This is a genomic window from Streptomyces sp. MB09-01, assembly GCF_033794505.1.
In the GTDB taxonomy this organism is placed as follows: domain Bacteria; phylum Actinomycetota; class Actinomycetes; order Streptomycetales; family Streptomycetaceae; genus Streptomyces.
Genome location: NZ_JARAYQ010000007.1, coordinates 1 through 57155, shown reverse-complemented (window position 1 = coordinate 57155; position 57155 = coordinate 1). Strand labels below are relative to the sequence as shown.

The following is a 57155-nucleotide window of genomic DNA, read 5'->3' as shown; positions in this document are numbered from 1 at the left end:
CTCGGGCGAGGTGCCGACGACGGGCACGCCGTTGTCCTTGAGCGCCTGGGCGAGACCCAGGGGGGTCTGGCCGCCGAGCTGGACGATGACGCCTGCGATGGGGCCGGCCAGCGACTCGGCGTGGACGATCTCCAGCACGTCCTCGAGCGTCAGCGGCTCGAAGTACAGGCGGTCGGAGGTGTCGTAGTCCGTGGAGACGGTCTCCGGGTTGCAGTTGACCATCACGGTCTCGAAGCCGGCGTCGCTGAGCGCGAAGGAGGCGTGCACGCAGGAGTAGTCGAACTCGATGCCCTGGCCGATGCGGTTCGGGCCGGAGCCCAGGATGATGACCGCGGGCTTGGTGCGCGGGGCGACCTCGGACTCCTCGTCGTACGAGGAGTAGAAGTACGGGGTCTTCGCCGCGAACTCGGCGGCGCAGGTGTCGACCGTCTTGTAGACCGGGCGGACGCCGAGGGCGTGCCGGACCTCGCGGACGACGTCCTCGCGCAGGCCGCGGATCTCGGCGATCTGGGCGTCGGAGAAGCCGTGGCGCTTGGCTTCGGCGAGCAGCTCGGGGTAGAGCTTGTCGGCCGCCGTCAGCTCGTCCGCGATCTCCTTGATGAGGAAGAGCTGGTCGACGAACCAGGGGTCGATCTTCGTGAACTCGAAGACCTCCTCCTGGGTGGCGCCGGCGCGGATGGCCTGCATGACGGTGTTGATGCGGCCGTCGGTCGGGCGGACCGCGGTGCGCAGCAGCTCGTCCTTGTCACCCGGGTCGCCGACGAAGGTGAACTGCGAGCCCTTCTTCTCCAGGGAGCGCAGGGCCTTCTGGAGCGCCTCGGTGAAGTTGCGGCCGATGGCCATGGCCTCGCCGACCGACTTCATGGTGGTGGTGAGGGTGGCGTCGGCGAGCGGGAACTTCTCGAAGGCGAAGCGCGGGGCCTTGACGACGACGTAGTCGAGGGACGGCTCGAAGGAGGCCGGCGTCTTCTCGGTGATGTCGTTGGGGACCTCGTCGAGCGTGTAGCCGATGGCCAGCTTGGCGGCGATCTTGGCGATCGGGAAGCCGGTGGCCTTGGAGGCGAGCGCCGAGGAGCGCGAGACGCGCGGGTTCATCTCGATGACGATGACGCGGCCGTCGGCCGGGTCGATCGCGAACTGGATGTTGCAGCCGCCGGTGTCGACGCCGACCTCGCGGATGATCGCGATGCCGATGTCGCGCAGCCGCTGGTACTCGCGGTCGGTCAGCGTCATCGCCGGGGCGACGGTGATCGAGTCACCGGTGTGGACGCCCATCGGGTCGAAGTTCTCGATGGAGCAGACGACGACCACGTTGTCCTTGGTGTCGCGCATCAGCTCCAGCTCGTACTCCTTCCAGCCGAGGATGGACTCCTCCAGGAGCACCTCGGTGGTCGGGGAGAGCGTGAGGCCCTGGCCGGCGATGCGGCGCAGCTCGTTCTCGTCGTGGGCGAAGCCGGAGCCGGCGCCGCCCATGGTGAAGGAGGGGCGCACGACGACGGGGTAGCCGCCGAGGGTCTCGACGCCCTTGAGGACGTCGTCCATCGAGTGGCAGATGACCGAGCGGGCGGACTCGCCGTACCCGATCTTGGCCTTGACGGCCTCGACGACGCCCTTGAAGAGGTCGCGGTCCTCGCCCTTGTTGATGGCCTCGACGTTGGCGCCGATGAGCTCGACGCCGTACTTCTCCAGCACGCCCTGCTCGTGCATGGAGATCGCGGTGTTGAGCGCGGTCTGGCCGCCGAGGGTGGGGAGCAGCGCGTCGGGGCGCTCCTTCGCGATGATCTTCTCGACGAACTCGGGGGTGATCGGCTCGACGTACGTGGCGTCGGCGATCTCCGGGTCGGTCATGATCGTCGCGGGGTTGGAGTTGACCAGGATGACCCGCAGGCCCTCGGCCTTGAGGATGCGGCAGGCCTGGGTGCCGGAGTAGTCGAACTCGGCGGCCTGTCCGATGACGATCGGGCCGGAGCCGATGACCAGGACGGACTGGATATCGGTGCGCTTAGGCACGCTCGGCCTCCATCAGGGATACGAAGCGGTCGAAGAGGTACGCGGCGTCGTGCGGGCCGGCAGCCGCCTCGGGGTGGTACTGGACGGAGAAGGCCGGCTGGTCGAGCAGCTGGAGGCCTTCGACGACCTGGTCGTTCAGGCAGACGTGGGAGACCTCGGCGCGGCCGTAGGCGGTCTCCGAGACCTTGTCGAGGGGCGCGTCGACGGCGAAGCCGTGGTTGTGCGCGGTGACCTCGACCTTGCCGGTGGTGCGGTCCTGCACCGGCTGGTTGATGCCGCGGTGGCCGTACTTCAGCTTGTAGGTGCCGAAGCCGAGCGCGCGGCCCAGGATCTGGTTGCCGAAGCAGATGCCGAAGAGCGGGGTCTTGCGCTCCAGCACGCCCTGCATGACGGCGACGGGGCCGTCGGCGGTGGCCGGGTCGCCCGGGCCGTTGGAGAAGAACACGCCGTCCGGGTCGACCGCGTACACGTCCTCGACGGTGGCGGTGGCGGGCAGTACGTGCACCTCGATGCCGCGCTCGGCCATGCGGTGCGGGGTCATGCCCTTGATGCCGAGGTCGACGGCGGCGACGGTGAAGCGCTTCTCGCCGATCGCGGGGACGACGTACGCCTCCTTGGTGGCGACCTCGGCGGAGAGGTTCGCGCCCTTCATCTGCGGCTGCGACTTGACCTTGGCCAGCAGGGCCTCGTCGCGGATGCCCGTCCAGGCGTCGCCGGAGAAGATGCCGACGCGCATGGCGCCGCGCTCGCGCAGGTGGCGGGTCAGGGCGCGGGTGTCGATGCCGGAGATCCCGACGACGCCCTGCTTGACCAGCTCCTCGTCCAGCGAGCGCTGCGAGCGCCAGTTGGAGGGGACGCGTGCGGGGTCGCGCACGACGTAGCCGGCCACCCAGATGCGGGAGGACTCGGGGTCTTCGTCGTTGACGCCGGTGTTGCCCACGTGCGGGGCGGTCATCACGACGACCTGCCGGTGGTACGACGGGTCGGTGAGGGTCTCCTGGTATCCGGTCATGCCGGTGGAGAACACGGCCTCGCCGAAGGTCTCCCCCACAGCGCCGTAGGCACGGCCGCGGAAGATCCGACCGTCCTCCAGGACGAGTACGGCGGGAGCTTTGGCTGCTCCCCTGGTGGAGGTCGTCATCGTTCGGCGCCTTCCGTCGTGATGGATGAGTTCATGAGATTGACGGCTTCGACCCAGGCGGCGTGTTCGGCCGCCCGGTCGGAGCGGAATCCGGAGTCGATCAGCTTGTCGCCGTGCGCCCAGGTGACGACGAGCAGACCGCCCTCGGTGAGTACCTTGCCCGCGATTCCCTTGTCGAGGCGGGCGCCGCGCAGCTGCGCGGCCGGTACGAAGAAGTCGTTGGCCCCCGGTCGGACCACGTCGAGGCCCGCGTCGGTGAGCGTGAGCTCGACCCGGCTGCGCAGGCCCAGACCGTGGGCGACGATCCGGTCGAGCCACTGCCCGGCGGTGGTGGACCCGTGGTACCGGCCGGTCAGGGCCAGCCGGTGCTCGGGAAGACCGTCGGGGGCGGCGGGCAGCTCCGGCAGATCGTTCTGCAGGGCGCCGCGCCATTTCCAGCCCTGCCGCATCAGCCAGTACACGAACGCGATGAAGACGATCAGGCCGATCACCCACGCGATGCGGGCGCCGACGCTGGTCACCTCCGCCGACTGTCGTTCGGCGGCCTCGGCGGCCAGTTGGATTACTGCAGGTGTCACGCCAGTTTCCCGTCCACGACCGTTGCCCGGCCCCGCAGGAAGGTGTGAGTGACGCGCCCCGGCAGCTCACGGCCCTCGTAAGGCGTGTTGCGGCTGCGGGAGGCGAAGTGTGCGGGGTCCACGACACCACGGTACGAGGTATCGACCAAGGTCAGGTTCGCGGGTTCACCTGCCGAGACGGGACGGCCGTGGTTCTCCAGGCTGCCGATGCGCGCCGGAGCGAAGGACATCCGCTCCGCGACGCCGGCCCAGTCGAGCAGTCCGGTCTCCACCATCGTCTGCTGGACGACGGAGAGCGCGGTCTCCAGGCCGACCATGCCCATGGCGGCGGCGGCCCACTCGCAGTCCTTGTCCTCGTGCGGGTGCGGGGCGTGGTCGGTGGCGACGATGTCGATCGTGCCGTCGGCGAGCGCCTCGCGCAGGGCCAGCACGTCGCGCTCGGTGCGCAGCGGCGGGTTGACCTTGTAGACCGCGTTGTACGAGCGCACGAGCTCCTCGGTGAGGAGGAGGTGGTGCGGGGTGACCTCGGCGGTGACGTCGATGCCGCGGGACTTGGCCCAGCGGACGATCTCGACGGAGCCGGCGGTGGAGAGGTGGCAGATGTGGACGCGGGAGCCGACGTGCTCGGCGAGGAGGACGTCGCGGGCGATGATCGACTCCTCGGCGACGGCCGGCCAGCCGCCCAGTCCGAGCTCCGCGGAGACGATGCCCTCGTTCATCTGGGCGCCCTCGGTGAGGCGGGGCTCCTGGGCGTGCTGGGCGACGACGCCGCCGAAGGCCTTCACGTACTCCAGGGCGCGGCGCATGATCACGGCGTCGTCCACGCACTTGCCGTCGTCGGAGAAGACGGTGACGCGGGCGGCGGAGTCGTGCATGGCGCCCAGCTCGGAGAGCTGCTTGCCCTCCAGGCCGACGGTGACGGCGCCGATGGGCTGCACGTCGCAGTAGCCGGACTCCTTGCCCAGGCGCCAGACCTGCTCGACGACGCCGGCGGTGTCGGCGACCGGGAAGGTGTTCGCCATCGCGAAGACCGCGGTGTAGCCGCCGGAGGCGGCGGCGCGGGTGCCGGTGAGGACGGTCTCGGAGTCCTCGCGGCCGGGCTCGCGCAGGTGGGTGTGCAGGTCGACGAGGCCGGGGAGGAGGACCTGGCCCTCGGCCTCGATGACGGTCGCGCCCTCGGCGGACAGGCCGGTGCCGACCTCGGCGATGGTCTCGCCGTCGATCAGGACGTCCTGCGCCTCGCCGCCGAGTACCTTCGCGCCACGGATAAGGATCTTGCTCATGGTTACTTGCTCTCCTCGGTGCGCGCGGCGGCGGGGGTGGTGGTGACGGCGGGCTCGGAGCCTCCGAGCAGCAGGTACAGGACGGCCATCCGGGTGGAGACGCCGTTGGCGACCTGCTCGACGGCCGTGCAGCGGTCGGAGTCGGCGACCTGGGCGGTGATCTCCATGCCGCGGTTCATCGGGCCGGGGTGCATCACGATGGCGTGCTCGGGCATCTTCGCCATGCGGTCGCCGTCGAGCCCGTACCGGCGGGAGTACTCGCGCTCGGTCGGGAAGAAGGCGGCGTTCATGCGTTCGCGCTGCACACGCAGCATCATCACCGCATCCGACTTCGGCAGCACGTCGTCGAGGCTGTACGAGACCTCGCACGGCCAGGTCTCGACGCCGATCGGAACGAGCGTCGGCGGGGCCACCAGGGTGACCTCGGCGCCGAGGGTGTGCAGCAGGTGGACGTTGGAGCGGGCCACGCGGCTGTGCAGGACGTCGCCGACGATGGTGATCCGGCGGCCGTTCAGGTCCTTGCCGAGGCCGGCGTCGCGGCCGACCAGGCGGCGGCGCATGGTGAAGGCGTCCAGCAGGGCCTGGGTGGGGTGCTCGTGGGTGCCGTCGCCGGCGTTGACGACGGCGGATTCGATCCAGCCGGAGGTCGCGAGCCGGTAGGGCGCGCCGGAGGCGTGGTGGCGGATGACGACCGCGTCGGCGCCCATGGCCTCCAGGGTCAGCGCGGTGTCCTTCAGGGATTCGCCCTTGGAAACGGAGGAACCCTTGGCGGAGAAGTTGATGACGTCGGCGGAGAGCCGCTTGGCGGCCGCCTCGAAGGAGATCCGGGTGCGGGTCGAGTCCTCGAAGAAGAGGTTGACGACCGTGAGACCGCGCAGGGTGGGCAGCTTCTTGATCGGCCGGTCCGCGACGCGGGCCATCTCCTCGGCGGTGTCGAGGATCAGGACGGCGTCGTCGCGCGTGAGATCGGCGGCCGAGATGAGGTGGCGCTTCATCTGGATGGCTCCGTAGGTCGGGAGGGCAGGCAGGCGGACTGACGGGCAGAGTGCGGGCGGGCAGGGCAGGCTGCGGCGCGGACCCCCTCGGGACCCGTCACGCGTGAGGGCTACAGCCCTGCTGCCTGGGCGGTCCGCTGGCCGAGCAGCACGGCGTCACGGCCGTCCTCCTCCTGGAGCTGGACCTTGACGGTCTCCCGCAGCGACGTGGGGAGGTTCTTGCCGACGTAGTCGGCGCGGATCGGCAGTTCGCGGTGGCCGCGGTCGACGAGGACGGCGAGCTGCACGGCGCGCGGGCGGCCGAGGTCGCCGAGGGCGTCGAGCGCGGCGCGGATGGTGCGGCCGGAGAAGAGCACGTCGTCGACGAGGACGACGAGGCGGCCGTCGAGGTCGTCGCCGGGGATCTCGGTGCGGCCGATCGCGCGGGCGGGCTTCATCCGCAGGTCGTCGCGGTACATGGTGATGTCGAGGGAGCCGACCGGGATCTTCGTGCCGGTGATCTCTTCGAGCTTGGCGGCCAGCCGGCGGGCGAGGTACACACCGCGGGTGGGAATGCCGAGGAGCACCACGTCGTCGGCGCCCTTGGCGCGTTCGACGATCTCGTGGGCGATGCGGGTCAGGACCCGCGCGATGTCCTGCGCCTCGAGAACGGGGCGCATGGAATCTGAATCCGAGTGCTGCTGGGTGTCCATGAAAAGGACCTCCTTCTCCGCCTCACGGGACGGACCTTAAAGGACGTCTGATGTACGCGTCCCACGGTACCAGGGTGCGGCCGGTCGTCGGGCACCGGCCTGGTGCGGAGGGGCTCTCACGGGGCTGCTGGGGCCCCTCTTGAGGGGGCGGCGAAGACCATTCGGCTTGACGCATCCAAGTAACGCTGCGTAACCTCACAGTGAGTTACCAGCCGCGCGGCGGAGCCGCACGTGGTCAATGTCGTCACAGCGTCCATGTCGTCACAGCGTCACAGCGTCCGGGAGCGTTATGTCCAGCGAATACGCCAAACAGCTCGGGGCCAAGCTCCGCGCCATCCGCACCCAGCAGGGCCTTTCCCTCCACGGTGTCGAGGAGAAGTCCCAGGGCCGGTGGAAGGCCGTGGTGGTCGGGTCCTACGAGCGCGGGGACCGCGCCGTGACCGTCCAGCGCCTTGCCGAGCTGGCGGACTTCTACGGGGTTCCGGTGCAGGAACTGCTGCCCGGCACGACTCCCGGCGGGGCTGCCGAGCCGCCGCCGAAGCTGCGCCTCGACCTGGAGCGCCTGGCGGGCGTTCCCGCCGAGAAGGCCGGCCCGCTGCAGCGTTACGCGGCCACGATCCAGAGCCAGCGCGGCGACTACAACGGCAAGGTGCTGTCGATCCGCCAGGACGACCTGCGCACCCTGGCCGTCATCTACGACCAGTCCCCCTCGGTCCTGACCGAGCAGCTGATCAGCTGGGGCGTGCTGGACGCGGACGCGCGCCGTGCGGTGGCCCACGAGGACATCTAGTCCCCGGTTCAGGACCAGCAGAAACGTTACCGGCGGGTGCCGGGAACCCGAGAGGGTTCCCGGCACCCGCCGGTTTTCTTTTGTTCTTGAAAAGCGGAGGGGCCGCAGCGCATGCGCTGCGGCCCCTCCGCTTGTGCCGAACCGCCGGAGGCTACTCGCGGCGCAGGCTCGGCTTCAGGTCCTTGAACCGGGCCAGCAGCCCGTTCACGAACGAGGGCGACTCGTCCGTCGAGAACTCCTTGGCCAGCTGGACGGCCTCGTCGATGGCCACGGCGTCCGGGGTGTCATCCACCCAGATCAGCTCGTAGGCACCGAGCCGCAGGATGTTCCGGTCCGCGACCGGCATGCGGTCGAGCTCCCAGTCCACGGCGTAGGTGACGATCAGGTCGTCGATGCGGTTCACCTTGTCGGCGTACCCCTCGACGAGATCCATCGTGAAGGCGCTGACCGGCGGCTGCCGGTCGTCCGACCGCGAGTGGCGGATCCAGTCCGCGAGGACCTCGCGCACGGGCACGTCGCGCTGGTCTGCCTCGAAAAGGATCTGGAAGGCGCGCTTGCGCGCATTGCTCCGAGCAGCCACGGGTTAGTTGCTCTTCCGGCCGAGGTAGTCGCTGGTGCGGGTGTCGACCTTGACCGTCTCGCCGGTGGTGATGAAGAGCGGGACCTGGATCTCGTAGCCGGTCTCCAGCGTGGCGGGCTTGGTGCCGCCGGTGGAGCGGTCACCCTGGACGCCCGGGTCGGTGTGCTGGATCTTGAGCTCGACCGCGGCCGGGAGCTCGACGTAGAGCACCTCGCCCTCGTGCTGGGCGACGGAGGCGGTGAAGCCCTCGATCAGGAAGTTGGCGGCGTCGCCGACGGCCTTGCGGTCGACCATCAGCTGGTCGTAGGTGTCCATGTCCATGAAGACGAAGTAGTCGCCGTCCATGTACGAGAACTGCATGTCGCGGCGGTCGATGGTGGCCGTGTCGACCTTGACGCCGGCGTTGAAGGTCTTGTCGACGACCTTGCCCGAGAGCACGTTCTTGAGCTTGGTGCGCACGAAGGCCGGGCCCTTGCCGGGCTTGACGTGCTGGAACTCGACGACGGACCAGAGCTGGCCCCCGTCGAGCTTCAGCACCATGCCGTTCTTGAGGTCGTTCGTGGAAGCCACGGTTGCGGAATCTCCTGCACTGGAAGACCACGGGTGCGCGCACAGCCCGGCGGAGCGGGCTAGAGCGCGAGCAGCTCCTTGGTCGTAATGGTGAGTAGCTCGGGACCGCCGTCCGCCTCGGGGCGCACGACGAGCGTGTCATCGATCCGGACACCTCCCCGGCCCGGGAGGTGAACCCCCGGTTCGACGGTGACCGGCACGCAAGCGTCCAGTTTACCCATTGCCGTAGGTGCAAGCTGCGGGTCCTCGTCGATTTCGAGGCCCACGCCGTGTCCGGTCCACGGCGCGATGGCTTCCGAGTGGCCCGCGGAGTCCAGGACGGAGCGTGCGGCATGGTCCACGTCCCGGTACGCCGCACCGGGCAGCAGGGCCTCACGGCCGGCACGCTGGGCGGTGAACACGACGTCGTACAGCGCGATCTGCCAGTCCGCGGGGCTCGTTCCGATCACGAAGGTCCGGCCGATCTCGCACCGGTAGCCGCGGTAGTTGGCGCCGAGGCAGACCGAGAGGAAGTCGCCCTCCTCCACCCGGCGGTCGGAGGGCCGGTGCCGGGAGAGGCCCGAGTGCGGTCCGGTGCCGACGGAGGTCGGGAAGGCGGGACCGTCCGCACCGTGGTCGACGAGCCGCCGCTCAAGCTCCAGGGCGAGGTGCCGTTCGGTGCGCCCCACGAGGATGGATTCCAGCAGCTCGCCGAGGGCCTGGTCGGCGATCTCGGCGGCGATCCGCAGGCAGGCGATCTCCTCCTCGTCCTTGACGAGGCGCTGCTGCTCCACCGCGGTCCCGAGGTCGGCGAGGCGCAGCTTGGGCGCCACGGAGCGCAGGGCCCGGTGCCGGCCGACGGTGAGGTGGTGTTCCTCCACCGCGAGCGAGTCGGCCCGTACGCCGGCGGCCATGTCGGCGGCCGCGACGGCCGGGTCGGCGCCCGGGTTCCCCAGGACGGAGACCCTCAGGTGCTCGTCGAGGCGTCCCTCGTCCACCTCGCCGGTGGGTGCGCCGGCGCAGAACATCAGGTCTTCGGTGGGCCCGACCAGCAGTACGGCGCCGAGCGGGGAGGCCCCGGAGAGGTAGCGGACGTTCGCCGGACGCGTGATCAGTGCGGCGGCGTTCCCCGCGGCGGCGCATCGGTCGCGAAGCAGGCCCCGGCGGGCGGCGTACACGTCTGACATGTCTTCGAGCGTACGAGCGCCCGGCGGATCCGGCCTGGGGAGCGCGTCCGGACGGGGCGGGGCCGCCCGCGTCTACTGCCCTGTCAGGGCCCGGGCCAGCACCTCGTCGAGGGCGCGCGCCGTGCCTTCGACGTCGAGGTGGGAGTTGTCGATGATGGGCAGGCCGGAGCCGTACCAGCCGGCCATCCGGCCGTGGATACGCGCGACCTCCTCGTCGGAGAGCCGGCGGTTGCCGGAGCGGTGCGCGTTCCGCTCCAGGACGATCTCCAGGCCGGGCAGCAGCACCACCGGCAGCAGCGTGGGGCCCACGTGCCTCTTCCAGCCGCCCAGCCCGACGACGGGCCGGTCGGGGAAGACGGCGTCGTCCAGGATGCAGGAGATCCCGTTCGCCAGGTAGTTGCGGGCCGCGAAGCCGCAGGTGCGGCGGGCCAGCCGGTACTGGGCCTCGGAGTGCTCGTTCCAGCCCGCCTGCGGGTCCGCGAAGCCCGAGCACACCCACTCCCGGACGTCGTCCAGGCTGATGTGGGCCGTCGGCACGGGCCGGGTGCCGGCCCAGTGCCGGGCGACGGTGGTCTTCCCCGCGCCGGCCGGGCCGATCAGCAGCACGGCGAGCACGGCCGCTCCGGTACCCGCCACCGCGGGCGGCAGCGGGATGTGTCCGGTGGCCTCCGGCACGGGTGGCACCGGGTGCGGGGGCGGCGGGGGCTGGTGCCCGGGCTGCGGCTGGGGCGTGCCCGGCCAGCCCTGCGCCGGGGGTATGTGCGGCTGCGGGGGCGCCGCCGGGTGCGGGCCCGGCTGTCCCCAGCCCGCTCCCCCGCCCCCCACTCCTTGGTGCATCCGCTGCCACTCCGTCTCGTTCCGGCGACTGATGCGAGAACGTTATATGACCGCGGAGGTCAGAGCGTCCACCAGCACCGCCAGGCAGAGTGTCAGGTGGAGATCTCGTCCGCCAGTGCGCGCAGCGCAAGCCGGTACGAACCGATGCCGAAGCCCGCCACCGTGCCGGTCGCCACGGCCGCGATGACCGAGGTGTGCCGGAACTCCTCGCGGGCGTACGGGTTCGAGATGTGCACCTCGATCAGCGGCGCCGTGCGCTGCGCGGCCGCGTCCCGCATGGCGTACGAGTAGTGGGTGAAGGCCCCCGGGTTGATGACCACGGGGATCTTCCCGTCCGCCGCCTCGTGCAGCCAGCGTACGATCTCGCCCTCGTCGTTGGTCTCCCGGACCTCGACGTCGAAGCCGAGCTCCTCGCCCAGCGTGCGGCAGCTCTCGACCAGTCCGGTGTACGAGGTGGCACCGTACACGTCGGGCTCGCGCGAGCCGAGCCGGCCCAGGTTCGGGCCGTTCAGCACGAGCACCCGGCGGCTCACGCCGACACCTCGCCGTAGGCGGCGATCAGGTGCGCAGGGTCGGGGCCCTCCAGGACGGTCGGCTTGGCCAGTCCGTCGAGGACGATGAAGCGCAGCAGGTTGCCGCGGGACTTCTTGTCGACCTGCATGGTCTGGAGCAGCTTGGGCCACTGGTCGCCGCGGTAGGTGAGCGGCAGCCCGACGGCGGCGAGGATCTCCTTGTGCCGGTCGGCGGTCGCGTCGTCGAGCCGGCCCGCGAGCCGGCCGAGTTCGGCGGCGAAGACCATGCCGACCGAGACGGCCGCGCCGTGCCGCCACTTGTAGCGCTCGTTCTTCTCGATGGCGTGCGCGAGGGTGTGGCCGTAGTTGAGGATCTCGCGCAGCCCCGACTCCTTGAGGTCGCTGGAGACCACGTCGGCCTTGACCTGGATGGAGCGCACGATGAGCTCGGCCGTGTGCGGGCCCTCGGGCGTGCGGGCCGCCTGCGGGTCCTCCTCGATCAGGTCGAGGATCTTCGGGTCGGAGATGAATCCGGCCTTGATGATCTCGGCGAGGCCGCTGACGTAGTCGTTGACCGGCAGCGAGTCCAGCGCCGCGAGGTCGCACAGCACACCGGCCGGCGGGTGGAAGGCGCCCACCAGGTTCTTGCCCTCGGCGGTGTTGATGCCGGTCTTGCCGCCGACGGCCGCGTCCACCATCGCGAGGACGGTGGTCGGTACGGCGACCCAGCGCACCCCGCGCAGCCAGCCGGCCGCGACGAAGCCCGCGAGGTCGGTGGTGGCTCCGCCGCCGACGCCGACGATCACGTCGGTGCGGGTGAAGCCGGACTGGCCGAGGGCCTTCCAGCAGTAGGCGGCGACCTCGATGGTCTTGGCCTCTTCGGCGTTCGGCACCTGGACGGCGATCGCCTCGTAGCCCTGTTCGGCGAGGTCGTCGCGCAGCGCCTCACCGGTCGAGGCGAGCGCCTCGGGGTGGATCACGGCGACCCGCCGGGCCTTCGTACCGATCAGGGAGCCGAGCTCGCCGAGGAGCTGCCGCCCGACGAGCACGTCGTACGCGTCGTGTCCGGCGCTCGCGCCGACCTGGATCCGCGTCACCTGGTCTGTCATACGTCCTTCAACTCCAGAGCGTCGAGGACCGCCTGGGCGACCTCTTCGGGGGTGCGGTCGTCGGTGGCCACCACGACGCGCGCGACTTCGGTGTACAGGGGGCGCCGGGCGTCCATCAGCTCGCGCCACTGGCGGCGCGGGTTGACGGCGAGCAGCGGGCGCGCGGCGCCGAGGCCCACGCGCCGTACGGCTTCCTCCACGTCCATCGACAGGTAGGCGACGGGCAGGCCGCTGAGCAGCGTGCGCGTGCCCTCGTCGAGGACGGCGCCGCCGCCGAGGGCGAGGACTCCGGTGTGCTCGGCGACGGCGGCGGCGACCGCCTGCCGCTCCAGCTCACGGAAGTACGGCTCGCCCTCGTCGACGAAGAGGTCGGAGATCTCCCGGCCCTGGGCCGCGACGATGTCCGCGTCGGTGTCCCGGTAGGGGACGCCGAGCCGCTCGGCGAGCAGCGCCCCCACCGTGGACTTGCCGGACCCCATGGGGCCGACGAGGACGACCAGCGGTCCGCGCGTCACCGGATCTGCAGGTGGTCGAGGTAGGACTGCACGTTGCGCCGGGTCTCGGGGACCGAGTCGCCGCCGAACTTCTCGACGACCGCGTCGGCCAGCACGAGGGCGACCATGGCCTCGGCCACGATGCCGGCGGCCGGGACGGCACACACGTCGGAGCGCTGGTGGTGGGCCACCGTCGCCTCTCCGGTCGCCACGTCCACGGTCGCGAGTGCGCGCGGGACGGTCGCGATGGGCTTCATCGCGGCCCGTACGCGCAGCAGCTCGCCGGTGGTCAGACCGCCCTCGGTGCCGCCGGCACGGCCGGAGGTGCGCTTGATGCCCTCGGGGGTGGAGACGATCTCGTCGTGCGCCTTCGAGCCGGGCACGCGGGCGAGCTCGAAGCCGTCGCCGACCTCCACGCCCTTGATGGCCTGGATGCCCATGAGGGCGCCGGCCAGGCGCGCGTCGAGGCGGCGGTCCCAGTGGACGTGCGAGCCGAGGCCGACGGGGACGCCGTACGCCAGCACCTCGACGACGCCGCCGAGGGTGTCGCCGTCCTTGTGGGCCTGGTCGATCTCCGCGACCATCGCCTTGCTCGCGTCGGCGTCGAGGCAGCGCACCGGGTCGGCGTCGAGCTTGTCGACGTCGGCCGGGGTCGGGTAGACGCCGTACGGGGCCTTGGCGGCGGCCAGTTCCACCACGTGCGAGACGATCTCGATGCCGGCGACCTCCTTGATGAAGGAGCGGGCGATCGCGCCGAGGGCGACGCGGGCGGCGGTCTCACGGGCGCTGGCGCGCTCCAGGATCGGCCGGGCCTCGTCGAAGCCGTACTTCTGCATGCCCGCGAGGTCGGCGTGGCCGGGCCGCGGGCGGGTGAGCGGCGCGTTGCGGCCGGTGTCCTTGAGCAGCGAGGGGTCCACCGGGTCGGCCGACATGACCGTCTCCCACTTCGGCCATTCGCTGTTGCCGACCATGACGGCCACGGGGGAACCGAGCGACAGCCCGTGCCGGACGCCGCCCAGGAAGGTGATCTCGTCCTGCTCGAACTTCATCCGGGCACCGCGGCCATAGCCGAGCCGGCGCCGGGCCAGGTGGTCGGCCACCAGCTCGGTGGTGACCGGGACGCCGGCGGGAAGGCCCTCCAGCGTCGCTACCAGTGCCGGTCCGTGCGACTCCCCGGCGGTCAGCCAACGCAACCTGCTCAACGATGCTCCTCATGCTCGCGCCTGGTACAGCGACGGCGCGATCGGGGTGCGCGGCCCGGACCCGCCTCACCCGAATCCTCCCATGTCCGGAGCGGTTTCCCGGGCCCCGGTCCAGCTATCGGACGCCCGGCCGGTCAGCGGACCCGGCTGCGGCGCCCGCGGAGCCAGCTGATCCCCGTCCACACGGCGCCGGAACCCAGGAGTCCGAAAACGGTGGCCTTGGCCCAGAGGGGCAGGTCCCCGAAGGCCACCCTGGCGAGGGTGAAGAGCGCGAAGGGGATGTCCCACTTCGACGCGAGTACCTGATCCGTGTCCGCCCCGTCCATCCCATCCCCCTGTAAATATGCAGGTGAACAGCCTAACGGGTGACATTACCGGCGAGTACGCAATATCCCGCCAAGATCGTCGGACCTGGCGGGACCGCCCGGCGGAGCAGGAACCTCAGGGGGACCCCGAGAGGGCCGCGAGGCCCGCGCGCCGCATCACCTCGAGCGGCGCCGGGGAGCGGCCGGTCATCTGCTCGACCTGGAAGACCGCCTGGTGCACCAGGAGGTCCAGGCCGCCGAGGAGCTTGCCCCCACGCCGCGACCAGGCGGCGGCGAGGGCCGTGGGCCAGGGGTCGTAGAGCACGTCGAAGAGGGTGCCCGGGGCATCGGGCACGGCGGCGGCCAGTTCGTCGGTCGCCCCCGCCGGGGTGGTGGCGATGACGAGGGGCGCGGCCAGCGCCCCGGCCGCCTCGGACCAGTCGGCCGTGCGGACGGGGACACCGAGCCGCTCGCCCCACTGCCGCATCTCGTCGGCGCGCGCCCGCGAGCGGACGTACACCGTGACCTCGCCGGAGCAGATCCGGGAGAGCGCGGCCAGCGCCGAGGAGGCGGTGGCCCCGGCTCCGAGGACGGCGGCCGAGGACACCTTTTCGACGCCGCGCTCGTGGAGCGCGGCGACGATGCCGGGGATGTCGGTGTTGTCACCGAGGCGCCGGCCGTCCTTCGTGAGGACGACCGTGTTGACCGCCTCGACCGAGGCGGCCGTGTCGCTGATGCCGTCCAGGAGCGGGATGACCGCCCGCTTGAGCGGCATCGTCAGCGACAGCCCGGCCCACTCGGGGCCGAGCCCGGCGACGAACTCCGGGAGCGCGGCCTCGTCGACCTCGAAGCGGTCGTACGACCAGTCGTCGAGGCCGAGCTCCTGGTAGGCGGCGCGGTGCAGCACCGGCGAGAGGGAGTGCTCGATGGGCGAACCCAGCACCGCGGCCCGTATGCGTGACATGCCTGCTATCCGCCGTTCTTCTGCTTCTGCCGTTCCTGGAACTCGGCGACGAGCTTGAGGTGCTCGTCGTAGGTCTTGGTGAAGGTCGTCGTGTTGCCGTCGACCGACACGAAGAACATCCAGCCGCCGTGATCCGGGTTGAGCGTAGCGGTCAGCGCGTCCAGACCCGGGTTCCCGATCGGACCGACGGGCAACCCCTTGATGAAGTGCGTGTTGTAGGGGTTGTTGAACGCCTGGGCTTCCTTGAGGTTGAAGTTGATCTCGCTCTGGTTCTTGACGTAGTTGTACGTCGAGTCGAACTCGATCTTCTGGTTCGTGACGTCGTTGGTCTTCTTCATACGGTTGTAGACGACCTCGGACATCTTGCGGAAGTCGTCGTGGTTCTTGCCCTCGGCGTTGACGAGGCTGGCGACCGTGACCACCTGGAGCGGGTTGTCCAGGCCCAGTTCCTTGGCCTTGCCCTCGACGCCCAGCTCCGCGTACTTGTCGGACGCGTTCTTGACCATCTCCTTGAGCAGGGACTCGGGGGTGCTGTCCTTGCCCAGGTCGTAGCGCGTCGGGTAGAGGAAGCCTTCGAGCGGGTCGATCAGCTTCGGGTCGTTGCCCGCCCAGGCCGGCAGGCCGAGGTTCTTGGCCTCCCGCAGCGCGATGTCCTTGGTGGTGCCGGCGGGCTTGCCCAGCTTCTTGTCGATCGCTTCGTACACCTTGGTGTTGCGCATGCCCTCGGTGACGGTGATGACGTTGAGCTTGGTGGGGTCGATCATCAGCGCGACGGCGGCCGCAGCCGACATCTTCTTGTTCATCGGGTAGATGCCGGGCTGGATCGACTTGCCCTTGGGGTTGTTGTTCGCGGCGTCGACGAAGGCCTGGGCGCTGGCCACCACGCCCGCCTCCTTGAGGATGCGGCCCATCTGCCCCAGGAGCGCACCCTTGGGGATCTCCACGTCGACCAGCTCGTCCGTGCCCTCGCCCGCGAAGTCCTCGGCGGCGCCGAACCTCGCCTTGAGGTAGCTGTAGCCGTAGTAGCCGCCACCGCCGACCACGCCGATGATGACGACGGCGGCGATCAGGCAGGCCATGCCGCTGCGCTTCTTCGGCTTGCCGCCCTTCGAGCGGCCGCCGCGGCGACCGTCGCCGGGCTCGTCACCGTCGTCGTCGTCGCGACCGCCGCCGGCGAGGAAGCCGCCCTCCGGCTCCTCGTCCTCGGCCGGTTCCGGCTCGAGGTGGCGCCGGCCGGGGGGCTGCGGCGGCGGGTAGGCCTCGGGCGTGGTGTAGAGGTCGGGGGCCTCTCCGGGGTAGCCGGAGACGGACTGCTGCGCGTAGGGGTCCGCACCCACGTAGGGGTCGGCCTGCACGGCGGCCGCGTACTGGCCCTGGCCGGTGTCCCAGCCCTGGTTGTCGTACACCGGCTGCTGGGGGTGGGGCTGCGCCTGCTGCGGGGCGTAGGCCTGCTGCGGCGGGGCGTACGCCTGCTGCTGCGCGGCGTACGCCTCCTGCTGAGCGGCGTACTGCTGCTGGTACTGCTGTTGCGGGTACTGCTGCTGCTCGTACTGCTGCTGTTCGTACTGCTGCTGCTGCTCGTACTGCTGGTACTGCTGGGGGTACTGCTGCTGGTACTGGGGCTCCTGCGGGTACTCCTGCTGCGGGGCACCGCCGTAGGGCACCTGGCCCTGCTGGGTCTGGTGCCCGGTCCACCCCTGGTCCCCGTAGAGGGGATCCTCGGGGTGCCAGGGTTCGGGGCCACGGCCCCGGCCATACTCAGTCATCGGTCCCCTAGAGCCGCGAGACGGAGGCCACGGACTCCGTCGTCCGTGGCACCCGGTTCCGCCTCTTTGACGGTGGGCGACGGCTGTTCGAATGCCGTCTCATCGCGCGGAACGTTACCGTATCGCGATCAGACAACCACTTCGACGCACTCACCGGGCGGATTACCTGATACCCGTTCGGTCTCAAGAGCGTTCTGAAGGATCACCACAGCGGCCGCCTGGTCGATGACCGACCGGCCTTTCTTCGCGTTCTTCCCGGCGGCCCGCAGACCCTGCGCGGCGGTGACCGTGGTCATCCGCTCGTCCACCAGACGGACCGTCACCGGCTTGATGCCCTTGGCGAGTTCGTTGGCGAAGGCGCGCACCTTGGCCGCGGCCGGCCCCTCCCGCCCGCTGAGCGAGCGGGGGAGGCCGACCACGACTTCGAGGGGCTCGTACTCCTCGACGAGCTGCCGCAGCCGCCGGTGGGCGAAGGGGATGTCCCGGCCCGGGACGGTTTCCACCGGCGTGGCGAGCACCCCGTCGGGGTCGCACGAAGCGACCCCGATCCGGGCGTCCCCGACGTCGATGGCGAGCCGGCGGCCACGGCGCAGCGTCATCTTCAGACCGTCTCGACGACGAGGCGCTCGACGGCGCTGATGGCCGCCGGGACGGCGGCCGGGTTCTGGCCGCCGCCCTGGGCGACGTCCGGCTTGCCGCCACCGCCGCCGCCGAGCGTCTTGGCGGCCGTACGGACCAGGTCGCCGGCCTTGAGGCCGCGCTCGCGGGCCGCCTCGTTGGTGGCGATGACCGTCAGCGGGCGGTCATTGGCCACGGTGAACAGGGCCACGACCGCCGGACGGTCGCCGGGGATCCGGACGCGGACGTCGAGGACCAGCTTGCGCAGGTCGTCGGCGCCGATGCCGTCCGCCACCTGGCCGACGACCAGGGCGACGCCGTGGATGTCCTGGGCGTTCGCGGCGAGACCGGCGGCGGCCTGCAGGACCTTCTCCGCGCGGAACTTCTCGATCTCCTTCTCGGCGTCCTTCAGCTTGCCGAGCATGGAGGCGATCTTCTCCGGCAGCTCTTCCGGACGGCCCTTGACCAGCTCCTGGAGCTGGGCGACGACCGTGTGCTCCTTGGCGAGGAAGTTGTACGCGTCCACGCCGACGAGGGCCTCGACACGGCGCACGCCGGAGCCGATGGAGGACTCGCCGAGCAGCTTCACCAGGCCCAGCTGGGAGGTGTTGCCGACGTGCGTGCCGCCGCACAGCTCCTTGGAGAAGTCGCCGATGGTGACGACGCGCACGCGCTCGCCGTACTTCTCGCCGAACTCGGCGATGGCGCCCTGCTTCTTGGCCTCGTCGATGCTCATGATCTCGGCGGTGACGTCCAGCTCGCGCGAGAGCACGTCGTTGATCTTCTGCTCGACGTCGGTCAGGACCGAGCCGGGAACGGCGTTCGGCGAACCGAAGTCGAAGCGGAAGCGGCCCGGGGAGTTCTCCGAACCGGCCTGGGCGGCGGTCGGGCCGAGGGCGTCGCGCAGCGCCTGGTGGGTCAGGTGGGTGGCCGAGTGGGCGCGGGCGATGGCCCGGCGGCGCCTGACGTCGATGGCGGCGTACGCGGAGGCGCCCACCGTCACCTCGCCGACCTGGACGGAGCCCTTGTGCACGGAGACACCGGGGACGGGCTGCTGGACGTCGCGGACCTCGATGACGGCGCCCGTGTCGAGCTTGATGCGGCCCTGGTCGGCGAGCTGGCCGCCGCCCTCGGCGTAGAAGGGGGTGCGGTCGAGGACGACCTCGACCTCGTCGCCCTCGGAGGCGGCGGGCGCGGAGACGCCGTTGACCAGGAGGCCGACGATGGTGGACTCGCCCTGGTTGGTGGCGTAGCCGGTGAACTCGGTGGCCCCGGCCCGGTCCGCGATCTCGCGGTACGAGGAGACGTCGGCGTGGCCGGTCTTCTTGGCCTTGGCGTCGGCCTTGGCGCGGTCGCGCTGCTCCTGCATCAGGCGGCGGAAGCCGGTCTCGTCCACGGAGAGGCCCTGCTCGGAGGCCATCTCCAGGGTGAGGTCGATCGGGAAGCCCCAGGTGTCGTGGAGCAGGAACGCCTTGTCGCCGGAGAGGACGGTGCCGCCGGCGGCCTTGGTCTCGCTCACGGCGGTGTCGAGGATGTTCGTCCCGCCCTTGAGGGCCTTCAGGAAGGCGGCCTCTTCGGCGAGCGCGACGGTCTCGATGCGCTTGCGGTCGGTGACCAGCTCCGGGTACTGCTCCCCCATCGTGTTGATCACGACGTCGACGAGGTCCCGGACGACCGGGCCCGTGGCGCCCATGAGGCGCATGTTGCGGATGGCGCGGCGCATGATGCGGCGCAGCACGTAGCCGCGGCCCTCGTTGCCGGGGGTGACGCCGTCGCCGATGAGCATGGTCGAGGTGCGGATGTGGTCGGCGACCACGCGCAGCGAGACGTCCGTGCCCTGCTCGGCGCCGTACCGCACGCCGGTCAGCTCGGTGGCCTTGTCCATGACCACGCGCAGGGTGTCGGTCTCGTACATGTTCTGCACGCCCTGCAGGATCATCGCGAGGCGCTCGAGGCCGAGACCCGTGTCGATGTTCTTCGACGGCAGGTCACCGAGGATCGGGAAGTCTTCCTTCCCGTCGCCGGCGCCGCGCTCGTACTGCATGAAGACCAGGTTCCAGATCTCCACGTAGCGCTCGTCGTTGACGGCCGGGCCGCCCTCGACGCCGAACTCCGGGCCGCGGTCGTAGTTGATCTCCGAGCACGGGCCGCAGGGTCCCGGGACGCCCATCGACCAGAAGTTGTCCTTCTTGCCCAGACGCTGGATGCGCTCGGCGGGGACGCCGATCTTCTCGCGCCAGATCTGCTCGGCCTCGTCGTCGTCGAGGTAGACGGTGATCCAGAGCTTCTCCGGCTCGAGGCCGTAGCCGCCGTCCGCCACGGAGCTGGTGAGCAGCTCCCAGGCGTACTTGATGGCGCCTTCCTTGAAGTAGTCGCCGAAGGAGAAGTTGCCGCACATCTGGAAGAACGTGCCGTGGCGGGTGGTCTTGCCGACCTCTTCGATGTCCGGCGTACGGACGCACTTCTGCACGCTCGTGAGCGTCGGCGCCGGAGGCTTGACCTCGCCCAGGAAGTAGGGCTTGAACGGCACCATGCCCGCGGGCACCAGCAGCAGAGTCGGGTCGTCCGCGATGAGCGACGCCGAAGGGACAACGGCGTGACCGCGCTCCTCGAAGAAGCTCAGCCAGCGGCGGCGAATTTCAGCCGACTCCATCAGTGGTCCTCATTCCGGTCGTACGAAAACGTTGGTCGGGGGGTGGTGTGGTCGTTCTCGATGGCCCGCAGCCGCCGCGGCCCGGGGAGGGCGGTGACGTTGTCGGGCCGGTCGGGGTCCTGGTGGAGCCCCAGTGCGTCGTTCAGCTCGTCCTCGCGCTGCGTCATCCCCGCTTTGACGTCGAGGGCGAAGTCCTTGAGGCGGTGACCCGCCTCCACGGCCTTGTCGGCCGCCTGGGCTGCGAGACTCTCCGGTGTCAGCTTCTTGAGCTGACGGTTGACCTTGGTGGTGGCCCACACGCCGGCGGCTGCGCCTGCGGTGAACCAGAAGGCTCGGCGGAACATCGGCGGTCTCAGCCCTTCTGCTTCCGGCGCCGGGCGGGCGGCACCGTACGGCCAACGATCACGTTACGTCGGGATGTCTTCGGCGGCATGCCGCCCGAGGCCGCGGCATCCCCCTTGCCCAGCGCCTTGCGGACGCCGTAGCCGAAGGCCGCGACCTTCACCAGCGGCCCGCCGAAGGCGGTGGCCACGGTGGAGGACAGTGCGGAGGCGTTGGAGGTGACCTCCTGGACGTCGCTCGCGATGGCGTCGACCCGGTCCAGCTGGGTGCGCGCGGAGCGGACGGTCGTGGAGGCGTCGGCGAGCAGCGGAACGGCCTGGTCGGTCACGTCGGCCACCAGCTTGGTGGTCGCCTTGAGCACCTGGGCCAGCCTCGCCAGCGCCACGGCGAGGAAGGAGATCAGGATGGCCCAGAAGACGGCCACGATGATCCCGGCCACCTCTACACCGGACACGTCACACCGCTCTCTGTCTGCGCCTGAACTGCCGGCTGCACCGATTCCTCAACGATCCTCCGACCCTATCGCGCCGGGGATCCCCGGCCGTACCGGAATAGGGGGTCGGGAGGCACCGCCTTGAACGCAGCGCATCCGGAGCGGTACCCTCCGTGTCCCATGCGGCACAGACCCCTGCGGGACAGGCCCTGGGGCAATCTTCCCTCGGAGCTGGGCCGGTTCATCGGGCGGGGTGCCGAACTCGCCGAGCTGGGAAGGCTCCTGGACTCCTCCCGGCTGGTGACGGTGACCGGCGTGGGCGGGGTGGGCAAGTCCCGGCTCGTGCTCGCGGCCGCCCGGGCGGCCGCCGAGGCGGCGCAGGAGACCCTGGGGGCGCAGGGAGCGGAGGGGACGCTCGCGGCGCGGGCGGCGCAGTAACGGCACGGCGACGGGGTGTGGCTGGTCGAGCCGGCCTCCGTACGGGATCCCGCGCTGCTGGAGCTGACCGTCTCCGAGGCGCTCGGGCTGACCGACCACACCACCCGGCCGCCCCGGACCGTACTGGCCGAACACCTGGCCGGACGGCGGCTGCTGCTGGTCCTGGACGGCTTCGAGCAGCTGGTCGACGAGACCGCGGACCTGGTGCGGGATCTGCTGCGCCGCTCCCCCGGCCTGCGGGTGCTCGCGGCGGGCCGGCGCCCGCTCGCCCTGGACGGCGAGCCGGCCTTCCCGCTGGCGCCGCCGGTCCCGGAGGAGGCCCTGGCCCTGCTGGCGGCGCGGGCGGCGGCCGCCGATCCGGCCTTCGCCGTGACCGCGGCGGACCGGGACGCCCTGGTCGAGGTGTGCGAGCGCCTCGACGGGATCCCGCTCGCCCTGGAGCTGGCGGCGGCCCGGCTGCGGACCCTGTCCCCCGCGCAGGTGCCGGCCCGGCTGGAGGACCGCTTCGCGCTGCTGACGGGCGGTGTGCGCGGGGCGCTGCCCCGGCACCGGGCGCTGCGCACGGCGATCGGCTGGAGCCACGAGCTGTGCACGCGGGCGCAGCGGCTGCTGTGGGCGCGGCTGTCGGTGTTCGCCGGGCAGTTCGACCTCGACGCCGCCGCATACGTGTGCACGGGTCCGGACCTGCCGGTGGAAAACGTCCTGGACCTCGTCGGGGAGCTCCAGGACCAGTCCCTGCTGGTCCGCGAGGAGACGGCCGCCGGGGTGCGGTTCCGGATGCTGGAGACCGTACGGGTGTACGGGGCGGGGTGGGGCTGCAGCTGTTCGGCTCGGGGTACTTCAACGCCCCGCGGCCGATGTGCCTGGAGCGGGCGGACGAACTGCTGGGCGCCGAACGCTACGCGGCGTACGCGGCCGAGGGGCGGGAGCTGAGCCGCGAGGCCCTCGTCGGGCGGGCCCGGGAAAGGGAAAACCCGCCGCCCCCCGGAGGGGACGGCGGGCTGACCAGCCAATGAGACTAGGCCTGCATCAGCGGGCGTAGTACTCGACGACGAGCTGCTCGTCGCAGATGACCGGGATTTCCTTGCGGTTCGGGTCGCGGTCCAGGCGGAAGGCCAGGGCCTTCAGGTTGACCTGCAGGTAGCGCGGGGTCTCGCCCTCGCCTGCGTAGCCACCCTCACGGGCAACCTGGAACGGAACCTTCTCGCGGCTGCGCTCGCGCACGGTGATGACGTCGTCCGGGCGGACACGGAACGACGGCTTGTCGACCTTGTCACCGTTGACCTCGATGTGGCCGTGAACGACCATCTGGCGGGCCTGGTAGATGGTGCGGGCGATGCCCGAACGCAGAACCAGGGCGTCGAGACGACGCTCGAGCTCGACGACGAGCGCCTCGCCCGTCTTGCCTTCGGCCTTCTTGGCGCGGTCGTACGCGCGGGCCATCTGACGCTCAGAGATGTCGTACTGAGCGCGCAGACGCTGCTTCTCCAGCAGACGAACCTTGTAGTCCGAGTTCTGCTTGCGGCCACGGCCGTGCTCGCCCGGCGGGTAGGGGCGGGCCTCGAAGTACTTGACGGCCTTCGGGGTCAGCGCAATGCCGAGGGCACGCGACTTCTTGACCTTGGGTCGCTTCTGGTTCACGTGGAACCTACCTCCATGTAAGTTAGGTGAGGCTTACCTTAGCGAGGAGGACGTAATGTCTCGACCACATGGGATCCCCCTGCCCAGTGCGCATCGAAGTTCAGATTCCAACGAAACAGAATCTGCTTTCGACGACGATAAGCAAGGTCAGCCGCGTCCCAGGGAAGGCGTTCGGCAGCTCACCGGAGCCGAACGCGTACGAACCCTCGTAGAGTCCAACGCCTCAGTATCCCTCACGCTCATCGGTGCTCGTGACAGTCACGAGCACGAGGAGTTCGGGACAGGGATGCCGGCCGCACGGACCGTCACCCCGGACGGGGACGTGATTCTCCTTGTTTCCGGGGAATCCACGGCTGCCAGAGCAGCCGCTCACGCCCAGGACGACGACCTCACCGCCGTGATCGAGATCACGGACGTGGCGCCGGTGTCCGTTCCACATCGTATCCGAGGTCGCGCCTGGCTGGCCGGGTGGCTGACACCGGTGCGCGGTGACGACCGCGCGGCCTGCGCGGTACTGCTCGCGGAGCGCCACCCGGTGGGCGAGCTGCTGGGCCTGTCGGAGGCCTCGGACCTCCCGTACTCGGCCCGCCCGGCGTGGATGATGCTGCGGCTGGAGGTCGGCGAGATCTCGGTGGACGACCTGTGGGGCGCCGAGCACGTGGACCCGGAGGACCTGGCCGCGGCGGAGCCGGACCCGATGGTCGCGCACGAGACGGAGCTGCTGCAGCACCTGCACGCGGCCCACGGGGACCGGATCGGCGAGCTGTGCGGCCTGCTCGGCGCGCGCGAGGACCGGGGCATGAGCGCCGTCCCCCTCTCCCTGGACCGCCTGGGCCTGCGCGTCCGCTTCACCGGCGGCGCCGCCGGCTCCTTCGACGCCCGCTTCGACTTCCCGGAGCCGGTGAGGGACATCTGCGGCCTGCGGCGGGCGATGCACACCCTCTTCTCGGCGGCCTCCCACTGAGGACGGGCGGCCGGCATCCGCCGGAGCGCAAGCTTCCCGGGCGGGGTGACGGAAGGCCGGCGGCCGCCCGGCGGGGTCCGGGGCGGAGCCCCGGCCGAGGTCAGGACCCGCCGCGCAGCCGTTCGCGGACCTTTTCCACCACGTCCGCGTAGCGGGCTTCGGCTCCGTACCGCGTCGGCTCGTAGTACCGCTTCCCGTGCAGCTCGTCCGGCGCGTACTGCTGCGCCGCGATCGCGCCCGGGACGTCGTGCGGGTACACGTACCCCTGCGCGTGCCCCAGCTTCGCCGCGCCCTTGTAGTGCCCGTCCCGCAGGTGCGCCGGGACCGTCCCCGCCAGCCCGGCCCGTACGTCGGCCAGCGCCGCGCCGATCGCGGTCGTGGCGGTGTTCGACTTGGGGGCCAGCGCCAGCGCGATCGTCGCGTGCGAGAGGGTCAGTGCGGCCTCCGGGAAGCCGATCATCGCGACCGCCTGGGCCGCGGCCACCGCGAGCGGCAGGGCCGTCGGATCCGCGAGGCCGATGTCCTCGCTCGCCGAGATCATCAGGCGCCGCGCGATGAACCGGGGGTCCTCCCCCGCGTCGATCATCCGGGCGAGGTAGTGCAGCGCCGCGTCCACGTCCGAGCCCCTGATCGATTTGATCAGGGCGCTCGCCACGTCGTAGTGCTGGTCGCCGTCGCGGTCGTAGCGGACGGCGGCGCGGTCGACCGCCTCCTCGACCGTCTCCAGGGTGATCTCCGCCTCGCCCTTGGCGAGGGCCGACCCGGCTCCGGCCTCCAGCGCCGTCAGGGCCCGCCGGGCATCGCCGCCGGCGATCCGCAGCAGGTGGGCCTCGGCGTCCGCCGGCAGGGTCACCGCGCCGCCCAGGCCCCGCTCCTCGGCGAGCGCGCGCCGCATCAGCGCGCTCAGGTCCTCGTCCGTCAGCGGTTCCAGCGTCAGCAGCAGCGAACGCGACAGCAGCGGGGAGATGATCGAGAAGTAGGGGTTCTCCGTGGTCGCCGCGATCAGCGTCACCCATCGGTTCTCGACGGCCGGGAGCAGCGAGTCCTGCTGGGCCTTGCTGAAGCGGTGGATCTCGTCGAGGAAGAGGACGGTCTCCTTGCCGTAGCCGCCGGCCGCGCGCCGGGCGCCCTCGATGACCGCCCGCACCTCCTTGACGCCCGCGGTGATGGCGGAGAGCTCCACGAAACGCTTCTGCGTGGCCTGGCTGACCACGTACGCGAGGGTGGTCTTCCCGATGCCGGGCGGACCCCACAGGATCACCGACGAGGCACCGGCCGGGCCGCCCGCCCCTTCCCCGACCAGCCGCCGCAGCGGCGACCCGGGCTTGAGCAGGTGCTGCTGGCCGACGACCTCGTCCAGGGTGCGCGGGCGCATCCGGACGGCGAGCGGGGAGCTCGCGGGGTCCTTCTCCTGGCGTTCTTCGGCAGCGGCGGTGAACAGGTCTGGTTCCACACAGGAAGCCTATGCGAGCCCACCGACAGGCCCGCCCGCCTACGAGGTCAGGGGGTCAGGAGGTCCAGAAGTCCCACCAGCGGGTCAGGATCAGCATTCCGATGATCCCGACGTGCAGCACCGGCAGCACCCAGGTGAACTCGTCGAGGAAGCCCTTCAGCCAGCCCGGAGCCGGCAGCATGCCCTGGCGGACGTTGTGCGAGGTGACGTACCAGAACATGAAGATCGTGGCGACCCAGGCCAGGCAGCACCACAGGCAGAGCGAGTTGATGGTGTAGAGCGACTGGTAGGTGAGCCAGGCGCAGAACACGACGCCGAAGAGGGTGCCCGCGTTCAGCGTCAGCCAGTACCAGGGGCGGAACCGGGCCCCGGCCAGCAGGCTCATGCCGACGCAGATCACGATGCCGTAGGCGACCAGTCCGAGCATGGGGTTCGGGAAGCCGAAGACGGCTGCCTGGTCGCTCTTCATGATGTTGCCGCAGGAGACGACCGGGTTCAGGCTGCAGCCCGGCGTGAAGTTCGGGTCCTCCAGCAGCTTGAACTTGTCGATCGTGATCACCCAGGCGGCCAGCAGGCCGGCGGCCCCCGTGATCACCAGCAGCAGGGCCAGCGCCCGGCTGCCGCCGACGGTCCCCCGGGCGGTGTCCGCGTCCGTACCTCGTGTCGTCGTCATACCGCCCGCTCCACATCTACAAGGTCAACAAGCACCGGCCATTGTGCCGTACCGGGCTGTGAGTGCAGCGGAAAGAGGTGGGGTCCGCACAGCGGCTCCCACCTCTTCCCACCGGAATGCGGCCGGATCAGGCCAGCTTCGCCCGCAGTACCTCGACCACCTCGGCCAGCGCCACCGGGCCCTGCTCGCCGGATTCCATGTCCTTGAGCTGGACCACGCCTTCCGCCAGGTCCCGGTCGCCCGCGACGATCGCGAAGCGCGCACCGCTGCGGTTCGCGTCCTTCATGGCGCCCTTGAGGCCCTTGCCGCCGTAGGACATGTCCGCGGCCACGCCCGCCTTGCGCAGCTCCGTCACCAGCCCGAACACCGTCGGCTTGGACGCGCCCAGGGCCACCGCGAAGACCGCCGTGGTCGCCGGGATGTCCAGTTCGATGCCCTCGGCCTCCAGGGCCAGCACCGTGCGGTCCACGCCGAGCGCCCAGCCCACCGACGGCAGCGCCGGTCCGCCGATCATCTCCGACAGGCCGTCGTAGCGGCCGCCGCCGCCGACCGCGGACTGCGCGCCGAGACCGTCGTGGACGAACTCGAAGGTGGTGCGGGTGTAGTAGTCCAGTCCGCGAACCAGCTTCTCGTCGTCCTCGAAGGCCACTCCGGCGGCCGTGATCAGCTCGCGGACCTCCTCGTGGTACGCCTTGCACGCGTCGCACAGGTAGTCGCGCAGTACCGGGGCGCCCACGAGCTGCTTCTGCACGTCGGCCCGCTTGTCGTCGAGGACGCGCAGCGGGTTGATCTCGGCCCGGCGGACGGTCTCCTCGTCGAGGTCGAGGCCGCGCAGGAAGGTCTGGAGCGCCTCGCGGTAGACCGGGCGGCACTCCTTGTCGCCGAGCGAGTTCAGCAGGATGCGGAAGTTCGACAGGCCGAGCGTGCGGTACGCCTGGTCGGCCAGGATGATCAGCTCGGCGTCCAGCGCCGGGTCCTCGGCACCGATCGCCTCGGCCCCGACCTGCGAGAAGTGGCGGTAGCGGCCCTTCTGCGGGCGCTCGTAGCGGTAGTACGAGCCGGAGTACCAGAGCTTGGCCGGGAGGTTGCCCTGCTTGTGCAGGCTGGCCTCCAGCGCCGCGCGCAGCACGGAGGCGGTGCCCTCCGGGCGCAGGGCGAGGTTGGTGCCGCCCTTCGTGGTGAGGGTGAACATCTCCTTGGTCACGATGTCGGTGGACTCGCCGACGCCGCGCGCGAAGAGGTTCACGTCCTCGAACCCGGGCGTCTCGATGTAGCCGTACCCGGCCTTGCGCAGCGGGGCGGAGATCGCGTCGCGCACTGCGAGGTACTTCGCCGAGAACGGCGGGATCAGGTCGTACGTGCCCTTGGGGGCCTTGAAGGTGCTCACGGAAGTCTCGTCACATTCCTCGTCGTGGAGCGGCGGTCGGGTCCGCTGCCAGGCCGGCGGCGACCTCCCGCAAGTACGGGTTGGTCGCGCGCTCGCGGCCGATGGTGGTCTGGGGACCGTGGCCGGACAGCACCACGGTCGAGTCGTCGAGCGGCAGGCACACGCGGCCCAGCGATTCGAGCATCTCGGCGTGGGAGCCGCCGGGCAGGTCGGTGCGTCCGATGGAGCCGGCGAAGAGCAGGTCGCCCGAGAAGAAGACCGGCGGGATGTCGGCCAGCTCGGGCATCCGGAAGGTCACCGACCCCTTGGTATGCCCCGGCGCGTGCGCCACGGAGAAGTCCATTCCGGCCAATTTCAGCGCGGCGCCGTCGGCCAGTTCGCGGACGTCGTCCGGCTCCCCCACGGTCAGCTCGCCCATGAGCGGCATCCCGATGGAGCGGCCGAGGGCCTTCTCCGGGTCGCTCATCATGTAGCGGTCCTCCGGGTGGATCCAGGCCGGTACGTCGTGTGCTCCGCACACCGGGACCACCGAGGCCACATGATCGATGTGGCCATGGGTCAGCACGACCGCGACGGGCTTGAGCCGATGCTTCTTCAGCGTCTCCTCGACACCCTGGGCGGCCTGGTGGCCCGGGTCGATGATGACGCACTCCTCACCGGCGGCGGGGGCGACCACGTAACAGTTGGTCCCCCAGGCCCCTGCGGGGAACCCGGCAATCAGCACGTTCGTCCTCAATCGTCGTCCGGCGGGAGGCTGCAGGTCGGAATCCTGCTGCTCAGAGCCTACCGGCGCCGCTCATCACACAGCGAACCCATATACGGTACGGCCTATCCCAGCCCGGACAGCAGTAGCAGACACGCACAAGGAGACGACCCCGTGGTCACGAGCGATCAGCGGCGGCGACAGCTCGCCAGGGAGAAGTACGAGCGCCAGCAGGCGCGCCGGGCCGAGGCCCGCAAGAAGGCGCGCCAGCGTGCGGCGGTGATCGGCGCGGCGGTGGCCGTGGTGGTCGCGACGCTGGTCGGCCTGATCGTGGGCGGTGTGTTCGACAAGGACAAGAAGGACCAGGCCGCGGACCCGGCGGCGAACCCGTCGGCCTCGCCGTCGGAGCCCGAGCCCAAGCAGTCCCCCTCGCCGGAGATGGCGATCGACCAGAAGGCGAAGTACACCTTCGCCCTGAAGACGAGCGCGGGCGACGTCAACTTCACGATGGACGCGGCGAAGACCCCGCAGACCGTCAACTCGTTCAAGTCGCTCGCCGACAAGAAGTACTTCGACAACACGAAGTGCCACCGGCTGACGGCCGGCGGGATCTTCGTGCTCCAGTGCGGCGACCCCGAGGGCACCGGCCGGGGCGGGCCGGGCTACAACATCCCGGACGAGAACCTGGACTCGCTCGGCAAGGCCAACGAGCAGGGTCAGGTCATCTACCCGGCGGGCACGGTCGCGATGGCCAACACGGGGCAGCCCGGCTCGGGCGGCAGCCAGTTCTTCCTGGTCTACAAGGACAGCCCGCTGGCGCCGTCGTACACCCCGTTCGGCAAGATCGACGCGGCCGGCCTGAAGGTCCTGGAGGAGATCGCGAAGGCCGGTACGGTCGACGGCGGCCAGGACGGCGCGCCGAAGAACGAGGTCAAGATCGAGAAGGGCACCGTCACCCAGAACTGACGGGACGCGGCAGCCCCGGGCCTCGCCGGCCCGCCGCCCGTACGTCGATATTCCGTCGTGCGGGATGCGGACAGCCGGCCCGGCGGTCGCCTATGTTGGCGTTGTGCAGGGCGGGCGCTGCCCGCCCCAGGAAACTGTGGACGATGCCCAGGGGGTGAACCCCTCGCAGGCATCAGGTGGAGGAGGCGCTGTGAGCAGCGACCCGTGGGGCCGAGTCGACGAGACGGGCACCGTGTACGTGCGTACTTCCGAGGGCGAGCAGGTCGTCGGTTCGTGGCAGGCGGGCACCCCTGAGGAGGCCCTGGCCTATTTCGAGCGCAAGTACGAGGGCCTGGTGGTCGAGATCGGCCTCCTCGAAAAGCGGGTGCGGACCACTGATCTGTCCGCCAAGGACGCGCAGACGGCGATCGACCACCTGCGCACTCAGGTCGACGAGCACCACGCCGTGGGCGACCTCGACGCGCTGCGCGTGCGGCTGGACAAGCTGGTCGAGACCGTGGAGTCGCGGCGCGAGGAGCGCAAGGCCCAGAAGGCGAAGCAGACGGACGAGGCCCGTGCGGCCAAGGACGCGCTGGTCGTCGAGGCCGAGCAGCTCGCGCAGAGCGACCAGTGGCGCAGCGCCGGCGAGCGGCTGCGCGCCCTGGTGGACATCTGGAAGGGGCTGCCGCGCCTGGACCGCAAGTCGGACGACGAGCTGTGGCACCGCTTCTCGCACGCCCGTTCCGCCTTCTCCAAGCGCCGCAAGGCGCACTTCGCCTCGCTGGACGCGCAGCGCGAGGACGCCCGGAAGGTCAAGGAGAAGCTGGTCGCGGAGGCCGAGTCGCTGTCGAAGTCGACCGACTGGGGCCCGACGGCCGCCCGCTACCGCGAGCTGATGGCGGACTGGAAGGCGGCGGGCCGGGCGCAGCGCGAGTCCGAGGACGACCTGTGGAACCGTTTCCGCGGTGCGCAGGACGTGTTCTTCGCGGCCCGCAGCGAGGTGTTCGCGGAGCGCGACGCCGAGCAGACCGAGAACCTGAAGCTGAAGGAGGAGCTGGCCGACGAGGCCGAGAAGCTCGTCCCGATCACGGACCTGAAGGCGGCCCGCGCCGCGTTCCGTTCCCTCAACGAGCGCTGGGAGGCCATCGGCCACGTGCCGAGGGACGCCCGGCCGAAGGTCGAGGGCCGGATGCACACGGTGGAGCGGGCGATCCAGGAGGCCGAGGAGGGCGAGTGGCGTCGTACGAACCCGGAGGCGCGGGCGCGTGCGGCCGGTCTGACGGGTCAGCTCCAGGCGGCGGTCGACAAGCTGCGTGAGCAGATCGACGCGGCGCGCGCCGCCGGCAACAACGCGAAGGCCGACAAGCTGGCCCGGGAGCTGGAGGGCCGCCAGGCCCTGCTGGACCAGGCGCTGAAGGGCCTGGAGGAGTTCGGGGGCTGACGGCCGCCGGAGGATCGCGTGCGGGCGGGCACCACCGTGAGAGCGGTGGTGCCCGCCCGTCTTCGTGTCACGGGCGGACCCGGCTGCCGTCCTGGAGCAGGTCCAGGGCGTGTTCGAGGACCGCGCAGGCCTGGATGTGGTTGCCGGATTCCTGGAGCAGTGCGGCGAGCCGCCTGCACACCTGGACGGCCTCGGGCCCGTAGAACCGGTGCACTTGCTGGAAGGCCTGCTCCAGTACCTCGATGGCCTCGCGGGTCTGTCCGGTCTCCTCCAGCATGTCGGAGAGTTCGAGCTGGACGGCGAGGAGGTCGCTCTCCCCGTCCGGCGCCCGTTCCTGCAGGGCGAGGCGCAGCACGGGCAGTGCGTCACGGGTGCGGCCCGCGGCGCGCAGCGTACGGGCGAGCCCCAGTCCGGCCACGACCATGGCGGAGCGGACGTCGGCGGCGAGGACCGGGCCGGCCGGGGTGCCGCGCACGGCGCGCGCCCGGTTGCGTACCAGCCGCAGCCGGCCCATGCCCATCTCCTGGGCGTGCTGGGGCAGCGGACGGTTCTTGGCGCGCAGCCGGCCCTCCATGGTGCGGCAGAGGGTTTCCAGGTCGATCAGTTCGGGTCCGTCGGGGATCCCGTCGCGCAGGATGGTCAGCAGTTCGCCGGTGAAGGCGGTGTGCCGTTCTCCGTCGGGGGCCAGCGCGACCCTGTCGCGCGGGGACGCGGTGAGGACGTACGCGCCCTCCACGGCGGCCTGCGCGGCGAGGGCGTCCCGCTCGCCCGCGAGGGTGGAGGCGGCCCGGCCGCTGAAGCAGCAGTCGAGGACGACCACCTTGCGCCGGGCTCCGGAATCGCGCAGGGCGGAGCGCAGGTGCTGGTAGGCGACGGCGGTGTAGCCGACGTGCTCGCGGGAGCCCTGGAGGGCGAGGTAGAGGTCGGCCGTCGCCGCGTCCCGCATGCCGTGCCCGGCGTAGTAGACCAGCAGCGTGTCGGTGGCCTCCTCCCCCGCCCGGTTGACGGGGTCGAGGAGTTCGGCGGGGTGCTGCGGGTCGAGTACGAGCGTGCAGTGCTGTTCGGGCAGCCCCCAGACGGTCGCGTCGCACAGCTCGGCGGCCAGGTCCTTCACGTTGGCCTCGACGGCCGGGAGCGCCGCCAGGTGCCGGTACGCGGCGCTGCCGATGACGACCGCCCGGGAGGCCGCGGGGTCAGGCAGCCCCGTCATCGGCCTCGTCCGGGTCAGCGTCCCCGCTTCCGTTCTCCAGCGCCGCGACGATGCGGTGCAGGGCCTCGGGGTCGCCGGCCTCGTCCCCGGTGAGCGTGATCTCGTAGGGGCCGCGGCGCACCGTGAGGGCGGGAGGCCGGCGGCGCGACGCCTGCCACTGGAGCACGGAGAACACCAGCGATCCGGTGGACAGGCTGGATCCGACGGCCAGTTGGAGGAGGTCGAAGCCGGGGGAGCCCATGGGCGTGCCGCCGGGCGCGGCGATCGCCGAGCTGCTCCGGATCCGCCCGCGCGCCTCGCGGCGTACCGTCTCGTCCTCGCGCAGCCAGAGCAGCAGCGACCGCAGTTCGGTCTCCGGCCCCAGCCCCGGTGTGTACGGGTCCACCCGTAAGTCGTACTCACGCATCCGTCGCGTCCCTCCCCTGTCCGTGGTGTGCACTGATCCACGCGAACAGTTCCAGCGCCTTCTTCGCCTGCCCCATCCGGGCCAGGCACACAGCCTGCCAGTACTGGCAGGCGAGCGTGGTCGGATGGGCCGGGCCCAGCGTCTCCTCGCAGAAGGGGGTGACTCCGGAGAGGAGTCGGGCGGCCTCTTGGAGCTCGCCCCGCAGAACCAGGCCGACGGCCTCGCGCTGGCGGGACAGGGCGGTGCTGGCGGTCATCCGGCTGTGCACCAGCTTGCGGGTGACCTCGCTCAGCGTGATCGGACCCGGATGGCGCCCCGGAGGGCGCTCCCAGAATTCCTCGTCCGGCGCCGGAGGAGCGCTCTCCCGGGGGAGTACGTCCGGCAGCAGCGGGCGCACGGGGACGTCCGTGACGTCGACCTCGTACCAGTCGTACTCGGGTGCCTCCGCCGCGTGCGCGGGTTCAGGTGCTCCTTGCAGCAGGTGCCGGGTGATGAGCTGTTCGACGTGTTCCTTCCCGCCGTCCGCCCAGCGCCGCAAGAGTGCAGCGGCCGTGCCCGCGTCCGTCGGCCGGTCGCGGAAGTCCCTCGCGCACAGTGCGTCCACGGCCTCGGTCAGACCGTCCGGCAGCTCGGCCACTCCCCGGCTGCGCAGCGAGGGAATTCCCTTGGCGGCCCGCAGGACCAGGTCGCCGAACTCCTCGGGATCGCTCTCGAAGGGGGGCCGGCCGGTGAGCATGAAGTGCATGCAGGCACCGACCCCGTAGAGGTCGGTGGCCTCCACGGGAGTCAGTCCTTCGATCCGTTCCGGCGCCATGTACTGCGGAGTGCCGATCAGCCGGTCGTCGCCTCTGGTACTGCGCGGCTGCTCGGTCACCACGGCGAGCCCGAAGTCGTAGAGGATCACGTGGCCCGTCCGGCTCACCCGGATGTTGCCCGGCTTCACGTCGCGGTGCAGCACCCCGCTCTTGTGGGCGGAGTCCAGCGCGTCGAGGGTCTCGGCGGCGATCCAGCAGGCAGCGGGCACGGACAGCGCGCCGGTGGCGCCGAGGAGCGAGAGATCGGCCCCGTCGAGCATCTCCATCACCAGGTACGGCGTGCCGCTGAGGGTGTCGAACCCGGAGTCGTGGATGCCCACCACGCCCCGGTGGCGGATCCGGGCCAGCGCGATGGCTTCGGCCACGAACCGCCGCTGCATCTCGTGCGGAAGGCTCGCGCCGACGGCCGACAGCACCTTCACCGCCACCCGGCGCCGCAGCCGGGTGTCCTCCGCCTCGAACACCACGCCCATGCCGCCCCGTCCGAGCACGTCGATCGGACGGTAGCGGCGGGCCAGCCCCGCGGGGAAGACGTCGTTGCCGGCCACGTGGTCCCCCCGGGGGTGGCGTCGGAGCGGCGGTCAGGCCTTGGTCAGGGCCTCCTTGCAGAGGTAACACGGTAGACGTCGTAGACGCCCTCCACACCCCGAACGGCCTTCAGGACGTGGCCCAGGTGCTTGGGGTCGCCCATCTCGAAGGTGAACCGGGAGGTGGCCACCCGGTCGCGGGAGGTCTGGACGGCCGCCGAGAGGATGTTGACGTGCTGGTCCGAGAGGACCCGGGTGACGTCCGACAGCAGCCGGGACCGGTCCAGCGCCTCGACCTGGATGGCGACGAGGAAGACCGAGGACTGGGTGGGCGCCCACTCGACCTCCAGCATCCGCTCGGGCTGCTGGGAGAGCGAGTCGACGTTGACGCAGTCCGCGCGGTGAACCGATACGCCACTGCCGCGGGTGACGAACCCGATGATCGGGTCGCCCGGCACCGGGGTGCAGCAGCGGGCCAGCTTGACCCACACGTCGTCGACGCCCTTGACGACGACACCCGGGTCGGCGCTGCTGCGCCGCTTGCTGCGGGCGCGCGCGGGCGGGATCGACTCCTCGATGTCCTCGTTGGCCGCTTCCTCGCCGCCGAGGGCCGCCACCAGCTTCTGCACGACGCCCTGCGCGGCCACGTGGCCCTCGCCGATCGCCGCGTACAGGGAGGAGATGTCGGGGTAGCGCATCTCGTGCGCGAGGGTGACGAGCGAGTCGCCGGTGAGGATGCGCTGGATCGGCAGGTTCTGCTTGCGCATGGCCCGCGCGAGGGCGTCCTTGCCGTGCTCGATGGCCTCGTCGCGGCGCTCCTTGGAGAACCAGCCGCGGATCTTGTTGCGGGCCCGCGGGGACTTGACGAAGCCCAGCCAGTCGCGGGACGGGCCCGCGCCCTCGGCCTTGGAGGTGAAGACCTCGACCAGGTCGCCGTTGTCGAGCGTGGACTCCAGCGGCACCAGGCGGCCGTTGACCCTGGCCCCTATCGTCCGGTGGCCGACCTCGGTGTGGACGGCGTACGCGAAGTCCACGGGGGTGGCGCCGGCGGGCAGCGCGATGACGTCGCCCTTGGGGGTGAAGACGAAGACCTCGTTGCGGGAGAGGTCGAAGCGCAGCGAGTCGAGGAACTCGCCCGGGTCCTCGGTCTCCTTCTGCCAGTCCAGCAGCTGGCGCAGCCAGGCCATGTCGTTGACGGTGTCCTGGCCGGCGCTGCCCTTGGCCGCCTGGGGCACGTCCGTACGGACCTTGGAGGTGCCGGCGACGGTCTGCTGCTTGTACTTCCAGTGCGCGGCGATGCCGTACTCGGCGCGGCGGTGCATGTCGAAGGTGCGGATCTGCAGCTCGACGGGCTTGCCGCTGGGCCCGATGACCGTCGTGTGGAGCGACTGGTACATGTTGAACTTGGGCATCGCGATGTAGTCCTTGAACCGGCCGGGGACCGGGTTCCAGCGCGCGTGCACGGTGCCGAGGGCCGCGTAGCAGTCCCGGACGGTGTCGACGAGGACGCGGATGCCCACCAGGTCGTAGATCTCCGCGAAGTCGCGGCCGCGGACGATCATCTTCTGGTAGACGCTGTAGTAGTGCTTCGGGCGGCCCGTGACGGTGGCCTTGATCCGGGCGGCCCTGAGGTCGACCATCACCTCGTCGGTGACGACGGCGAGGTACTCGTCGCGCTTGGGCGCCCGCTCGGCGACCAGGCGGACGATCTCGTCGTACATCTTCGGGTAGAGGATCGCGAAGGAGAGGTCCTCGAGCTCCCACTTGATCGTGTTCATGCCCAGCCGGTGCGCCAGCGGGGCGTAGATCTCGATCGTCTCGCGGGCCTTCTTCTCCTGCTTCTCGCGCTTGAGGTAGCGCATGGTGCGCATGTTGTGGAGCCGGTCGGCGAGCTTGATGACGAGGACGCGCGGGTCCTTGGCCATCGCCACGACCATCTTGCGGACCGTCTCGGCCTGTGCGGCCTCGCCGAACTTCACCCGGTCCAGCTTGGTGACGCCGTCGACGAGGAGGGCCACGGCGTCGCCGAAGTCGCGGCGCAGGTCCTCCAGGCCGTACTCGGTGTCCTCGACGGTGTCGTGCAGCAGACCGGCCATCAGGGTGGCCGGGTCCATGCCGAGCTCGGCGAGGATGGTGGTCACCGCGAGCGGGTGGGTGATGTACGGGTCGCCGCTCTTGCGCTTCTGGCCGCGGTGCCAGCGCTCGGCGACCTGGTAGGCCTGCTCGAGCTGGCGCAGCGTCGACGTCTCGATCTTCGGGTCGTTGCTGCGGACTATGCGGAGCAGGGGCTCCAGTACCGGGTTGTACGGGTTCGAGCGCTGCACCCCGAGCCGGGCGAGGCGGGCGCGCACCCGGTTCGAGGACCCGGCCGACTTCACCGGCGCGGGCTTGACCGGCGCGGGCTTGACCGGCGCGGGCTTGACCGGCGGGGCCGGCGGGGGCGTGGCGGCGGCCGCCGCGGCCTGCTCGGCCTGCGGGTCGGGCTGCGGGGCGGAGACTGGCTGGACCTCGTCTGGCAAGAGCGCTCCTCACGGGGGTCCCCCCAGACGGAGCCTGGGGGAGGGTCCGGTGCCCGTGTCCGGTCCGGATAACCCATCGTAGCGAGGGTTGCGCCACCCCGTTCCCCGAGGCTCCGCCTCGATCCCGTACGGCGCTCCGCGGGGCCCGGGGCCCGGCCCCGGCAACCGGACCGCACCCGGAAACCGGAGCGGCGGGCACCCGGGAAGTCCCGGGTACCCGCCGCTTGGGCACAGCAGGGGTCAGACCACGATCAGCGCGTCCAGCGGAGCCCCGTCCAGGGCCGGGCCCAGCTTGGCCCGCCCCGGGAGGAACGACAGTTCCATCAGGACCGCCACGCCGACGACCTCCGCCCCGGCCCGCCGGATCAGCGAGAGCGAGGCTTCGGCGGTACCACCGGTGGCCAGCACGTCGTCGATGACCATGACCCGGTCACCCACCGCCAGATCCTCGGCGTGGACCTCGATCTCCGCGGTGCCGTACTCCAGCTCGTACGACTGCGCGAGCGTCGCGCCCGGCAGCTTCCCGGCCTTGCGCACCGGCACGAAGCCGATGCCGGCCTGCACGGCCACCGGAGCCGCCAGGATGAAGCCGCGCGCCTCCAGTCCGACGATCTTCGTCGCCCCGTACCGCCCGGCCAGCTCCACCAGCGAGTCCGTGAGCGCCGCGAAGGCCTTCGGGTCGGCCAGCAGCGGGGTGATGTCCTTGAACATCACGCCCGGCTTCGGGTAGTCCGGGACGTCCTTGATCCGGCCGAGCAGCAGGGCCCGTACGTCCTCGGACAGCGGCGCCGTCAACGTCGCCGCCCCGGCCGGCCCTGCGCCACGACCTGCGGCTCGTCCTCGGACGCGTAGCCGTCGTCCGGGGACTCGCCCTTGGCCGCCGCGGCCGCCCGCTTCGCGAGCACCCGCTTCTTCAGCGCCTTCATCGCCGGCTCGCGCTCCTTGAGGTCAACGACCAGCGGGGTCGCGATGAAGATCGAGGAGTACGCACCGGCCGCGAGGCCGACGAACAGCGACAGCGAGATGTCGTTCAGCATGCCGGCGCCCAGGAAGCCGCCGCCGATGAAGAGCAGCGCGGCGACCGGGAGGAGCGCGACGACCGTGGTGTTGATCGAGCGGACCAGGGTGCCGTTGATGCTGCGGTTGGCGATCTCGCTGTACGTCCAGCGGGTCTGCTTGGTGATGTCCTTCGAGCCCTCCTTGAGACCGTCGAAGACGACGACGGTGTCGTAGAGGGAGTAGCCGAGGATCGTCAGCAGACCGATGACCGTACCGGGGGTGACCTCGAAGCCGACGAGCGCGTACACGCCGACGGTGATGGTGAGGTCGTGGATCAGGGCGATCAGCGCGGCGACCGCCATCCGCCACTCGAAGGCGATGGCCAGGTAGATCACCACGAGGACCATGAAGACCCCGAGGCCGGTCCAGGCCTTGTTCGCGATCTGTTCGCCCCAGCTGGGGCCGACCAGGTCGGCGTTGATGTCGGCCTCGGTGACCTTGAGGTCGGTGGCGAGGACCTTCTTGACGCTGGTCGCCGCGTCGGTGTCCAGACCGGAGATCTGGATCCGCAGGCCGCCGGTGCCGAGCTCCTGGACGATCGCGTCGTGGCCCGAGGCCTTCTCCGCGGCCTCCGTCGCCTTGGCGACGGAGACGGCCGTCTTCGGGGTGGTGAAGACGGCACCGCCCTTGAACTCGATGCCCATGTTGAGGCCCTGAACGGCCAGGGCGACGATCGCCGTGATGGTGATCAGGATGGAAACGCCGTACCAGAGAAAGCGCTTGCCGACGAAGTCGTAGCCGACCTCACCGCGGTACAGCTTGGCGCCGAGATCTCCCAGCTTCGACATCTCTCACGCCTCCTTTGCTTCGACGGGGGCGGGGGCGGAACCGGTACGGCGGGACCGGCGCAGCGGGGGCTTGGCACCCAGCCGCTTCGGGTCCAGCCCGGACCACGGGTGACCGCTGGCGAAGAACTTCGTACGCGCCAGCAGCGTCATGACGGGCTTGGTGAAGAGGAACACCACGACCACGTCGAGCAGGGTCGTCAGACCCAGCGTGAAGGCGAAGCCCTGCACCTTGCCGACGGTCACGATGAACAGCACCGCGGCGGCGAGGAACGACACGAAGTCGGAGACCAGGATCGTGCGCCGGGCGCGCGGCCAGGCCCGCTCGACGGCCGGACGCAGGGTGCGGCCCTCGCGGATCTCGTCCCGGATGCGTTCGAAGTACACGATGAACGAGTCCGCCGTGATGCCGATCGCCACGATCGCGCCGCAGACGGCGGGCAGGTTCAGCGCGAAGCCGATGCCCTTGCCGAGGAGCGACATGATCGTGTAGGTCAGGATCGCGGAGACCAGGAGGCTCAGGATGGCGACGAACGCCAGGCCCCGGTAGTACACCAGCAGGTAGATCACCACGAGCAGCAGACCGATGGCTCCGGCGATCAGGCCGGCCCGCAGCTGCTCGCCGCCGAGGGCGGCGGTGACGGTGGTGACGCTGTCCTCCTGGAAGGACAGCGGCAGGGCGCCGTACGAGAGCATGTTGCCCAGGTCCTGCGCGGACTGCTGGGTGAAGCCGCCGGAGATCTGGGCGTTGCCGCCCGTGATCGCGGTGCTGACCGAGGGGTCCGACACGACGGCGCCGTCGAGCACGATCGCGAACTGGTTCTGCGGCATCTGCTTGGCCGCGAGCTCGCCGGTGACCTTGGCGAACGCGTCGGAGCCGCGGTCGTTGAAGTCCATCGTGACGATCCACTGACCCGACTGCGGGTCGATGACGCCCTTGGCGCTCTTCACGTCCTTGCCCTCGACCGCTGCCGGGCCGAGGACCCACTTGCCCCACGCGGTGCCGCGCTGGCCGCAGGCGAGCGTCGGGTCCGTGGGCTTGACGCCCTTGCCGACGGCGGCGCGCTGCGCCTCGTCGGTGCAGTCGAGCGCGGCGAACTTGGCCTGCAGGTCGGCGGCGGCCGCCTCGTCACCCGTGGGGGGAGCGGACGCGGACGGCGACGGGGCCTTGGTGTCGTCTGCCTTCTTCGACTCGCTCGCCGAGGGCGAGGGAGTGGGGGCCGTCGGGGCCTTGAGGGCCTCGCTGAGCGCACGGCCCTGGGAAGTGGCGCTGGACGACGGGGTGGCGGAGGGGCTGGCCTTCTTGCCGTCCTCGGCCTTGGGGGCACCGGAACCGCTCGCGGACGGGTTCGGGCTCGGGCTCTGGGTGCCCTCGGGAGCGGCGGGAGCGCCGTCCGCGAACGCGATGACGGGGCGGAAGTAGAGCTGGGCGGTGGTGCCGACCTGCTCGCGCGCCTGCTGCTCGTTCGTCCCCTTGGGGATGTTCACGATGATGTGGTCGCGGCCCTGGGTCTGGACCTCCGCCTCGGACACGCCGAGACCGTTGACGCGGCGGTCGATGATGCCGACCGCCGTGTTCATGTTGGTCTCGTTGATGGCGTTCTCTTTGCCGGGCTCGCTCTTGGCCTTGAGCGTGATGCTCGTGCCGCCGGCGAGGTCGATGCCCAGCCGGGGAGTCGTCTGCTTCGAGAGGAACATCCCCGCAGTGAGCGCCACCATCGCGATCAGGATGATCGCCAGGGCGCGCCCCGGCCTCCCCTGAGCCCCCGTGGGCCGCCGGCCCTTCTTCGGTGCTGCCACCTTGTCGTTTCTCCCTGTCCAACCGCCCTGCGCCGGGTCAGCGCGCGGACGGCCACGAAATGTGTGGTGGGGACCCCTGCCCCCCGCAGAAGTGTCACTGACGGGGACCGCGGCGACCGCCGGTCTGGCGCCTCCACGGTCCCCCGTCGCGCGCTACTTCGCGCCGGCCTCGCCGTCGGCCTTGCCGTCCTTGGGCTCGTCGTCGCCCTCGGCCGCGTCCTTCTTGCCCAGGTCGAGCTTGGGAGCCTCGTCCTCGCCCTTGTCCTTGGCGAGGTCCGTCTTCGGCTCCCCGGTGAGGGAGGAGGCGTCGTCCGGGACGACCGGCGTGTCGGTCGTCACGTCCTCGGTGATGCCGTGGACGATGCGGTTGTACTCCGCGTCCTCGAGAACGGCGCCGATGGCGTTCTTCGCGAAGATCGCGTGGACACCCGGAGCCACCTCGAGGGTGACGGTGTCGTCACCGATCTCCTTCACCGTGGCGTACATGCCGCCAATGGTGCGGACCCCGGTGCCGGGCGTCATGTGGTCGCGCATCTGCGCGGCTGCCTGCTGCTTCTTCTTCGCGGAGCGGGTCATCAGGAACATCGCCCCGATGAGCACGATGAACGGGAGGAGTGTCACGAGATTCACGGGACGGAGATCCTTCGCACGACCGCACGCGGACGGCGGCCTTTTCTACGGGGGGTGGGCATACCGACCCGAAGGGTCGGCATCGGCGGAGTCTAGGCGAGTCCGCACCGATGGAACAACGCCCAGCATGGCACCGCAGTTCCTGAGGGGGCGAACCTCCGCGCCGTCAGGCCCCGAACAAGCCCTGTTGTCCGCTTGATCCACTCCCACCGTGCTGCGGCGGCACAAGCCCCAGGTGAGCCCATGCGGCGGGCGTCGCGACCCGTCCCCTGGGGGTGCGCGCGAGCAGGCCCTCGCGGACCAGGAACGGCTCGGCGACCTCTTCCACGGTCTCCCGTTCCTCGCCGACCGCGACGGCGAGGGTGGACAGCCCGACGGGGCCGCCGCCGAACAGTTTGAGCAGCGCCTCCAGGACGGCCCGGTCCAGCCGGTCGAGCCCGCGCGCGTCCACCTCGTAGACCTGGAGGGCGGTACCGGCGACCTCGCGGTTGATCACGCCGTCCGCCCGCACCTGGGCGTAGTCGCGTACGCGGCGCAGCAGGCGGTTGGCGATACGCGGGGTGCCGCGGGAGCGCCCGGCGATCTCGGCGGCGCCGTCGGTGTCGATCTCCACGTCGAGGAGGCGGGCGGAGCGGTGGATGACGCGCTCCAGCTCCTCGGGGGCGTAGAACTCCATGTGCCCGGTGAAGCCGAAGCGGTCCCGCAGCGGAGGGGGCAGCAGTCCGGCCCGGGTGGTGGCGCCGACCAGGGTGAAGGGCGGCAGCTCCAGCGGGATGGCGGTGGCACCCGGCCCCTTGCCGACGATCACGTCGACGCGGAAGTCCTCCATGGCCATGTAGAGCATCTCCTCGGCGGGCCGGGACATGCGGTGGATCTCGTCGAGGAAGAGGACCTCGCCCTCCTGGAGGGAGGACAGGATGGCGGCGAGGTCGCCTGCGTGCTGGATGGCGGGGCCGGAGGTGATGCGGATGGGCGCGCCCATCTCGGCGGCGATGATCATCGACAGCGTGGTCTTGCCGAGGCCGGGCGCTCCGGAGAGCAGGACGTGATCGGCGGTGGCTCCGCGCTGCCTGGCCGCCTTCAGGACGAGGTCCAGCTGCTGGCGGACCTTCTCCTGGCCGACGAACTCCCCGAGGTCCTTGGGCCGCAGGGCCGCCTCCACGGCGGTGTCCTCGCCGTCGGCCGAGGCCGCGACGAGTCGCTCGGCCTCGTCTGCGTTGGTCTCGTCGTCCCAGTTCACGGTGTCAGTCTGCCTTCTCGGTTCGTACGGTGGTCGATCGCGTGCGGCGCCGCTGCGGGGAGTTCTGCGCCCGTACCCCCGCGGGCGGAGCCCCGCTCCGGGAGCCTCGCCGGCGGTCGAGGCGCGGGGTCGGACAGGGCCCAGGGGCGGCGCGGGCGGTCAGCGGGCGCGGTTCAGGGACTGGAGGGCGGCTCGCAGGAGCTGCGGGACCGGGGCCGGACCGCCGGCGGCAATCGCGGCTTCGGCCTGCGGCGTCACCGCCGAGACGGCCTCCTCCGCCTCCCGCGAGGCGTAGCCCAGCCCGATCAGCGCGGCGGACAGCTGCTCCGTCCACGGCGCCGGCCCCGCCGCGACGGCGCGCTGCGCACCCACCAGCCCGCTCGCGCCCAGCGGGGCGCCCAGCTTGTCCTTGAGCTCCAGCAGCAGCTTCTGTGCGCCCTTCTTGCCGATGCCCGGCACCGCCGTCAGCGCCTTCTCGTCCCCCGTGGAGACGGCCAGCCGCAGCGCGTCCGGGCTGTGCACGCCGAGCATCGCCTGCGCCAGCCTCGGCCCGACCCCGCTCGCGGTCTGCAGGAGCTCGAAGACCTGGCGCTCGTCGTCGTCGGCGAATCCGTACAGGGTGAGCGAGTCCTCCCGCACGACCAGGGAGGTGGCCAAGCGGGCCTGTTCCCCCGTCCGCAGACCGGCGATGGTGTTCGGCGTGCACTGCACGGCCATGCCCACTCCCCCGACCTCGATCACGGCGAGGGTGGGGGCGAGCGCGGCGACGGTGCCGCTGACGAAGGCGATCATCGGGTACGGCCTTTCGAGCCAGAGGCGTGCAGGGCGACCGCCTGCTGGAGGCGGTTCTGGGCGGGGGCCCGCCAGATGTGGCAGATGGCGAGGGCGAGGGCGTCGGCGGCGTCCGCCGGTTTGGGCGGCGCAGCCAGCCGCAGCAGCCGGGTGACCATCGCTCCGACCTGGGCCTTGTCGGCGCGGCCGCTGCCGGTGACGGCGGCCTTGACCTCACTGGGGGTGTGCAGGGCGACCGGTATCCCGCGGCGGGCGGCGCACAGCATCGCAACGGCGCTCGCCTGGGCGGTGCCCATCACGGTGCTGACGTTGTGCTGGCTGAACACCCGCTCCACGGCGACGACTTCGGGCTGGTGCGTATCGAGCCATTCCTCGATGCCCTGCTCGACGGCGACGAGCCGGTGGCCCAACTCCGCGTCCGCGGGGGTGCGTACGACCCCCACCCCGAGCATGGTCAGGGGGCGGCCGGCGACGCCCTCGACGACGCCGACGCCGCATCGCGTCAGCCCCGGGTCCACACCGAGTACGCGCACCTTCGCCCCCCTCGTCCGCTCGTCCGTTCGTGTCGGTGCAGGTTATCGGGCACCACTGACAAAGCAGCGGGCCGACGGGGGTGTGTCCCCGTCGGCCCGCTGCTGCACGGTCTGCCGGTCAGGCGTCGACCTTCTCCATGACCTCGTCCGAGACGTCGAAGTTGGCGAAGACGTTCTGCACGTCGTCGCTGTCCTCCAGCGCGTCGATCAGCTTGAAGATCTTGCGCGCGCCCTCTTCGTCCAGCTCGACCTGCATGGTCGGCAGGAAGTTGGAGTCGGCCGAGTCGTAGTCGATGCCCGCCTCCTGGAGCGCGGTGCGGACGGCGACCATGTCGGTGGCCTCGCTGATGATCTCGAAGCTCTCGCCGAGGTCGTTGACCTCTTCGGCGCCGGCCTCGAGCACCGTCTCCAGGACGTCGTCCTCGGAGAGCTCGCCCTTGGGCAGGAGGACGACACCCTTGCGGTTGAACAGGTACGAGACCGAGCCCGGGTCGGCCATCGAGCCGCCGTTGCGGGTCATGGCGACGCGGACGTCGGAGGCCGCGCGGTTGCGGTTGTCGGTGAGGCACTCGATGAGCACCGCGACACCGTTCGGACCGTAGCCCTCGTACATGATCGTCTCGTAGTCGGCGCCACCGGCCTCGAGACCACCGCCGCGCTTGACCGCGGAGTCGATGTTCTTGTTCGGGACCGAGCTCTTCTTGGCCTTCTGGATGGCGTCGAAGAGCGTGGGGTTGCCGTCGATGTCCGCGCCGCCCATGCGGGCCGCGACCTCGATGTTCTTGATCAGCTTCGCGAAGAGCTTGCCGCGCTTGGCGTCAACCACGGCCTTCTTGTGCTTCGTCGTAGCCCATTTAGAGTGGCCGGACATCTGCCTGTCTCCTTCGCGTCACCAACAGTGTTCGTCTCCGATCCTACCGGGACCTGGTTACAGCCCCGCGCGCACCATGTCGACGAAGTAGGCGTGAACCCGGTCGTCTCCGGTCAGCTCGGGGTGGAACGAGGTCGCGAGGACGTTGCCCTGGCGCACGGCGACGGTGTGGCCGTCGTACGTGGCGAGCACCTGGGCGGAGGCGCCGACGGACTCGACCCACGGGGCGCGGATGAAGACTCCCTCGACCGGGCCGCTCTCGATGCCCGCGAAGTCGATCTTCGCCTCGAAGGACTCGTTCTGGCGGCCGAAGGCGTTGCGGCGGACGATCATGTCGATGCCGCCCAGGGTCTCCTGGTCCTCGCGGCCGTCCAGGAGCTTGTCGGCCAGCATGATCATGCCGGCGCAGGTGCCGTACACGGGCATGCCGGCGGCCACGCGCTCGCGCAGCGGCTCCAGCATGCCGAACAGCACGGCGAGCTTCGACATGGTCGTGGACTCGCCGCCGGGGATCACCAGGGCGTCGACCTCGGCGAGCTCCTCGGGGCGCCGGACCGGCCTGGCCACGGCGTCCGCCGCGGCCAGGGCGATCAGGTGCTCCCGTACGTCGCCCTGGAGAGCCAGGACACCGATCACGGGGGTGTTCGTCATGTCGGTACTACCAGCCGCGGTTGGCGTAGCGCTCGGCCTCGGGGAGGGTGTCGCAGTTGATGCCGACCATGGCCTCGCCCAGGTTGCGGGAGGCGTCCGCGATGATCTTCGGGTCGTCGTAGAAGGTGGTGGCCTTCACGATGGCGGCGGCGCGCTTGGCCGGGTCGCCCGACTTGAAGATGCCGGAGCCGACGAAGACGCCCTCGGCGCCGAGCTGGCGCATCAGCGCGGCGTCGGCGGGGGTGGCGACGCCACCGGCGGAGAACAGCACGACCGGGAGCTTGCCGAGCTCGGCGACTTCCTTGACCAGCTCGTACGGCGCGCGCAGCTCCTTGGCGGCGGCGAACAGCTCGTTGTTGTCGTAGCCGCGCAGGCGGGCGATCTCGTTCTTGATCTGGCGCAGGTGGCGGACGGCCTCGACGACGTTGCCGGTGCCGGCCTCGCCCTTCGAGCGGATCATGGCCGCGCCCTCGGCGATGCGGCGCAGGGCCTCGCCCAGGTTGGTGGCACCGCAGACGAAGGGGGTGGTGAACGCCCACTTGTCGGAGTGGTTGACCTCGTCGGCCGGGGTCAGGACCTCGGACTCGTCGATGTAGTCGACACCGAGGGACTGCAGGACCTGGGCCTCGACGAAGTGGCCGATGCGGGACTTGGCCATGACCGGGATGGAGACGGCCTCGATGATCTCTTCGATCATGTTGGGGTCGGACATGCGGGCGACCCCGCCGTCCTTGCGGATGTCGGCCGGGACCCGCTCGAGGGCCATGACGGCGACGGCGCCCGCGTCCTCGGCGATCTTCGCCTGCTCGGCGTTGACCACGTCCATGATCACGCCACCCTTCAGCTGCTCGGCCATGCCGCGCTTGACGCGCGAGGTGCCGATCGCCGACTCGGCGGACTGGGGGGAGGTGGGAAGCGTGCTCACGGATGACCTCACTCGAAGGGAACTCGAAAGGAAGACGGGTACTACCTGCCCGAGGAAACCCCACGGGTCAGTCCACTACAAGGGCCAATGTGGAGCCTGTGGCTCCTCCATTTGTCCCTCACGGCCCTAGGTGGGCCGATCGGCAAGATCCACCGGCGGCTCGTCGTCCATTTCGAAGGCCAGCGGGAACGGCGCGTGCCCGGCCAGCCTGAACCAGCGGACCTTGCGATGGCGGCGCAGCGCGCGGGCGGCCCGTACGGCGTCGTTGTGGAACCGGCGGGCCATGGGCACCCGGCGGACCGCCGCCGCCAGCTCCTCCGTGGCCTGCGCCCCGCCGGGGGCCGCCTTCAGCACCTCTACCTGGTCGGCGTCGGCGAAGACCGCCCGGAGCGCCTGGCTGAGCTCGCTCTCGGCGACCTCGCGGTGCTCCTCCTCGGCCTGCCGGGCGGCGTGCGCGGCCTCGTACAGCACCAGCGAGGAGGCGGGGTCCAGCACCCCGGAGGTGGCCACCTCCAGCACGACCGAGGCCCGCCGCACGAGCTGCGCGTCGAGCGCGGCCCGCGCGGCGTCCATCCGCGAGTGCAGCCGGTCGAGCCGGCCGGCGGTCCAGCTGAGGTAGACCCCGACGACTCCGAGAGCCAGGGCGATCCAGACAAGGGTTTCAATCACGCTGCGCGACCCTACCGCTCCGCGAGGCCCGGGCGGTCATCGCCCCTCGCCCCGGTCCGGGCTCTCCCCTAAGCTGCATGATCCACATCGTTCGGGGAGATCACGAACCACTCGGGGGGATCATGAACTACACGCGTTTCCGCAGACCGGCGGCGCTTCTGCTGCTGACCGTGGGGATCGTCTGCGCCGCCGCGGTGGTGGCCGGGATCGAGGCGGGCGACGAGGGCGGTCTGGTCCTGCTGACCGAGCTCCAGGCACACATGGTCCCGCTGGGGTGGCTCGCCGTGGCCGCGCTGACCGGGGCGACCCTGCTGGGGCTCGCGCGGTCCCCGCTGCGCCTGCCCCTGGTCACCGCGCTGCTCGTCCTCGGCGTCCCGATGATGCTTCTCGCAAGCTTCGTCTCCGCGACGTTCGGCTCTTCGAACACGCAGGAGAAGACCGAGCCGGCTCCCGGCCGCGACGACCGCTGGCTGGTCGTGGAGAGGGACAGCATCCTCCTCGACCCCGTCTGGCACGTCTACGTCGTGCAGGGGAACCGGCCCCTGGAACGTCGCTGGAGCGTCGGCTCCTTCGGCGGCAGGTCAGACGCCCACGCACTCCGCGAGACCGTGTGGACCTCCCCCGACCGGATCCGCATGACCACAGAGGAGGGCGCGGTCCACGAGGTGACCGTCGCCGCCGGTGGCCGGCCGGACCGGACCGTCGACGCAGGGTGGTGAACCCTCAGGAGGGCGAGGTGTCGCGGGAGAAGCCCAGGCGGGTGCGGAGGCTGGTGCTGCGGTCGTCCTCGGCCACCGCCGCCGCGCCGTCCGTGACCGTCTCGTAGACCGCCAGGATGTCCGCCCCGACCGTGGACCAGTCGAAGCGGCGGACGTGCGCCGAGCCGCTGGCGCTGAGCCTTGCCCGGCGGGCCGGGTCGCGCAGGAGGGTGATCGCCGCCGTCGCCAGGGCGTCGGCGTTCTCGTTGGCGAAGAGGTCGCCCGCCCCGCCCTGGTCCAGGACCTGCGCGAAGGCGTCCAGGTCCGACGCCAGGACCGCGGCGCCCGCCGACAGGGCCTCGACCAGGATGATGCCGAAGCTCTCGCCGCCCGTGTTCGGGGCGACGTACACGTCCACGCTGCGCAGCAGCCGTGCCTTGTCCTCGTCCGAAACCATGCCGAGGAACTCCACCCGCCGACGGAGCTCCGCGGGCAGCGAGGCCACCGCCTGCTCCTCGTCGCCGCGGCCGGCGACCAGCAGCCGTACGTCCGGGCAGGCCTCCACGATCTTCGGGAAGGCCTCCATCAGCACCGGCAGGCCCTTGCGCGGCTCGTCGATGCGGCCGATGAAGCCCAGGGTCTGCCCGGACCAGTCGGGGTTCGGCTCGGCCTTGGCGAAGAAGTCCACGTCGACGCCGTTGGGGATGACCACCGCGTCGCCGCCGAGGTGCTCCACCAGCGTGCGCCGCGCGTACTCGCTCACCGCGATCCGCGCGCTGATCTTCTCCAGGGCCGGCTGGAGGATCGGGTACGCCGCGATCATGGCGCGCGAGCGCGGGTTCGAGGTGTGGAAGGTGGCCACGATCGGGCCCTGTGCGGCCCAACAGGACAGCAGCCCCAGCGAGGGCGAGGCCGGCTCGTGGATGTGGATCACGTCGAAGGTGCCGTCGTGCAGCCACCGCCTTACCCGCGCGGCGGAGAGGAACCCGAAGTTGAGGCGGGCCACCGAGCCGTTGTAGGGCACCGGCACCGCCCGTCCCGCCGAGATCACGTAGGGCGGCAACGGGGTCTCGTCGTCCGCCGGGGCCAGGACCGACACCTCGTGGCCGAGACGGATCAGGTGCTCGGCCAGATCCCGGATGTGGAACTGGACGCCGCCCGGCACGTCCCACGAGTAGGGGCACACGATGCCGATCTTCACTACGCGCGCTCCTCCAGGTCGTCCAGCCACAGTCGCTGCAGCATGTGCCAGTCCTCCGGGTGCTCGGCGATCCCCCAGGCGAAGGCGTCCGCCACCGCCTGCGTCATGACGGCGGTCTTCTCGGTCCGCGTGCCGGTCTTCGGCACCTCCACCTCGGGGTGGATGCGGCCGTACAGCTTCGGCGTGTCCCCGTAGTGCAGGGTGGCCGGGAGCAGGACCGCCCCGGTCTGCTGGGCCAGCAGCGCCGGCCCGGCCGGCATGCGCGCCGCGGAGCCGAAGAAGTCCACCTCGACCCCGGAGGCCGACAGGTCCCGGTCCGCGACCAGGCACACCAGGCCGCCGGAGCGGAGCCGGCGGGCGAGGGTCCCGAAGGCGGCGCCACCGCTGTGCGGCAGGACCTCCATGCCCAGGCTCTCCCGGTAGGCCACGAAGCGGTCGTAGAGGGTCTCGGGCTTGAGCCGCTCGGCGACCGTGGTGAACGGGACCCCGATGTGGCCGATGGCCCAGGCACCGGCGAGGTCCCAGTTGGCAAGGTGCGGCAGCGCGACGACGACCCCGCGCCCGGAGGCGAGGGCGTCGCGCAGGAGGTGCTCGTCCGTGAACTCGACGTCCGTGCCGAACCGCTCCGGGTCCATGGTCGGCAGCCGGAAGGACTCCATCCAGTACCGCATGTACGAGCGCATGCCCGCCTTGGACAGCTCGCGCAGCCGCTCCGGACCGGCGTCGGGCACCACCCGGGCCAGATTCGACTCCAGCCGCAGCACGCTCTTGCCGCGCCGCTTCCACGCGAAGTCCGCGATCCGCCGGCCCAGGGCCACCGCGGCCGGCTCGGGCAGCTTCTTGACCCCGGCCCAGCCGAGCCCGTACAGCCCGCTGACCAGCTTGTCCTGTGCGCTGCCCATCAGGCCGCGCCGCCGTCGGCGGCGGCAGCCTCGGCGTCGGCCTCGGCGGACTCGCGGCGTACGGTGACCACCCGCTGGATCAGCGTGACGAGGGAGCCCACGGCCACGATCCACAGCGCGATCGGCAGCAGCACCCCGATCCAGGACGGCACGCCGAAGGTCTGCAGCCCCGACAGGCCGGCCGCGACCAGCGAGATCACCAGTCGCTCGGCCCGCTCGACGAGCCCGTTGACGGCCACCGGCAGTCCGATCGACTCGCCGCGCGCCTTGGTGTACGAGACGACCTGGCCGCTGGCCAGGCAGAAGATCGCCACCGCGCAGAGGACGTTGTCGTTCCCGGATCCCGCGTACCAGAGCGCGAGACCGCCGAAGATCGCCGCGTCCGCCACCCGGTCGAGGGTGGAATCGAGGAAGGCTCCCCAGCGGCTGGAGATGCCGGCCTGGCGGGCCATGTTCCCGTCCACCAGGTCGGAGAAGACGAAGAGGGTGATGGTGATCGTGCCCCAGAAGAACTCGCCCCGGGGGAAGAAGAACAGCGCTCCCGCCACCACTCCGGCCGTGCCGATCAGGGTGACCGCGTCCGGGCTCACCCCCCGCCGGAGCAGAAAAGCGGCGAATGGCGTGAGAACACGCGTGAAGAATGCACGCGCGTACTTGTTCAGCATGGCCTTCCCGGAGGGTCGCTGGGCCGCACGGCCACCACGGCCACCGGCTGGCCCATCGTAGCCAGCACGCCGCCGCCCGGACGCCGCGCACCCACCGGTTCGTGCCGCGCAAGACGTACTTCCCGTCACGGACCGCCTCCGGAGCGCCCCGGGTGCGTGCCCGGTACGACGTATGGACGCGGTGTGACACCAGTGCAAAGCTCGAAGAACCCCGTGTTCCTCGTCCGAGGAACCCGCTCAAGGAATCGATCAAGGAACCCACCCTCCTCACCGTCACCACCGGGAGGCACGAGCACCATGGGAGCCACATCACACCAAGCCGGAGCCGCCGGCAGGGCACTGACGGCCGACCGCCCCTCCTCCATCCGGAATGTCGTGCTGGTCGGCCACAGCGGATCCGGCAAGACCACGCTGGTCGAAGCCCTCGCCCTGACCGCCGGGGCGGTCAACCGGGCCGGCCGCGTCGAGGACGGCGCCACCGTCTCCGACTACGACGAGATCGAGCACCGCAGGCAGCGCTCCGTCCAGCTGTCCCTCGTCCCCGTCGAATGGGGCGGGATCAAGATCAATATCTTGGACACCCCCGGATACGCCGACTTCGTCGGGGAACTCAGGGCCGGTCTGCGCGCCGCGGACGCGGCCCTTTTCGTCGTCTCGGCCTCGGACGGCATCGACGGGGCCACCCGCATGGTCTGGGACGAGTGCGAGGCCGTCGGCATGCCCCGCGCCATCGTCGTGACCCACCTGGAGGCCGCCCGCTCCGACTACACGCAGATGGCCACCGTCTGCGGCGAGATCTTCGGCGCCGAGGACCCCGACGCGGTCATCCCCCTCTACCTCCCCCTGCACGGCCCGGCCGGCCCCGACGGCCACGCCCCCGTCACCGGCCTGCTCGGCCTGCTCTCCCAGCGCGTCTACGAGTACTCCTCCGGCGAGCGCGTGGAGCGCGACCCGGACGCCGCCGAGCTCGCGCTCATCGCCGACGCCCGCTCCCGCCTCATCGAGGGGATCATCGCCGAGAGCGAGGACGAGGGCCTCATGGACCGCTACCTCGGCGGCGAGGACATCGACGTCAAGACCCTCGTGGACGACCTGGAGCGGGCCGTCGCCCGCGGCACCTTCCACCCGGTCCTGATGGCCGCGCCCGCCACCGACGGCGCCCGTCAGGGGCTCGGCACGGTGGAACTCCTCGAACTGGTCACCGGCGGCTTCCCCACCCCCCTGGAACGCGCCGCCGTCACCGTCACCCGCCCCGACGGCTCCGCCCGCCCCGACGTCACCTGCGATCCCGCCGGCCCCCTCGTCGCCGAGGTCGTCAAGACCTCCTCCGACCCCTACGTCGGCCGCGTCTCCCTCGTCCGCGTCTTCTCCGGCACCCTGAAGGCCGAGGAGACCGTCCACGTCAGCGGGCACGGGCTCGCCGACCGGGGCCACGAGGACCACGACGTCGACGAGCGGATCGGCACGCTCACCGGCCCCTTCGGCAAACAGCAGCGCGCCCTCACCCGGTGCATCGCCGGCGACCTGGCCTGCGTGGCCAAGCTCACGCGCGCGGAGACCGGCGACACCCTCTCGGCCAAGGACGACCCGCTCCTGATGGAGCCCTGGACCATGCCCGACCCGCTGCTCCCCCTCGCCATCGAGGCGCACAGCAAGGCCGACGAGGACAAGCTCTCCCAGGGCCTGGCCCGGCTCGTCGCCGAGGACCCCACCATGCGGCTGGAGCAGAACCCGCACACCCACCAGGTCGTCCTGTGGTGCCTCGGCGAGGCCCACCAGGACGTCGCCCTGGAACGGCTGCGCACCCGCTACGGCGTCCAGGTCGATCCCGTACCGCACAAGGTGAGCCTGCGCGAGACCTTCGCCGCCAAGGCCGCCGGCCGCGGCCGGCACGTCAAGCAGTCCGGCGGCCACGGCCAGTTCGCCATCTGCGAGATCGAGGTGGAGCCGCTCCCGCCGGGCAGCGGCATCGAGTTCGTCGACAAGGTCGTCGGCGGCGCCGTGCCCCGCCAGTTCATCCCGTCCGTGGAGAAGGGCGTGCGCAGCCAGGCCGCGCGCGGGGTCGCGGCCGGCTACCCGCTGGTCGACGTGCGCATCACCCTCCTCGACGGCAAGGCCCACTCGGTGGACTCCTCCGACGCCGCCTTCCAGACGGCCGGCGCCCTCGCGCTGCGCGAGGCCGCCGCCGAGGCCCGCATCGACCTCCTCGAACCGGTCGCCGAGCTCGCCGTCCTCGTCCCCGACGAGTACGTGGGCCCGGTCATGAGCGACCTCGCGGGCCGCCGCGGCCGCGTCGTCGGCACCGACCAGGCCGGTTCCGGGCGCACCCGGGTCCGCGCCGAGATCCCCGAGATCGAGATCGGCCGCTACGCCGTGGAGCTGCGCTCCGTCTCGCACGGCACCGGGCGCTTCGCCCGGGCCTATGCCCGCCATGAGCCCATGCCACCTCAGATCGCGGAAAAGGTGCGCGAACAGACCGAGAAGGGAAGTTAGTTGACATAGCGTCGGGAAGGGCCGCCCACCCAACCAGCTTGCGGTGGGCGGCATTTCCCTGTCCCATGACCATGGGGCGAGATCCGCCGATAGGCTCATCGGCGCACCAAAAGAGCACGAACGCACAGCGATGGGGGCAGCGGTGGCGGACGACGGATTCGACTTCAGGCCCGGAGCGCAGATTCCTCTCCAGGGTGGCGGTGGGCAGACGGCGGCGACCAACGCCCTCGCCTCGGCCGCGTACCGCGACGGCGGCAAGGACAGCAAGCTGGAGAAGATACTCACCGCCAACAGCGAGCTCCACCCGGCCACGGTCAAGCCCCCGAAGCTCTCCCTCTTCGAGCCCAGCCTCGGCGAGGCCTTCTGCCGGGCCGTCGAGGCCCGCACCCTCGGGTCGGGCCGCAAGCCGCTGATCCAGTCCTTCGGGGCCGATCCGCAGACGGTGGTGGAGCACTGCCTGGCCGCGTCCCGCATCCGCAAGGAGCGCGACCGCAGGCTCCGGCTGATCATGCTGGTCTGCGGTGTGCTGTTCCTGCCCGGTCTGCTGCTGTGGCTGGGCCTGTTCCAGCTCCGCAAGAGCCTGGCCGGCAAGGGGCGCGGCTCGTGGATCGGCACGGCGCTCCTGGTCGGCGTGGGTGTCGTGGCCGCCGTCCTGATGTTCCGGCTGCCGCTCACCGGCTTCCTCGGGCTCTACGCACGCGGCATGATCATCGTCCCGGCCCTGGGCTGGCTGCTCGCCCGCCGGACGTGCGAGGCCACCGCCCGGGACCTGCGCGCCCGCTGGGACGGGCTGCTCGCCGGCGGCGGGGTCGGCGCCAAGATCCCGGAGGCCGTGCCCGGCAACCCGGACGAGAAGGCGCGCGAGGACCTGCGCCACCAGCTCGCCAAGCTCACCGCGGAGGACCGCAGCAACCAGGTCTTCTACGCGGGCCCCAAGGGCATCCTCGGCATGGGTACCCGCTGGGGCAGCTGGCAGATGGCCGAGGAGCTCGCCCCCAAGAGCGAGGGGATGGAGATCCACCCCTTCCGCAGCTGGGACGTCATACGCGCGATCGACGCCCAGCTCCGCAAGCTGGAGCGGGGCCCGCTGCACACCGGCGGCTTCCCGCCCGCCGCGATCCAGCACTGGATCGTCACCCCGATCGGCGAGGGCGCGGCCGAGGTGGCCCGCCCCACCGGCGAGAACGTCGATACCTTCCTCATCAAGCCGCACGAGATCACCCGGATCTGCAACGAGCAGCAGTTCAGCGCCGGCAACCGGCACTACCTGGGCATCCAGTACCCGCTCTGGGACGGCCAGCTGGTCATCAACATGCTGGTCACGGTCACCGTGCTCTACAAGACCCTGCGCGTCGACGTCACCGCGCACGCCCTGGGACCCGTACACGGCCTGTTCACGACGAAGTCCGCGGCCCCGGTGGTGGAGGTGCCCAAGAGCATCCGCTTCTGGGAGACCGTGGAGCGCCCGCTGCCGTTGGTGGACGCCCAGGAGGTGGTGCGCCTGGCCGTGCGGGCCCCGCTGACCTGGTACCCGCCGATCCTGGACTTCTTCGGCGGCAAGCTGGTGCTGCCCGAGCCCTTCGGCCTGCGGCACGTCTGGGCGAGCTCCATGTGGCGCCACCGGTTCATGGCCGACGACGCCCTGCGCACGGTGGCTCCGGTCCTGCGGTCGATCCACGCCGCCACGTTCAAGGTGCTGGAGGAGAACGGCGTCGACACCGACCGCTTCACCAACCGCTCCTCGATCATGAGCGGGCTCATCCAGGAGCCGTCGCCGCGCAAGGCCGACGTCTACGACGCGTAGGTAGGCTGGAGGCGGGGGCAGTGGCGGGGGCATCCCCACGATCCGGAGGAGCGGCCGTGACCGAGCGCAAACCGCCCGGCGTCAGCTTCGAGTCCTTCGTGGACCGGCAGATCCGGCAGGCCGCCGAGCGGGGCGAATTCGAGAACCTGCCCGGCTACGGCAAGCCGCTGGCCTCCCTCGACGCGCCGTACGACGAGCTGTGGTGGATCAAGGGCAAGTTGCACCGCGAGGGGTTCGCCGTCCTGCCTCCTGCGCTCGCGCTGCGCAGGGAGGCGGAGGACGCCCGGGAGGCGGCGCTCGCGGCCCGCTCCGAGCGACAGGTGCGGGACATCCTCACGGCGGTCAACGAGAAGATCCGCGCCGCCCTGCGCAGGCCCCCGCCGGGGCCGCCCCTGGGCCTGACCGAATTCGACGTCGAGGCCGTGGTGGAGACGTGGCGCGAGGGCCGTGCGCGCCGGTCGGCCCGCTGATCAGCCGACCGGTCAGCCGACCGGCCAGGCGTCCGCGAGCATCTGACGGGTGTCCGCGAGCAGCTGCGGCAGCACCTTGGTGTGGCCGACGACCGGCATGAAGTTCGTGTCTCCGCCCCAGCGGGGCACGATGTGCTGGTGCAGGTGCGCGGCGATGCCGGCTCCGGCGGCGGCGCCCTGGTTCATGCCGATGTTGAAACCGTGCGCACCCGAGGCCTTGCGCAGCGCGACCATCGCCCGCTTGGTGAGGTCCGCGAGCTCGGCCGTCTCGAGGGCATCGAGCTCGGTGTAGTCGGCGACGTGCCGGTACGGGACGACCATCAGGTGACCGCCGTTGTACGGGTAGAGGTTCAGCACCGCGTAGACGTGCTTGCCGCGGGCCACGACCAGGCCGTCCTGGTCGGACATCTCCGGAATCCCGCAGAAGGGACAGCCGTCGCCGGCCTCCGGACCGGTCGGCTTGTTCTCCCCCTGGATGTAGGCCATCCGGTGGGGCGTCCACAGACGCTGGAACGCGTCCTGCGTGCCCACACCGATCTGCTGCTCCGGCTCAATCGTCATGGCGGCAAGCATATGACCTTGGCTTCCCGTACGAGGAAGGCCCCCGGAAAGTGATCACTCCGGGGGCCTTGCTCGGTGCTGCGGGTACGGATGCAGCGGGTGCGGATCAGACCTGGACGCGGTCCGCGACGACCTTGGCCAGCTTGGCCAGCGCCTCGTCCTTGGCGATGCCGTTCTCCTGCGAACCGTCGCGGTAGCGGAAGGAGACCGTGCCCGCCGCCATGTCCTCGTCACCGACGATGATCATGAAGGGGACCTTGAGCTTCTGGTGGTTGCGGATCTTCTTCTGCATGCGGTCGGAGGAGGCGTCCACCTCGACCCGCAGGCCCTGCTTCTTCGCCTCGGCGGCGAACTCCTGCAGGTACTCGACGTGCCCGTCGCCGATCGGGATGCCGACGGCCTGGACCGGGGCCAGCCACGGCGGCATGGCGCCCGCGTAGTGCTCCAGCAGCACGGCGAAGAACCGCTCGATCGAGCCGAACAGCGCGCGGTGGATCATGACCGGGCGCTGGCGGGAGCCGTCCGGGGCGGTGTACTCCAGGTTGAAGCGCTCCGGCAGGTTGAAGTCCAGCTGCACGGTCGACATCTGCCAGGTACGGCCGATGGCGTCGCGCGCCTGCACGGAGATCTTCGGGCCGTAGAAGGCCGCGCCGCCCGGGTCGGGGGTGAGGGGCAGGCCCTGCTTCTCGGCGACCTGCTGGAGGACCGCGGTGGCCTCTTCCCAGACCTCGTCCGAGCCGACGAACTTCTCCGGGTCCTTGGTCGACAGCTCCAGGTAGAAGTCGGTCAGACCGTAGTCGCGGAGCAGGTTCAGCACGAAGGTGAGGGTGCGGTCGAGCTCCTCCGCCATCTGCTCACGGGTGCAGTAGATGTGCGCGTCGTCCTGGGTGAAGCCGCGGGCGCGGGTCAGGCCGTGCACCACGCCCGACTTCTCGTACCGGTACACGGTGCCGAACTCGAACAGGCGCAGCGGCAGTTCGCGGTAGGAGCGGCCGCGCGCGTCGAAGATCAGGTTGTGCATCGGGCAGTTCATGGGCTTGAGGTAGTAGTCGGTACCACCGTCGAGCTGCATGGGGGGGTACATGCCCTCCGCGTACCAGTCCAGGTGACCGCTCTTCTCGAAGAGCGCGCCCTTGGTGGCGTGCGGGGAGTAGACGAACTCGTAGCCCTCCTCCTCGTGCCGACGGCGCGAGTAGTCCTCCATCGTCCGGCGGATGATGCCGCCGCGCGGGTGGAAGACGGCGAGGCCGGAGCCGATCTCGTCCGGGACGGAGAAGAGGTCCAGCTCGTTGCCGAGCTTGCGGTGGTCGCGCTTCTCGGCCTCGGCGAGGAAGTCGAGGTGGGCCTTCAGCTCCTCCTTCGACGGCCACGCGGTGCCGTAGATGCGCTGGAGCATCGGGTTCTTCTCGCTGCCGCGCCAGTAGGCGGCGGCGTTGCGCATGAGCTTGAAGGCCGGGATGTTGCGGGTGGTGGGCAGGTGGGGGCCTCGGCAGAGGTCCTTCCAGCACAGCTCGCCGGTCTTCGCGTCCAGGTTGTCGTAGATGGTCAGCTCGCCGCCGCCCACCTCGACGTTCGCGCCGTCGTCGGTCGACGCGGAGCCCTTGATGCCGATGAGCTCCAGCTTGTACGGCTCGTCGGCGAGCTCCTCGCGGGCCGCCTCGTCGGTGACGACGCGGCGGGAGAAGCGCTGGCCGCGCTTCTGGATCTCCTGCATCTTCTTCTCGACGGCCTTCAGGTCCTCCGGGGTGAAGGGCCGGGCCACGTCGAAGTCGTAGTAGAAGCCGTCGCGGACCGGCGGCCCGATGCCCAGCTTGGCCTCGGGGAAGAGCTCCTGCACGGCCTGCGCCATGACGTGCGCGGTCGAGTGGCGCAGAATGTTGAGGCCGTCTTCGGAGGAGATCTCCACCGGCTCGACGGTCTCGCCGTCCTTCACCTCGTAAGCGAGGTCCTTGAGCTCGCCGGCGACACGTGCGGCGACGATGGTGCGCTCGCCGGCGAAGAGCTCCGCCGCCGTAGTGCCCGTGGCCACCACGCGCTCGTCCCGCTCGGAATCGCGTTGGATGATCACACGGACGTCTGACACCGGTCTCTCCTGAACTCTGGGGGTGCGCGAGCGAACACTGCGCGCCTGAATCGTACCGAGCGGAGTGGCTGCGCCGCTAAACGGTTACGGCGCGGGCCCGTCCGGCCCCCTTCCCGGCAGGCCCGGGCCCGCGCCGTAACCGTTTAGCGGCGCAGCCACTC

Annotated in this window: 54 protein-coding genes and 1 pseudogene (1 of these 55 running past the window's edge); 9 read left to right on the top strand and 46 right to left on the bottom strand. The window is 70.9% G+C overall.

The genetic code is table 11. The annotated features are described in order from the left end of the window. The 6 genes from carB to pyrR form a co-directional block, all read right to left on the bottom strand. Positions 1–2010, bottom strand: the 5' portion of a protein-coding gene (carB, locus tag PV721_RS02810) for a carbamoyl-phosphate synthase large subunit (protein WP_319721159.1). Its footprint begins 1299 nt before the window's first position; 2010 of the gene's 3309 nt are visible here — the first part of the coding sequence; its start codon is at positions 2008–2010; the stop codon falls past the left edge of the window. Then, a complete protein-coding gene (carA, locus tag PV721_RS02805; RefSeq protein WP_319721158.1) occupies positions 2003–3151 on the bottom strand; it encodes a glutamine-hydrolyzing carbamoyl-phosphate synthase small subunit in 1149 nt (382 codons plus the stop codon). The genes carB and carA overlap by 8 nt, the downstream gene beginning before the upstream one ends. Beyond that, positions 3148–3729, bottom strand: coding sequence for a hypothetical protein (locus PV721_RS02800; protein ID WP_319721157.1), 582 nt, complete (start codon positions 3727–3729; stop codon positions 3148–3150). The genes carA and PV721_RS02800 overlap by 4 nt, the downstream gene beginning before the upstream one ends. Next, on the bottom strand, positions 3726–5012 hold the full coding sequence (locus PV721_RS02795; RefSeq protein WP_319721156.1) for a dihydroorotase: 1287 nt from the start codon (positions 5010–5012) through the stop codon (positions 3726–3728). Before PV721_RS02795 ends, PV721_RS02800 begins: the two co-directional genes overlap by 4 nt. A 2-nt stretch (positions 5013–5014) precedes the next feature. Beyond that, a complete protein-coding gene (locus tag PV721_RS02790) occupies positions 5015–6007 on the bottom strand; it encodes an aspartate carbamoyltransferase catalytic subunit (RefSeq protein WP_319721154.1) in 993 nt (330 codons plus the stop codon). Positions 6008–6117: 110 nt separating this feature from the next. After that, positions 6118–6699, bottom strand: coding sequence for a bifunctional pyr operon transcriptional regulator/uracil phosphoribosyltransferase PyrR (pyrR, locus tag PV721_RS02785; RefSeq protein ID WP_319721153.1), 582 nt, complete (start codon positions 6697–6699; stop codon positions 6118–6120). Between the two features lie 289 nt (positions 6700–6988). Here pyrR and bldD point away from each other — a divergent pair, with 289 nt between their 5' ends. Next, the gene (bldD, locus tag PV721_RS02780) at positions 6989–7489 is read left to right on the top strand and encodes a transcriptional regulator BldD (RefSeq protein WP_007263032.1); all 501 of its coding nucleotides are present in this window, start codon (positions 6989–6991) and stop codon (positions 7487–7489) included. 151 nt (positions 7490–7640) lie between these two features. Here bldD and nusB read toward each other — a convergent pair whose 3' ends face one another. The 15 genes from nusB to PV721_RS02705 form a co-directional block, all read right to left on the bottom strand. Next, on the bottom strand, positions 7641–8069 hold the full coding sequence (gene nusB / locus PV721_RS02775; RefSeq protein WP_319721152.1) for a transcription antitermination factor NusB: 429 nt from the start codon (positions 8067–8069) through the stop codon (positions 7641–7643). A 3-nt stretch (positions 8070–8072) separates the two neighbouring features. Further along, the gene (gene efp / locus PV721_RS02770) at positions 8073–8639 is read right to left on the bottom strand and encodes an elongation factor P (RefSeq protein WP_030706328.1); all 567 of its coding nucleotides are present in this window, start codon (positions 8637–8639) and stop codon (positions 8073–8075) included. Between the two features lie 59 nt (positions 8640–8698). Then, positions 8699–9805, bottom strand: coding sequence for an aminopeptidase P family protein (locus PV721_RS02765; protein ID WP_319721151.1), 1107 nt, complete (start codon positions 9803–9805; stop codon positions 8699–8701). 72 nt (positions 9806–9877) lie between these two features. Beyond that, entirely contained in the window at positions 9878–10642 is a 765-nt protein-coding gene (locus PV721_RS02760; RefSeq protein ID WP_319721150.1) for an AAA family ATPase, read from the bottom strand. A 92-nt stretch (positions 10643–10734) separates the two neighbouring features. Beyond that, the gene (gene aroQ / locus PV721_RS02755; RefSeq protein ID WP_319721149.1) at positions 10735–11175 is read right to left on the bottom strand and encodes a type II 3-dehydroquinate dehydratase; all 441 of its coding nucleotides are present in this window, start codon (positions 11173–11175) and stop codon (positions 10735–10737) included. Next, positions 11172–12263 (bottom strand): 3-dehydroquinate synthase, encoded by a 1092-nt coding sequence (aroB, locus tag PV721_RS02750; protein WP_319721148.1) that lies wholly within the window; start codon positions 12261–12263, stop codon positions 11172–11174. The genes aroQ and aroB overlap by 4 nt, the downstream gene beginning before the upstream one ends. After that, on the bottom strand, positions 12260–12778 hold the full coding sequence (locus PV721_RS02745; protein WP_319721146.1) for a shikimate kinase: 519 nt from the start codon (positions 12776–12778) through the stop codon (positions 12260–12262). Before PV721_RS02745 ends, aroB begins: the two co-directional genes overlap by 4 nt. Then, positions 12775–13959, bottom strand: a complete 1185-nt coding sequence (gene aroC / locus PV721_RS02740) for a chorismate synthase (protein ID WP_319721145.1) — start codon at positions 13957–13959, stop codon at positions 12775–12777. Before aroC ends, PV721_RS02745 begins: the two co-directional genes overlap by 4 nt. A 134-nt stretch (positions 13960–14093) precedes the next feature. Continuing rightward, entirely contained in the window at positions 14094–14285 is a 192-nt protein-coding gene (locus PV721_RS02735; protein WP_319721144.1) for a hypothetical protein, read from the bottom strand. Positions 14286–14400: 115 nt separating this feature from the next. Continuing rightward, a complete protein-coding gene (locus tag PV721_RS02730) occupies positions 14401–15228 on the bottom strand; it encodes a shikimate dehydrogenase (protein ID WP_319721143.1) in 828 nt (275 codons plus the stop codon). 5 nt (positions 15229–15233) lie between these two features. Continuing rightward, positions 15234–16994 carry an endolytic transglycosylase MltG gene (gene mltG, locus PV721_RS02725; RefSeq protein ID WP_319721142.1) on the bottom strand — a complete coding sequence of 587 codons (1761 nt, stop codon included), beginning with the start codon at positions 16992–16994 and terminating at the stop codon, positions 15234–15236. Positions 16995–17122: 128 nt separating this feature from the next. Next, positions 17123–17593, bottom strand: a complete 471-nt coding sequence (gene ruvX, locus PV721_RS02720) for a Holliday junction resolvase RuvX (protein WP_319721141.1) — start codon at positions 17591–17593, stop codon at positions 17123–17125. Positions 17594–17595: 2 nt separating this feature from the next. Then, positions 17596–20265 (bottom strand): alanine--tRNA ligase, encoded by a 2670-nt coding sequence (gene alaS, locus PV721_RS02715; RefSeq protein ID WP_319721140.1) that lies wholly within the window; start codon positions 20263–20265, stop codon positions 17596–17598. After that, on the bottom strand, positions 20265–20609 hold the full coding sequence (locus PV721_RS02710; protein WP_319721139.1) for a DUF6167 family protein: 345 nt from the start codon (positions 20607–20609) through the stop codon (positions 20265–20267). Before PV721_RS02710 ends, alaS begins: the two co-directional genes overlap by 1 nt. A gap of 8 nt (positions 20610–20617) precedes the next feature. Then, positions 20618–21061 carry a DUF948 domain-containing protein gene (locus PV721_RS02705; protein ID WP_319721138.1) on the bottom strand — a complete coding sequence of 148 codons (444 nt, stop codon included), beginning with the start codon at positions 21059–21061 and terminating at the stop codon, positions 20618–20620. Positions 21062–21220: 159 nt separating this feature from the next. Between PV721_RS02705 and PV721_RS02700 the strand changes: the two are divergent. After that, a pseudogene (locus PV721_RS02700) lies at positions 21221–22291 on the top strand (ATP-binding protein); the annotation flags it as partial. A 216-nt stretch (positions 22292–22507) separates the two neighbouring features. Here PV721_RS02700 and rpsD read toward each other — a convergent pair. Beyond that, positions 22508–23119, bottom strand: coding sequence for a 30S ribosomal protein S4 (gene rpsD, locus PV721_RS02695; protein WP_008740451.1), 612 nt, complete (start codon positions 23117–23119; stop codon positions 22508–22510). A 286-nt stretch (positions 23120–23405) separates the two neighbouring features. Here rpsD and PV721_RS02690 point away from each other — a divergent pair, with 286 nt between their 5' ends. Next, positions 23406–24083, top strand: coding sequence for a DUF2470 domain-containing protein (locus PV721_RS02690; protein WP_319721136.1), 678 nt, complete (start codon positions 23406–23408; stop codon positions 24081–24083). A 100-nt stretch (positions 24084–24183) separates the two neighbouring features. Here PV721_RS02690 and PV721_RS02685 read toward each other — a convergent pair whose 3' ends face one another. From PV721_RS02685 to PV721_RS02670, 4 genes are all read right to left on the bottom strand, one after another. Then, complete coding sequence (locus tag PV721_RS02685) at positions 24184–25536, bottom strand: replication-associated recombination protein A (RefSeq protein ID WP_319721135.1); 1353 nt, start codon at positions 25534–25536, stop codon at positions 24184–24186. Positions 25537–25591: 55 nt separating this feature from the next. Beyond that, the gene (locus PV721_RS02680; protein WP_319721134.1) at positions 25592–26209 is read right to left on the bottom strand and encodes a vitamin K epoxide reductase family protein; all 618 of its coding nucleotides are present in this window, start codon (positions 26207–26209) and stop codon (positions 25592–25594) included. A gap of 127 nt (positions 26210–26336) precedes the next feature. Further along, positions 26337–27596 (bottom strand): histidine--tRNA ligase, encoded by a 1260-nt coding sequence (gene hisS, locus PV721_RS02675; RefSeq protein WP_319721133.1) that lies wholly within the window; start codon positions 27594–27596, stop codon positions 26337–26339. Positions 27597–27606: 10 nt separating this feature from the next. Continuing rightward, the gene (locus tag PV721_RS02670; RefSeq protein WP_319721132.1) at positions 27607–28320 is read right to left on the bottom strand and encodes an MBL fold metallo-hydrolase; all 714 of its coding nucleotides are present in this window, start codon (positions 28318–28320) and stop codon (positions 27607–27609) included. Positions 28321–28473: 153 nt separating this feature from the next. Here PV721_RS02670 and PV721_RS02665 point away from each other — a divergent pair, with 153 nt between their 5' ends. After that, the gene (locus tag PV721_RS02665; protein WP_319721131.1) at positions 28474–29265 is read left to right on the top strand and encodes a peptidylprolyl isomerase; all 792 of its coding nucleotides are present in this window, start codon (positions 28474–28476) and stop codon (positions 29263–29265) included. A 190-nt stretch (positions 29266–29455) separates the two neighbouring features. Next, positions 29456–30685 carry a DUF349 domain-containing protein gene (locus PV721_RS02660; protein ID WP_319721130.1) on the top strand — a complete coding sequence of 410 codons (1230 nt, stop codon included), beginning with the start codon at positions 29456–29458 and terminating at the stop codon, positions 30683–30685. 67 nt (positions 30686–30752) lie between these two features. On the opposite strand, the gene PV721_RS02655 is transcribed toward PV721_RS02660, so the two are convergent. The 15 genes from PV721_RS02655 to PV721_RS02585 form a co-directional block, all read right to left on the bottom strand. After that, positions 30753–31895 (bottom strand): caspase family protein, encoded by a 1143-nt coding sequence (locus PV721_RS02655; RefSeq protein ID WP_319721129.1) that lies wholly within the window; start codon positions 31893–31895, stop codon positions 30753–30755. Continuing rightward, positions 31879–32301: an effector-associated constant component EACC1 gene (locus tag PV721_RS02650; RefSeq protein WP_319721128.1), complete on the bottom strand. Its 423-nt coding sequence runs from the start codon at positions 32299–32301 to the stop codon at positions 31879–31881. Before PV721_RS02650 ends, PV721_RS02655 begins: the two co-directional genes overlap by 17 nt. Further along, positions 32294–33664: a serine/threonine-protein kinase gene (locus PV721_RS02645; protein ID WP_319721127.1), complete on the bottom strand. Its 1371-nt coding sequence runs from the start codon at positions 33662–33664 to the stop codon at positions 32294–32296. Before PV721_RS02645 ends, PV721_RS02650 begins: the two co-directional genes overlap by 8 nt. Positions 33665–33708: 44 nt before the next feature. Next, a complete protein-coding gene (locus PV721_RS02640; protein WP_319721126.1) occupies positions 33709–36162 on the bottom strand; it encodes a bifunctional (p)ppGpp synthetase/guanosine-3',5'-bis(diphosphate) 3'-pyrophosphohydrolase in 2454 nt (817 codons plus the stop codon). Positions 36163–36402: 240 nt separating this feature from the next. After that, a complete protein-coding gene (locus PV721_RS02635) occupies positions 36403–36957 on the bottom strand; it encodes an adenine phosphoribosyltransferase (protein WP_319721125.1) in 555 nt (184 codons plus the stop codon). After that, a complete protein-coding gene (gene secF, locus PV721_RS02630; protein WP_319721124.1) occupies positions 36954–38009 on the bottom strand; it encodes a protein translocase subunit SecF in 1056 nt (351 codons plus the stop codon). Before secF ends, PV721_RS02635 begins: the two co-directional genes overlap by 4 nt. A gap of 3 nt (positions 38010–38012) precedes the next feature. After that, positions 38013–39806, bottom strand: a complete 1794-nt coding sequence (gene secD, locus PV721_RS02625; RefSeq protein WP_319721123.1) for a protein translocase subunit SecD — start codon at positions 39804–39806, stop codon at positions 38013–38015. Between the two features lie 153 nt (positions 39807–39959). Next, positions 39960–40436 carry a preprotein translocase subunit YajC gene (gene yajC, locus PV721_RS02620; protein ID WP_319721122.1) on the bottom strand — a complete coding sequence of 159 codons (477 nt, stop codon included), beginning with the start codon at positions 40434–40436 and terminating at the stop codon, positions 39960–39962. A gap of 166 nt (positions 40437–40602) precedes the next feature. Beyond that, positions 40603–41676, bottom strand: coding sequence for a Holliday junction branch migration DNA helicase RuvB (gene ruvB, locus PV721_RS02615; RefSeq protein WP_319721121.1), 1074 nt, complete (start codon positions 41674–41676; stop codon positions 40603–40605). 159 nt (positions 41677–41835) lie between these two features. Further along, a complete protein-coding gene (gene ruvA / locus PV721_RS02610; protein WP_319721120.1) occupies positions 41836–42468 on the bottom strand; it encodes a Holliday junction branch migration protein RuvA in 633 nt (210 codons plus the stop codon). Beyond that, entirely contained in the window at positions 42465–43001 is a 537-nt protein-coding gene (gene ruvC, locus PV721_RS02605; RefSeq protein ID WP_319721119.1) for a crossover junction endodeoxyribonuclease RuvC, read from the bottom strand. The genes ruvA and ruvC overlap by 4 nt, the downstream gene beginning before the upstream one ends. A gap of 118 nt (positions 43002–43119) precedes the next feature. Continuing rightward, positions 43120–43872 (bottom strand): YebC/PmpR family DNA-binding transcriptional regulator, encoded by a 753-nt coding sequence (locus PV721_RS02600; RefSeq protein ID WP_008740481.1) that lies wholly within the window; start codon positions 43870–43872, stop codon positions 43120–43122. A gap of 57 nt (positions 43873–43929) precedes the next feature. Next, entirely contained in the window at positions 43930–44523 is a 594-nt protein-coding gene (gene pdxT / locus PV721_RS02595; protein WP_319721117.1) for a pyridoxal 5'-phosphate synthase glutaminase subunit PdxT, read from the bottom strand. A gap of 7 nt (positions 44524–44530) precedes the next feature. Beyond that, the gene (gene pdxS, locus PV721_RS02590; RefSeq protein ID WP_030706266.1) at positions 44531–45448 is read right to left on the bottom strand and encodes a pyridoxal 5'-phosphate synthase lyase subunit PdxS; all 918 of its coding nucleotides are present in this window, start codon (positions 45446–45448) and stop codon (positions 44531–44533) included. Positions 45449–45574: 126 nt separating this feature from the next. Further along, the gene (locus tag PV721_RS02585) at positions 45575–46117 is read right to left on the bottom strand and encodes a hypothetical protein (RefSeq protein WP_319721116.1); all 543 of its coding nucleotides are present in this window, start codon (positions 46115–46117) and stop codon (positions 45575–45577) included. A gap of 122 nt (positions 46118–46239) precedes the next feature. Between PV721_RS02585 and PV721_RS02580 the strand changes: the two genes are divergently transcribed. Then, positions 46240–46836, top strand: coding sequence for a hypothetical protein (locus tag PV721_RS02580; RefSeq protein WP_319721115.1), 597 nt, complete (start codon positions 46240–46242; stop codon positions 46834–46836). 4 nt (positions 46837–46840) lie between these two features. Here PV721_RS02580 and PV721_RS02575 read toward each other — a convergent pair whose 3' ends face one another. Genes PV721_RS02575 through pgsA form a run of 3 tightly spaced genes read right to left on the bottom strand, consistent with a single transcriptional unit; the run spans position 46841 to position 49583 of the window. After that, on the bottom strand, positions 46841–48016 hold the full coding sequence (locus tag PV721_RS02575; protein WP_319721114.1) for a glycosyltransferase family 4 protein: 1176 nt from the start codon (positions 48014–48016) through the stop codon (positions 46841–46843). Next, entirely contained in the window at positions 48016–48918 is a 903-nt protein-coding gene (locus PV721_RS02570) for a phosphatidylinositol mannoside acyltransferase (RefSeq protein WP_319721113.1), read from the bottom strand. Before PV721_RS02570 ends, PV721_RS02575 begins: the two co-directional genes overlap by 1 nt. Next, positions 48918–49583: a phosphatidylinositol phosphate synthase gene (pgsA, locus tag PV721_RS02565; protein ID WP_030706261.1), complete on the bottom strand. Its 666-nt coding sequence runs from the start codon at positions 49581–49583 to the stop codon at positions 48918–48920. Before pgsA ends, PV721_RS02570 begins: the two co-directional genes overlap by 1 nt. A 297-nt stretch (positions 49584–49880) precedes the next feature. Here pgsA and PV721_RS02560 point away from each other — a divergent pair, with 297 nt between their 5' ends. From PV721_RS02560 to PV721_RS02550, 3 genes are all read left to right on the top strand, one after another. Further along, on the top strand, positions 49881–52076 hold the full coding sequence (locus tag PV721_RS02560) for an elongation factor G-like protein EF-G2 (protein ID WP_319721112.1): 2196 nt from the start codon (positions 49881–49883) through the stop codon (positions 52074–52076). A gap of 142 nt (positions 52077–52218) precedes the next feature. Beyond that, on the top strand, positions 52219–53880 hold the full coding sequence (locus PV721_RS02555; RefSeq protein WP_319721111.1) for a hypothetical protein: 1662 nt from the start codon (positions 52219–52221) through the stop codon (positions 53878–53880). 56 nt (positions 53881–53936) lie between these two features. Then, the gene (locus PV721_RS02550; protein WP_319721110.1) at positions 53937–54350 is read left to right on the top strand and encodes a DUF1992 domain-containing protein; all 414 of its coding nucleotides are present in this window, start codon (positions 53937–53939) and stop codon (positions 54348–54350) included. Between the two features lie 12 nt (positions 54351–54362). Here the strand turns inward: PV721_RS02550 and PV721_RS02545 are convergent, their stop codons facing one another. Both PV721_RS02545 and thrS read right to left on the bottom strand, forming a co-directional pair. Then, positions 54363–54923 carry an HIT family protein gene (locus PV721_RS02545; RefSeq protein ID WP_319721109.1) on the bottom strand — a complete coding sequence of 187 codons (561 nt, stop codon included), beginning with the start codon at positions 54921–54923 and terminating at the stop codon, positions 54363–54365. Positions 54924–55017: 94 nt separating this feature from the next. Next, positions 55018–56994, bottom strand: coding sequence for a threonine--tRNA ligase (gene thrS / locus PV721_RS02540; protein ID WP_319721108.1), 1977 nt, complete (start codon positions 56992–56994; stop codon positions 55018–55020). Between the last annotated feature and the right edge of the window lie 161 nt (positions 56995–57155).

Excerpts from the sequence above, each read along its gene's own strand:
- PV721_RS02570 (WP_319721113.1), bottom strand. The coding sequence starts at position 48,918 with ATGGGCAGCGCACAGGACAAGCTGGTCAGCGGGCTGTACGGGCTCGGC.
- PV721_RS02560 (WP_319721112.1), top strand. The coding sequence starts at position 49,881 with ATGGGAGCCACATCACACCAAGCCGGAGCCGCCGGCAGGGCACTGACG.
- PV721_RS02600 (WP_008740481.1), bottom strand. The coding sequence starts at position 43,872 with ATGTCCGGCCACTCTAAATGGGCTACGACGAAGCACAAGAAGGCCGTG.
- PV721_RS02730 (WP_319721143.1), bottom strand. The coding sequence starts at position 15,228 with ATGTCACGCATACGGGCCGCGGTGCTGGGTTCGCCCATCGAGCACTCC.
- carA (WP_319721158.1), bottom strand. The coding sequence starts at position 3,151 with ATGACGACCTCCACCAGGGGAGCAGCCAAAGCTCCCGCCGTACTCGTC.
- PV721_RS02545 (WP_319721109.1), bottom strand. The coding sequence starts at position 54,923 with ATGCTTGCCGCCATGACGATTGAGCCGGAGCAGCAGATCGGTGTGGGC.
- pdxT (WP_319721117.1), bottom strand. The coding sequence starts at position 44,523 with ATGACGAACACCCCCGTGATCGGTGTCCTGGCTCTCCAGGGCGACGTA.
- PV721_RS02650 (WP_319721128.1), bottom strand. The coding sequence starts at position 32,301 with ATGCGTGAGTACGACTTACGGGTGGACCCGTACACACCGGGGCTGGGG.
- secF (WP_319721124.1), bottom strand. The coding sequence starts at position 38,009 with ATGTCGAAGCTGGGAGATCTCGGCGCCAAGCTGTACCGCGGTGAGGTC.
- PV721_RS02735 (WP_319721144.1), bottom strand. The coding sequence starts at position 14,285 with ATGGACGGGGCGGACACGGATCAGGTACTCGCGTCGAAGTGGGACATC.
- PV721_RS02760 (WP_319721150.1), bottom strand. The coding sequence starts at position 10,642 with ATGCACCAAGGAGTGGGGGGCGGGGGAGCGGGCTGGGGACAGCCGGGC.
- alaS (WP_319721140.1), bottom strand. The coding sequence starts at position 20,265 with ATGGAGTCGGCTGAAATTCGCCGCCGCTGGCTGAGCTTCTTCGAGGAG.
- aroB (WP_319721148.1), bottom strand. The coding sequence starts at position 12,263 with ATGACAGACCAGGTGACGCGGATCCAGGTCGGCGCGAGCGCCGGACAC.
- ruvX (WP_319721141.1), bottom strand. The coding sequence starts at position 17,593 with ATGACGCTGCGCCGTGGCCGCCGGCTCGCCATCGACGTCGGGGACGCC.
- PV721_RS02795 (WP_319721156.1), bottom strand. The coding sequence starts at position 5,012 with ATGAGCAAGATCCTTATCCGTGGCGCGAAGGTACTCGGCGGCGAGGCG.
- PV721_RS02790 (WP_319721154.1), bottom strand. The coding sequence starts at position 6,007 with ATGAAGCGCCACCTCATCTCGGCCGCCGATCTCACGCGCGACGACGCC.
- pgsA (WP_030706261.1), bottom strand. The coding sequence starts at position 49,583 with ATGCTGAACAAGTACGCGCGTGCATTCTTCACGCGTGTTCTCACGCCA.
- PV721_RS02655 (WP_319721129.1), bottom strand. The coding sequence starts at position 31,895 with ATGACGGGGCTGCCTGACCCCGCGGCCTCCCGGGCGGTCGTCATCGGC.
- PV721_RS02690 (WP_319721136.1), top strand. The coding sequence starts at position 23,406 with ATGCCGGCCGCACGGACCGTCACCCCGGACGGGGACGTGATTCTCCTT.
- bldD (WP_007263032.1), top strand. The coding sequence starts at position 6,989 with ATGTCCAGCGAATACGCCAAACAGCTCGGGGCCAAGCTCCGCGCCATC.
- mltG (WP_319721142.1), bottom strand. The coding sequence starts at position 16,994 with ATGACTGAGTATGGCCGGGGCCGTGGCCCCGAACCCTGGCACCCCGAG.
- PV721_RS02710 (WP_319721139.1), bottom strand. The coding sequence starts at position 20,609 with ATGTTCCGCCGAGCCTTCTGGTTCACCGCAGGCGCAGCCGCCGGCGTG.
- pyrR (WP_319721153.1), bottom strand. The coding sequence starts at position 6,699 with ATGGACACCCAGCAGCACTCGGATTCAGATTCCATGCGCCCCGTTCTC.
- PV721_RS02765 (WP_319721151.1), bottom strand. The coding sequence starts at position 9,805 with ATGTCAGACGTGTACGCCGCCCGCCGGGGCCTGCTTCGCGACCGATGC.
- PV721_RS02580 (WP_319721115.1), top strand. The coding sequence starts at position 46,240 with ATGAACTACACGCGTTTCCGCAGACCGGCGGCGCTTCTGCTGCTGACC.
- PV721_RS02680 (WP_319721134.1), bottom strand. The coding sequence starts at position 26,209 with ATGACGACGACACGAGGTACGGACGCGGACACCGCCCGGGGGACCGTC.
- ruvA (WP_319721120.1), bottom strand. The coding sequence starts at position 42,468 with ATGATCGCCTTCGTCAGCGGCACCGTCGCCGCGCTCGCCCCCACCCTC.